Genomic DNA, 57671 nt, shown 5'->3' with positions numbered 1-57671 from the left:
CATCTTCCTCAGCCAATTTTTAAAACGCACTTTTCTGTCTTTGCCGACCTCACCCTTTGGGTAAACTACATTGGTATGGCAGAACATTTTTTAGCAGAGGCTCAGGTAAAAGATGAGAATCGGTTGACTGACTTAAAATCGGTAATTGATGCTGCAAATCAGCAAGTCTATGCTTTCGCTCAGCAAGTGGAAAACCTGACTGCACAGTGTAATCAGTTTACTGAAGCCTTTATTCAAGAGGTGCACCAAGCCGCCTCTGCTTCTGTTAAAAACTTATCGGTAGCCATTATTGGTTTACAACCCTATTTGGGGGTGAATGCAAGCAGAGAGAATGCTGTGCTCAATCAAATCTTCAGAGACTATTTTACAGCTACCCAGCATCATATATTTACGAGGTAGGTTTCTGCTATCTGTATCGCAGATTTGATGGATTTAGGGATTGCACTGATTTAGGATTGAAGTAGAATAAGTTTTAAGCAAGCATCTGTGTTATCCATTAATCCTTATCATCTGCGTTTCTAACTTTTTTTGTCTGTATCACAGATTTGATGGATTTAGGGATTACGCTGATTTAGGATTGAAGTAGAAAAAGTTTTAAGCAAGCATCTGTGCTATCCATTAATCCTTATGAATCTGTGTTTCTACCTTATTGTCTGTATCAAAGATTGGATGGATTTTGGGATTGCTCAGATTGGCTAAGGTGTGGTTGTATCGGCTTTGTCGTCAAGGTTCATAACGAACCTTTTAAAGAAGAGGCTCTTTTCTCCAAAATTGATGAGAAGTCCAACCTCAAACCTATAAGCACGCAAGTAATTGATAATTTGTGCTTTATGAACTTCTTCTAGCTTTGTAGTGGCTTTGAGTTCAACAAGCACTTTGTTTTCAACAATAAAGTCTGCTTTTCTGGTGCCTATTGGTTCAGCGCATTCTCTGTAAAAGATATATTGTTCTTGTTCTCTTTGGAAATTAAGGTTGGCCTGATTGAATTCGTAGGCCAATGCTCGTTGATAGATCACCTCTTGAAATCCATTTCCCAAAAAAGAATGAACTCTCATAGCTGCACCAATTATTTGATGCGTGAGGTCTTTGAACTGATAGTCTTCACTAGGCATAGTTCAATATAGGCAGAAATCTGTGTTATCCATTAATCCGTATAATCTGTGTTTCCAACAGTTTTACTTTCCGATGCAAAATATTTTAAATGCTTTTAAATTACTGTAAATCAGTATGTTGCTAAAAGTGTAGAAACGCATTAGCAACAAAAAACGCTTAGGAATGTCAAACTAAGCGATAATAAAGGAAAAATCGAGGGGTACGGGCATAAAAAAACCGCTCCACAAAGGAAGCGGTTTTCAAGGAAAACACCAATCGCTTTACGCAACTGTTACAGAGCCTAAATAAACGCTGTTGGCGACTTTAGTTCCGTCTTCTGATACAAAACCTAAGAAGACTTCAACGTCTTCTCCTGAGTACTCAGAAGGCACTGGAATGGTCGCTGATCCAGCAGACCTTGCTGGTCCCGCAGTGGTGAACACTGCTTCTCCTCGGGTAGTGTTCAAAAGAACAATCAGAGCTTTGTCTGTTGCTTGAGCACTTCCGCTTCCTGAGTTGTCTGTCCAGGTTGCTTCTACGTTTCCAGCACTTGGAGAAGTAGCTGCACCGTTGGCCGCACCTGTCAAGTTACCACGAGTAACCAATGAACTTGCATAGTCAATCATGAAGTTTGGATAAGCTCCAGTAACTGCATTGTTCAGGTTGTAGGACATAGCCGCATTGAATTGGGTCATACGGTTTGCATACAACTTGAAACCGACTCTCAGGAAGTCTGTCATTGGCTGCAAGAACCTTAGGACAGTTGAGAATTTCGAACGCTGGTCAACCTGACCTTCCGTTCTTGGATTCGCTACACTGGAAGGTTTGATGCGCAGGTAATCGATGCCCTTCCAAGTTCCACCGATTACATTCCCTACTTGGCCTGATACGCCACCGAGAATACCTTGATTAATTTTTCCCATCTCTTTACGATTTTTAAGGAGTTAAACATTTGCTTGGACTTGACACGGACTTACCATGGATTTGCCCTTCGCCAACTAAATTACTTCAAGAATTAGGCGGTAGTTCTCTCTTGGGTGCTGTTGCGGTGGTGTGCTTTATTTTGCTTTTGTCGCCCTGTTTTTTTGGCAGGGCAGGAAGTTACCCTGCATCTGCTTCTTTCATCAAGTCATAAAATATGGCTTGTCTGGCAGTATCAATCATCTTTAGTGTGACTTTGATTTTTTGCTCGTTGGTATCGAGTAGTTGAAGGGCTTGAATTGCCTTTTGAAATGCCAGGGCTTTGCAGCTTGCTTTGGTAGAGCTTTCCCGGATCAGCTTTCGGCTTTCATCAATAGTCACAAATGGAATTACAGAGCCTTTCAGGAGATAGTGAAATGATTTTGACCTCCACAATCCAAAGCAAAGCCAAAAGAGAAATTCCCTGTCCTCTTGGTTGTCGGTGAGGCAAACAAAGCAATTCGGGCAAGCGTTGTTGAGCGGTTTCCCGCTGTTCAATCCTTTATTCAGGATAAAGAAGTGCGGCTGTTGGTAGCTGCTTTCCAGTCGATGTGTTTTGATACAAAACGATTTCATACAGTGAGCCATTAAAGTTTTGCTCGCTGCGCTTCGCATATATTTTTTCAAAAGAGAAAAGAAAAAAGGGAAAAAAAGAAAAGAGAAAGCTGTCTTTCAGGCGGGTGAGGCTCGGCTGTCAAGGTTTTTGGAAAAAATACTACCCGAAGGGTGGAGATTTTTTTCAAAACCCGTAGGGCTTGACCTTGACTGTCCGAAAGTGCGATGGGCATGTGCGAACCCGCCTATCTTTGCTTTTCTCTTTTTAAAATTTTCCCTTAACGAGTAAAAAAAAGAGCCCCCTAAAAAGGAAGCTCTGAAAGGCACAACTCGAACCAAAAAACACGCAGCGTATAATCTGTGATGCCACAACGCTGAATGCCTGCATGAAACGGGAGACCTGAGGTGCGAACGCCCGCCAACAACCACCGGCTGCCGAAACGGACTCTGAATAATAACTTAAACATAATGCCCTCACACTACAGGACGGTGCGATTGCAGCAAGGGCTGTGGAAAAAAAATACTACCCGTAGGGTGGAGATTTTTTTTCCTAACAGGCGAAGCGAACCCTTGCAGCTCTCGCATCCGCACGCCTGTAACTTTGCTTTATGTTTGAGTTATTTATTGTCTGATTTACCGACAGCATGAACTGTTACCACCTTCTTGGATTGGTGGGCATGCCACTGTACCATAAGAGCAGTAAACGCAACAATCACCTTGTAACGGTTTAAGTATCTCCTTACAATTTTCGCACTCATAGAAATACTGACACGCATCTGTAGGCATGGTTTCTTCTTTCTCATGTCCACATTTAGGACAAGTAATTGTTGATTTAAGGACTACTTCACTCATTTTGATTTGTTTACCGATTCTACTTTGTAACCTGTTTTGTTAACAGCTGATTTTACTTGCTCAATGTCTGTTTTAGATTCATCAAACGTTACCACTGCATTTGCTTTTTCATAAGAAACCTCTAATCCTAAAATACCAGGAAGCTTACCAATTTCAAGTTTTACATGTTCTTCGCATCCCGTACAGGTCATTCCAACAATATTGATTTCGTAGGTTGATTCGAAATTGACATTTTCTGATTCTGATAGTTTGGTTTTGGGGTAAAAAGTATCTGAGTAATAAGGGAATGCAAGCATGATCGCTGCAAATACCGTCACTATACCAAGGAATTTCTTTGACTGCCAAAAAGAGGGCTTTTCTTCATCACAAACGCAGGCAATTTCTTCCTCCGTTCTTGGCCTCAATTTCTGATACCATGCAAATGCTAAAACGACTACAGTTATTCCAATCAACCAAGGGCGAAAAGGTTCTAACCAAGAAAATGTTGCAGCTACTCCACTTGAACCTGCAAGTAGTGCCAACACTGGTGTAATGCAACAAAGCGATGCACTAATAGCCGTCAATACGCTTGTCATTGCTAATGAGCTTGATTTCTTGTTTTTCATAATGCTGATTCTTTTTCTGGTGTTAATAGCCCAAATATTGGATTCAGAATGAGGTTGTTGGATTCGGAAATAGAGTAGAATATTGTTTGACCTACTTTGTTTGTTTCAACCAGACCTGCATCTTTTAGCTTTCTCAAATGCTGAGAAATAGCAGGAACTGTCATGCCCAGAATATCGCTAAGATCACATGGACACATTTTGGATTCCTTTTCCAATAGAAACAGAATCTTTAGGCGTACTTCATTACCAGCAAGATTAAGTGTTCTTGCTATTTGGTTTATTGTATTCTCTACTTTTTCAATGTCTTGTTTACACTGGATGATCTGTTGTGCATCAGCATAAACTCTAATACAAGATTTCGTCATATAGAATCGTATTTAAGAGATTACTTAAATAAATACAAAGAAAGGAAAAAGAGTTTAATATTTAAGCAAATACTTAAATATATCAATCAGAGATAAGCTTCATTACGATAGGTGTGTGAACGCAGGTAAACCCAGGCGAAGTCATTTCTGCGAGCCGCCTGCGAGCGGAGCAAGGGTGGTGGCTGCAAAAGCCCGAAGAATGAGGGCGGCAGACGCCTACCGTTTACGGCAGGGCTGGCGTGTTTTTTTGCATCAGGGTCGGCAAAGGCAAGGGTAGCGACTGAACGGAACGAAACGATTGTTGGAAAGGAATGGAGCAATAACTGCCTGCAATAGTTTTGGTAGGGTTTGTATTTTTTGATTGCAGTACAAACCCATTGGAGGGGGATTGCAGGCAGATTGCGGAATGACGGTGCGTTGGCTCGTGTAGTGAAGTGAAAGAGCTATTCTTGTGAGCGGTGCTGAAAGTGGCTGAGTTGAAGGAATGAGGAACGAATGACTGAAACGAAGCGACTGAAAGCACATTGGGGAAAGCAAAAAACATGACAGCCCGATCAGCCCGCAGCGACCCGCAGGCGAGCAAAAACAATAAGCAGCGGCAGACCCCCAATTAAAAATATTGTGAGTGTAGCGAACACCTTAGAAGGGGTTTGGGGGGATGAAATAGCTGCGAGTGAGGAAGGAGAGAGTGTGTGAAGCAAAACAAGTGAACGGCAGTGAGTGAGCACCTACTGGAGCGCAAACGAGCTGGTAAGTGAACGGTATATGCAAGGGCGACAGAAGGGAGTTCATTTTATAACCCTTGCAGATATGTTTTTGCGGAACAAAACGGAACGACTGACGAACACCGCTTTACCTGCGTTGGGGGGTGCGTTGGGAAAAGCAAGTGTGGCACGGTATGGAATGTAGCGCAGCGGAATGGAATAACGTGCTACTCTTGCTGTGTGGTGCAGACGGTTGGTAAATGGAATGAGGCACGAATGAAATGCACCTACCGTAGGCACAATGCCGTGGGAGGGGTTACCTTGCTAATTTGAGTATTCGAAATGCACCCCGAATGACTATCAAAAAGACTATTGAACCAATTGCAAGGTCAGGAATTTGACTGCCCGTAAAATAGACAAGTGTACCGGCTATTATCACACCAAAATTTATAATAATATCATTGGAAGTAAAAATCGCTGAAGCCTGCATGTGGGCTTCTTTGCTTTTGGATTTTTGAATGAGGTATAATGATAAACCATTGGCTATTAAGGCAAGAATAGAGATTACAATCATGGTTTGAAATACAGGCATTTCTTCTGAACCTATAAAACGTCTTATCACTTCAACTAATCCTATTAGGGCTAGGAGTAATTGAAAATATCCACTCCATTTCGCAACGTTCTTTTTGCGGATAGCAGATTGCCCCACTGCCATTAAACTGAGTGCGTACACAATAGAATCAGCCAACATATCTAATGAATCAGCCACTAACCCCATTGACTTTGAAATCCAACCAAAGAGTATCTCAATTACAAAAAACGAGAAATTAATCAGTAGTACTGCCCATAGTAGTTTTCGCTCTTTTTTGGAGTCTGTAGAGTAGTTTATTGACTCTGTCGTTTTTGATTCGGAAACCAACTTTGTATCCAATTTCAGCTCTTCTAGTAGATTCAATATTTCAGATGAATTGCCAAGGTGCATTACAGTTAGTTTTCTGTCTTGAATGTCAAAATCAAGTTGCTGTATGGAATCATAGTCGGCTAGCTTCATACGAATCATTTGCTCTTCCGAAGGGCAGTCCATTTTTGAAATATGAAATATTGTTTTTTGCATCAAATCCATCGTCTCACACTGTTTTTATATGCTTGATATGCTTCACCATGTGTTTCAAGTAGGTACACTTCTTCTAATCTTACTTGGACTTGTACGGTTATGAACATCACTAGTACCAATGTAAAGCTCAGGGTGTTTGGAAGAATGAGGAAAATGCCAATGTAAAATACCACTACGCCTAGGAATACTGGATTTCTTGAGATAGCAAATATCCCTTTAACTACTAATTCAGTCTTTTCGTCATAGTCTATTCCAATACGCCAAGAATCTGACATTTGAACTTGAGCGATTAATGTCCAAAGAAATGAGATTAGCAATAGGGCTACACCGACCATTTGTATTGAGTCCCGCAATAAAAAAGGAATAGGATTCAAAAACTGATAAACAGCTGGTAGGTAGGAGTAGCAGACAATAGTTATAGCCATAAAAAGAACAGCCATTTTGTAAATGAAACCGAGGTAGTCATGTGCATTCTCGGTTGAACTGAAAACAAAAGGATTAACACCCGATTGCCGCCACACTATGATGGATCGAAACACAAAGACTATGAGCAAATACGCAACGGTGATAATTGGAGTTATGATTTGGTAAAAGTCCATGGTTTAGAAAATGTTAATCTTCACACCACCATTAAATACAAAGCCTGGAGTGGGTGCCCATATATCATTAAAGGTTGGATTCGAAATTGGAGCATTTACAAGTGGCTCAAAATTGGTTTGCATTGTATTGGTGAAATTCTCGAAGTTGGCAAATAAGGTAATGTGTTCAAAGTGTTTCATCACCATAAAACCCATTGTCCAATAGTCCGATTTTTGATCAAAGCTGTTATCAAATTGCCGACCTGTGTAGTAGAGTTCGTAGCCAACTGACCAATTGTCTTCTAATTCATACATCAGAATGAAACCTGCCATACTCTCAGGGGTTAAGGGCTGCTGCTTATTTATATTGTCGTATTTCAGTTCTGTGTTGGTATAGGTGTAATACATAAATAATTTAAAGTCTTCGTATGTGGTTCTAATCGAAGTTTCAAAGCCTGAACTTTGAATTGGGCCATCGGCATTTTCATAAAAGTATGTGCTGCTTGGTACATCTTCTCTTAGGACTAATGCTTGGTTGAGCTGCGTGAAAAAGAAGAGTTGGTTAATGGCAAAAGTGAATTTGTCTAGTACAATAGTTTTATAGTTGAAGTCAATATTCCCACCAATGGAGGTTTCGGGATTGAGTGAACTTGTGCTAATCGGTGCTATATCTCTATAATAAATACGCTCCGCATCTTCTGTAAATAGCGTTGGAAGTTTATAACCCATTGCACCGCTTATCCTTGAAGAAAACTTATTACTGTGCTTGTAAAGTAGAGCAAGTCTTGGCAGCACAAAAGGGCCATGCTCAATGTTGTAATCTGTACGCAAACCACCTTCAAAAACAAACCTTTCACCTAAGTTCCTGGTGTTCTGAATAAAAGCACCAAACGTATTGAATGTGTAATCCTGAGCGCCAAGGCTATCAGGATTGTTGTCTGTAAAAGATTCGTAATAATGATTCACTCCTAAGTGCCATTCATTTTCATCTGATTTGTCCAGTTTTAGAAATGCTTCTGAAAAACTGGATAGCTGCTGTCCGTCAAATAGATAATCGGGAATAGTTAATTCACGGTTGAACAGGCTAATATTGTTTTTTAATATTATCTCACGGTTATCTTTCCGGTTCTTCAAAAGAAATTGAGAATTATACCTTTCGGATTTATTTACCTCCATAAAGACATTTTCTATCTCGGGATTGCCGTCAATCACTTTCATATCTCCACCTGTTCTTTCATCAAGGGTTGCACCTACACCAAGCGAAACTTCTGTGTTGTTGTTGGGATAATAAAATAATCGTGGATTTAGAGTGAGAGACTGTGATTGAGGCATGTTCGAGAAACCATCATCATCTGGATCGTACGCTATTTGATTGTTTCCCGACCCATACATGGTTAGTCCCAACTTTCCATACTTCTGGGCATAGAAGATATTTCCTGTAGTTCCCAATGCGCTTGTTTGGTCAATCATTATGGTAAGTTCAGGTTCTTCTTCTGGGGTTTTGGAAACCAAGTTTACGATACCTGCAATGGCTCCACCCCCGTAGAGTGTTGAATTTCCACCTTTAATGATTTCAAACTGCTTTAAGTCAAGTGGCGGGATCTGTAAGATTGATAGCCCACCTGCAAAGCCGCCATATATCGGTGCTCCATCACGGAGCATTTGGGTATATCTACCGTCAAGTCCCTGAATACGTATGTTCATGTTTCCTGAACTCAAAGAGGTTTGTTGCATCATTATACCTGGAGACTCTCTAAGTACCATGCTTATGTTACTTGAGTTCATTGCGGCTTTCTCTCCAAGTTCTTCTAGAGTTACAGCTTCTATCCGTGTTGGAATGGTCTCTATTGTTCTTGAAGAACGTGTAGCAGAAACAATTACTTCTTCAAGCTCTTCACCGGATTCCATGACAATAACAATCGTTTTACCATCTGATTCAGGAAAAAGGAGTGTTTTGGATTGCGGTTCATACCCTACATAGCTTATGACAAAGTTGATTGAGCCGTTGGGAATATTTTGAAAATGATACTTACCATCTATGTCTGTTGTACCACCATTTGTCGTACCCTCAATAACAATAGTTGCTCCAATGAGGCTTTCACCTTCATCATCATTAACCTGAAAGTAAATGCTGTTTTGTGCGACAGCCGAAACGCTTAGTAGAATGAATAGAAATAGAAATGTGTGCTTCATGTTCAAGTTTTAATTCGAACACAAAGCAAGTAATTAAGGAGTGCAATGCCATTGCAAAGTTTAGGCACATGCCGAACAAATGCCTTCAATCAGATAATTGGCAAAGTTTGCTTTAAAGCCATTCGGTAAAGTTGGAGTTGCAATAGGGGTATCCTTTAGGCAATATGTTTTTTCACATTTAGTACATAGGAAATGGATGTGGTTATCTTTTAAACTGCAAATACAATCATCATCACAAAGGGCATACTTGATTGCTCCGCTACCGTCATTGATTCTGTGTACCAAATAGTTTTCTTGAAATGTTTTGAGCGTTCTGAATATGGTTGACTTATCAGCATTCTCGAAAAGTACTTCAATTTCATTCAAACTTAAAGCACGATTTTGCTCCATTAAGGTTTGTAAAACCAATAGGCGCATGGCCGTTGGTTTGATGGATTTTCTTAAAAGTTTTTTTTCGTGTAAGGTGTTCATAAAAACCAAAGATTGTCTTTACCGTAATCGGGAATCTCGTTGCCCTCAAAGTATGGTAGCATTTCTGCCACCATTTCAGGATACTTGATTGTTACTGGTAAGTTTTGTTGTCTTACTGATTTCCAGTACATGCGACTGAATTGATATACCTGATCGATAAGTTCTTTTACTGTTTTGTAATCATCAACCAATTCAGGGTTGGAGCAATTTATTTTGAGCTTTACCGGAAAAGAAAAACCATCATTGAAATTGAACTCCGATGCTGAATACCTGGTATTGTTGAAAAGTAGAAATCTGTTGTAGCCTAATTTGATAAAAGTGCCACTTACGGGCATCAAATCTTTCCAGTCCAAATCAAAGGCAACAATATCGGACGATTCCGTTTTGTTGATGGTGACGATAAAGACCGGAATATTCAATTCCAATTCTTTCAGGCCGTTTTCAATCGGTTCTACTTCTTCTCTACTCATGTCTTTGTAGAAGTGAATTACAAGCCTTCGGATTCCTGTATTTACATTGACATAGTCTTTAACTGCTCTTAGGATTGAACCTGCCAACTCTTTTGTCTGGTCTTTTTGAAAGCATTCAAAGCGGTTGAATTTCCCTGTATTGGAGAAACTGAAAGCACTTCCGATATATTGGATGTCAACTTCTGTATGCTTGAATGCTCCAATTCCAACAATCAATTCATTTTTCAGCTTTGTGTCCAACCTCCACGGAGTGCCATTGAGCTTTGCGAGAATGGCAATAGCTATGTTTGGCAAGCTGAAATGATACTTGTCGTTGCTAATCACTTTATCAGGATCTATCACCTGAGAGGAAACACCTTTTTTCAATAGTAGCTCTTTCAGCTTGTAGTAAACCAACCTCTGAGATTTGACTGGAACATTCTTGCTAATTGGGGTAATGTAAATGGCTATGTGTTGAATGTCGGTATCAAAGTCCTTGTCGTTGATTTGCTCGTACAGTTCTGGCCAAGGGTTATCCCTGTCTTTAAAATAGATTGCGAGTTCTTTATCTGGATGATAGGGTGTATGAATGAACTTTGATAGCCCCCTAAAGCCGTTGAGTTTGCCATTAAAGTAGTTATGAATCTTGGTTGCTACTTCTCTATCATCTTCATGGAGAATAAAAAAGAAATGAATCTTTGATGATGGACTTAATTCGAAAGGTCCATTTTCTGTAATGCCATAATAAGGTACATGGTGTAGCTTTTGATTTCCAAATACGAGTTTGTTGCTGGACTTTTCAATTGAGCCAATTCGGACTTCATTTACAGGAATAAACCCTTTGGAGGATAGCGGAATGATAGCTTTGAACTCGGCTGTATTAAGCTGCTCTCTGTAAAATTTATCAATGGCCGTTTTGAATTTCTTGTATTTGTTCGTCTTGTCTGGGGCTTCTGTTTCCTGATGCAAAGCATCCCTGATTTCAAAATTCCAAACAGGATAAACCTTGTCGTAATTTCTTTTTCCTTCATCCGGCAATTCATCAAAGCGGTGTAGTCCTTTTTCATAGACCACCCAATTGAATGCTTTTACTGGTACTTCCTCAAATAATTCTGATACAGGTGTTTTGAAAATCTTTGACTTGCCTTCAAATGTGACCAGTAATTCAAGGCTGTTTGAAACTGTCCTGAACTGCACTTTCAAAGAGAAACGATCAAATGTTTTGTAAATCCCTTCCTTGTCTTGAGTCTCGCTTGGCAACCAAATTTCTGTATCGCTTACAAAATTAGGTTTGACCAAATAGTCCTTAGACTTGAAATGGCTATGGATTAATGAATTGTAGTAGCGTTTGAGAATGGATGATGATAATGCGGAATTTGAAACCGGAACGGTTTTCTCAATTCCTTCTTCGGTTGTGATTTTTTCAAAGGTTGGTGTAGTTGGCTTAGTGACCGAAATGAAGCCTTCAATTTTTTGGCAAAACGATGTGTAGTAATGCTCCTGTTCCCCATACTTATCAATGACCTCATCAGGAACCAATGAATGGTAAATACGTGTGGTTCCTTCTTGCTCCTTATCTGAAAAATAGAATGTAAGCGAATCGCTTGGGTGATTGAATGTTAGTATGTTGAAACAGTGCTTTGCCATTATGAACGAGGGTTTTAATTCGATATTAAGTTTTCATTTTTGCTTTTAAAGGGTGTTTAATCATTGTTTAATTTGAACGTCAACAGCTATTTCCTCACAACGAACTTCATATTTGCGTTCAGGTTTTGAGTACACATTTACTGATTGGTGAGAAGTAGCGAACGAGTTGTCATAAATATAGGTATCGCTGCCAAACATAATTTCCTCAATCTGCGTGGATTCGTAAACTGAATGATTGTTAGGAGCATGGCGATAAATCAATCTTTCTATTTTCTTGATTTTATAAAGGTTCTCAATATCCTGCGTGTTGTCGTCTGGCATTATGATGAATAAATAATCTCTCGCCCGACTTATAGATACATTGAGTATGTTCTGCTTATTCAGGAACATACCAGGGTGTTTGCTTATCGAGTATGGCGGGTTAAAAATCGAAATGATAATATCACATTCATCACCTTGAAAGCCGTGAATAGTCCCTATAAGGATCTCAACCTTTTCAGTGTCTTCAAATTGTTGAGCAAGGAGCTTTTCAATAAGCGTAGCCTGAGCCTTGTAAGGACAAATGATTCCAATTCTGAATTTGTCTTTGTGGCTTGATTGAATCTGAAAAGCAAGTGACCGGGCGAACTCAACCGTGAATAAAGCTGAATAGACCTGATAGTTCGATTTGTTAAGCGTATTTGGTTTGTAAATGCTTTCAAACTTTGCTACTGGAAATTTAATAATGTTAATGTCCTTGAAATCAAATCCGGTTATGGTCAATGACTTTTGCTCTGCACTTGTTCTATGGTGTTCGAGAATGCCATTGTAAGTGAAGTGACTGAAAACATTTCCAATGGTGGGAACTGCCCTATATTGCTTGCGAAGGTTAACTATTTCAAATTCATGGGGAACTGTTGTTGGCTCTACGAATCTGTCGAGATTGACCATGCTGTAGATATTCATATCCTTCCAATGGTCTATGAGTGTAATTGGCTGAATCTGGAAAGGGTCTCCTGCTATTACGAATTTTGCATCTGGCTTTTGATAAAGGACATAGGCTATACTGGCCAAGTTCACCATTGAAGCTTCATCAATGATAATGTAGTCCCATTCAAGAAATTTCAGGTGCAGGCGTTCATCATGGATTTCGGGTTGAAAATAGTCGTAAGCAAATCTTGCAATTGTGGTTATTGTGGTATTCTTAGGCTTGGTTCTAATATCGAATGCTTTATCAATTACAACCGAACTATTTTCAAGTGATTCATCACTGGTGTTTCCAAAGCGGAGAAGCCAATGGTGAAAAGTTTCATCATCACCCATTTTTTCAATAATACGCTTTGTAAGAACGTCTGCCGATTTATTGGTTGGAGTGAGTACAAGCACTTTGAGGTTTTCATCCTGCTGCATTAGAGGGATAATCTCATTGGTTGCGAGATAAGTTGTTTTACCTGTACCAGGAGGGCCAAATATAAATCGAATATCCTCTGGCAGGTTTTGCTGGAGATTATAATCATCCTCTAAACCGAGTTGATTGAAAGCTTTTCGGAGTTCTTCAAGAATGAAAACTGGATTCTTTATGTCAATGACTATTCGGCTGACCTTAGATAGGTCAATTTCTGAAATGTCGGCAGATTTTTTCAGCTTTGCCCGAAGGGTGTATTCTTTAACACTTACAACCTCCACGGTTATGGTTTTGGATTCTTCACCATGATACAAGCGAATTTGGAGGTCTCCAATATCCTCAATGGACTGGGGGATATATCTGTTCGGGTGTTTTAGAATCAATGTCCGTTCTGTACCCGGTTCTTTTTCGGCTTTTGTAAATTGGATTGAAATTTCCTTTCCTTGAGTGTTGGATTCTGAACTACTCAGGTATTCCAGTTCAAGCAAGGCTTTGAACCATGCGTAGGAATACATTTCAGATTCATCAACGATCTCATTCAGTTTTTCAATTCGGGTAAGGTCTTCAATTTGGGCTTCTGTCTGTTCCTTGAGCTTGTCAATCTTCTTTTGTAGGTCAACAGAAGGCTTGGTGTATTCATCCTGATCTACCATTGATTCAGGAGATTCCTGCTCTTCTTGTTGGGGTTCTTCTTCTTGATTTTCAGCTCTGGCCTTACGCTTCTTTTTGATTCCCTTTTTGAGACGGTCTAAGGTGTCTTCAATGGCATCATCCATGAAGTCTTCTTCTTCATCAGAATTAGAATTGCCCTGAGCATCTGCGGACTTCTTTTTAGCCTTTATCATGCTTAAAGCCTCTGCTAATTCTTCTTCAGTGATTCCTTCCTCTTGTAGTTTTTTGCCAAGTAAGTAAGCTGCTCTCTGTTCCTCAGAGAGGTCTAATTCATCTTCAGGACTTTCAATCCCCAAAAAATCAAGGAATGCAGAAATGTCAAAATCCTGTGAAGTGTAGATTTCGTTCAGGTCTTCTCTTTGAATTTCTGATGCTGATTTTAGATTGCCCTCTGTATCATAGAGCCATTTATCATTTTTGAGAATAGAGGACAGTGTAGATTCAAACTTTTGGGACTTTGGATATTGGTTCCATTTGGGGACGTATCGAAAGTTGCCCATGATACTTGATTCGAGCGAGTAAGAAGATTTACCGTGTACATGGAATAACATGTATTCCCAAACCAGGACAGAAAGTTCGGGGTTGATATTTGATACTGCTTCCTCTATACCTTCCAGAATGGTATCTGTAATGGTTTGATTAGAGACATAGGTTTGTGATACTTCAATTTCTTCAAGACCAAATCTTTCCTTGTTTTCGTAGTTGGATTCTAACTCCCTATCTAACAAACGAGGTTGATTGCTGCAACCTAAGGCCGAAAGAAATGAATAGAACGAGCTTTTGCGAGGACTATGGATAAAGTCCAAGTAGTAATCTTCATCCAAAATGTAGACCTCCTTTGCGTGAGCAAAGTATTTATTGAGCTTTTCACTTGGAATGTAAACGGACTCAGGAAAGCAAAAGTAAACCGTATCAGGCTCACTGGCTTTTCGGGTCGCTATGAAACAAGTCTCCTGGAGTTTATCGAGATAGTCACTTTGGAGGGAAACCGGGCAAGCATCATAGTAGGATAAGAAAGAATCGAAGTGGGCTAAGATTTTGTCCTTATCATCATAGTTAAATCCGTCCTTGTATTGCGGAATTATGGTCTTGAAGATTTCAGCTCGTAAGTCGGGTTTACCAATACCCAAACCCTTGAAGAAGTCCAGGGCTTCTTCATCCTCTGTAAATGGCTTGTAAATGGTATCGTAGCTTGTTGCCCTTTCAGAAGGCAGAAAAATATTTGGTGCTGTTAAATCATCATTGAAGGGTACAACGGCCTTTCTGTCTTGATTTAGCAGGATTGGACGTTTTTGAGCAAGCTTCTCTTTATCATCCCAAAGGGATTTTCGACCTCCCAAATAGGCATAGAATTTCAATAGCCATTCATCTGATTGAGCTTCCATGAAAGGAGCATCAATTCTCCTCAAAAGTTTTTTAGGGTCTAAGGTGTCGTTAATGATTGAATTAATATAGCTTTCTAAGGTCTTATTCGCTTGGTTAAGTTGCTTCTGTCCCTTGCTTACGAACACCAATCCCGAATCAGGGTTGCCCATTAGCTTGCTGATCTGTTGGTCGGAAAAGAGTTCTGCTAATTCAGGATCTGATGCCCAATATGACTTTGCTGTTTTGTAATACTTCCCATTTCTGCCTGGCAATAATTGGTCGGCCTGAAATTTCTTTAAGATTTCGGTATAGAAAGGTTTGAATGAAATCTTGGCCTTACTACCCACTTCTACAAAATCACTTTCCTTGTATGGAATCAGTTCTAAAATACTGTCGTTGAGCAAATAGGTTTTATCCCGTTCACCAATGGTTTTGAGTATTGGTAAAGAATTGGCAGCAAGCTTTGCCGCAAGCTGCATGATTTCTACATTCCATTGCTCACCTGCTTTTATGCCCTCTCTGCTATCTGTTAGAAGGAATGGAGCCTGAATAACAAAGCCTAACTTGGTTTCTTCTTTGGTTGGAAAAAAGCAAAATGCTTCATAGGTATATCCAGTTTCCAGTTCCTTTTGATCGAGAACAAAGAAACCCACATAAATGCGGTGGTGTGATTTAAGCTGTTTGTGTGAAACACCAGTAGAGAATAACCATATCAACTCTTTTTTATTGACTTTATTTTCTACGCTTTCAACCTCCATTAACTCAGCTCGGATATTGTCAAACTGTTCTGTTTTTAATGCTCGCTTTGAATAGATGCCTTCTTTTTCATTGGATTTCCAAGTTATCTTTTGAAGATTGGTGAGGAATAAAATAGGCTGAAAGAGTGAATCTAATTTGTCCTCAATCTCAGTATAGGCATCCTCTGGCGACTTTGAAATGTGATTAAAAGGGAAGTAGAAAACTGTTTCACCTGCTGCCCTCTGGCCATTCAAGGATTCAATTTCATTGGGTACTATGTAGTTTTCCAGCTTGAAATTGAAATTATCATCATAAATGTGCGGAGACATGCTGTAAGCAAAAACCGCTTTGAAGCCTATTCCAAACTTTCCGATTTTTTGTTCATCAATCTTGGTTGAATTGCCAATGGAAGTAATGGCGTTTATATGGCCAAGGTTGCCAGTTTCTGAATCTTCATCTTCATTGTCCGGGTCTGATATAGAGAAGCGAACAGAGCCATTGTGCTTAAACCAAAGTCCGTCTTCTTCAAGGCGAAAATCAACCCAAGTGGCTTTTGTATCATCTGCGTTCTGCAGCAATTCATAAACGAAGTGGGCACTGTCGGAATACTTCTTAATTGCTGTTTCCCAAATACCACGGTACGCCTTTTTAAGCAAGACTTCCACGTCTCTTTGCTTAATATCCTGTAGCCTGGTTAAAAATTGTTTCTCTATTGCCATATCAAAACGGGTCAATGCTGGTTGTTTCAAACTTTCAAATCACTCACTGAGCCAACTACACGGTAATTCACATGATCTATTACTTCAAAGTGCTTCTCAGCACATGCTATTTTCAATCGCTCACTATCTCTTAGTAGGGTGCGGTCTTTTGCTGCTTTAGGGTCTTTGGTTTCAGCTATAAAGTAGATTTTGGTTTCTTCACCGTCCTCTTTCTTAATCAATGCCCAATCAGGATTGTAGGGACCAATTGGAGTTTTGACCACAAATGTTCTTGGAAGCTTTACATAGAAAAGTATATCATCCCTGCTTTCGCAATCTTCGGCAAACCTGCGTTCCGGTGAACTGAGGGAATCAATGGCCACATAGTTGTAAAGCGTTTTGGCTTGTTTCTTAACCTCTATCAGGTTTTCTAAATACTGCTCAATTTCTGCGGATTCGAACAACTTCATTTCATAGACCTGTCCGGCAATCTTTTCATATTGGATGCCATTGATCTTGATGCGGTCAAATTCATGTTTTATGATGCGTACCACGCTATCCATGAATAACTGAGGGTTGTTGAAGATTTCGCCCAATCGGTTTGAGTTCAATACGATTTGGGTAATGGTATCTCGGGTAAGCTCTGTTTTAGATTGGATATAAGCGATAAAATCAGGGATTTCATAATTAGTGTCTTTTACCATTTTCTCCTTTGAGCCTTTCTGCTCACCGCCTAATTCAATCAGCTTGCCTTTGGCATCTCTAACAAATTTTGCCACATTCTTTTCACGGTAGATTACAGGACGTTCGATAGGGGGCATTGCTTGCAATGCAGCCACACAATTTGCAATTAGCTCTTCGGTGCTGTAATCAACTTTATATTCTGTTTTGGCTCTTATTTTCTCCCAAAGCTCAAGGAATAGAGCATCCTCCATCCATTTGTCTTTGAGTTTTACGCTGGTTCTTGCTCTTGCATTTTTGATACGGCCTTCGAACTTCACGCCACAATCTTCCTCTATTTCCTTTTGTAAGGCTTTGGAGAATGATTCATAGGCTTCATTGGCAATGACAGTAAGCCTATTGATAGCACGGTCAAGATTTCTTGCTCCGGTTTGGTCAACGCATAAGCGGAGACCTCTTCCGATTTCCTGCCGTTTCTTTATATCCGACTTGGTTTCGTTAAGGGTACAGATTTGGAATACATTGGGATTGTCCCAACCTTCACGCAATGCGGAGTGACTGAATATGAATCGGAGAGGCACTTTTTCATCCAATAGCCTTTCCTTATCTCGCATGATTAGGTTGAAGGTATCATCATCAGCTTTGGTAGTTCGGGTTTCTTTGGTGTCTTTGTATTTACCTGCTTTATCCTGGCTGAAATATCCATCATGCACGTCTTTGGCTTTGAAGCTCAGTAACCCCCTGTAAGCAGGCATATTCTGCCATTTGGTATAGCTTTCTTCAAACCATTCGGCAAACTTCCCCTGTACGGTGTTTCCGCTATCATCATACTCACGATAATTGGCCACACGGTCGATAAAAAAGATTGATAAAACCTTGATTCCTTTGCCCTGCAACTCTTTCTCTTTCTTGAAGTGGTTCTCTACCGTGGCATCTACCATTTCCCTAAGTACCTGGTCGGTAAGACCTCCCACGGCTTGACCCTGATAGACAATTTGACCACTTGAAAACTCAATGAACTGATTGTCGGCATCTATCTCATTGACTACATAGCCGTCTTTGTATATGTCCCAATTTTTAGAAAGCTTGTAAAGATCATCCCCAACTTTTGCGGAAACCTGTTTCTTCTGTACGCCTGTTTTTTCATTGACAAATATTGAAACCTTGGCAGTTACCGACTTCTTAGCCATGCGGAAACCATCAACACTAATAAAGGCTCCTGAACTATCGTTTCGGGCCACAACGGAATCAACCTCAATTTGCTTTACCAAGCCTAAATCATAGGCCTTCACCGGGTCGAGCTTGTAGACCAGGTTGTAAAGGTTCTTGTGTGTTGCAGAATACCTCAGTGTAAATAGGGGATTGAGATTGGCAATAGCTCGCTTTCGAATATCGGTTTCCATATTCTGCGGCTCGTCTATAATCACAATCGGGTTTGATTTCTGGATGTACTCAATTGGCTTGATTCCTGTTTCTCTTACCTGATTGATGACATTGGCATCTTTGGTGAAGGAATCAATATTGATGACCAAAATTTGAATGGCGTTGCTCTTGGCAAAATTGCCCAAGTCTGTCAAACGGCCTGAATCATATACCTTGTAATCCGCAGGTTGATTTTCGTAGATTTCCTGAAAGTGGTCGAAGGTGATTTGGAGGGATTTGATAACTCCTTCACGGATAGCCACGGAAGGAACTACAATTACAAACTTCTTGAAGCCATATACCTTGTTGAGTTCGTAAATAGAACGGAGATACACATAGGTTTTGCCTGTTCCGGTTTCCATTTCTACAGAGTAGTTGGGAAACTCGGTAACTACTGATTTACCTTCCAGAACACCTTTTACAGATGCATCCTCATTGTACCAAAGCTTTTCAATGGCAGGTGATATTTCGTCTTCTCTTAGCTCATTTTCCTTCTGAACTTTATTGAGATTTGTTAGCAACTCTTCTTCCGTAAGTGCAAGATTGTTGCCCACACCTGCCTCGGTGAACGTAATACTGCCGCTATTGGTATTAGCCATAGAGAACTCAAAATCTGAATTGTTCAAAGGCTGTCCATCAAACAAGTCAATGACTGATTGAATGGCTTGAAGCTGGTATTCTTGGTTTTTATCGAACTGTAGTTTCACCTGCTATAAATTTTCAAATTCCTTTAATGTGATTATGCCATTATTCTCTATTGGCGGATTTTTCGAAAAATCAACCGAGAATATTTTTAGTCTATCTATCTTATCCTGAAAAGGAGTTTTGATTCTTTGGTTATAAAGAATTTTAAGCTTGATACCTGCTCTTTGGCAAAGATTGGAGAGCAATTGAAAATTCCTGTAGTCATCAGTGAATGGTTTCCATCTTTCTAAATCATAGTAAGAGCGTTTCAATTCATAAATAATTTCGGGATTTCCATCATTGTCAAGACGCCATAAGTCAATATCTGAAACAGTTAAATCAACACCTAAGCTTGATCTTTGCCAATTATGGTAAGCACTTGATGATTTGTCATTAAGATATTTTGCGGTTGCTGTTCTTGATACTGGAAGGCCTGTTGACTCAAAAATTCGCGATAGGCCGTCCATATTAACAGTTGTGTAATTAAAGCTCCCATTTGAAGTTATAACTGAATCAATTTCCGGAATGTCAAAAGCAAACCTTATGTAGCCCACTCTTAGACCTGCTTTTTTCCCAGTATATTCAAGTAGGGAGAATGCTTCTTTTTCTTGGTCGCTTGGAGGTTCTGGCAATTGAGAGTTTGGTACGCCTACAGCAAAAATTAATACTAAAGGCTGGCAAGATTTATTGCCATAAACAAGTTGCCAAGCATTACCTACTACGAACTTGTAGTGAGGTAATTTTGATTGAATCAAATGGTCATATATTGCATTGCTCTTGTAGTAATCCATATCATCAAAGTGTTTTGAACTCAATGCCGTTGTCTTGCAGTTTAAGCTGAGTGTTTGTTTTATTTCGATCGTCCTTATTGAATAGAGAGTCCAAACAGATAAAAACCGAAGGAGCTAATTCAATGATTTTAGCTTGTATTTCAGGCGTAAACTTGTCAAGACAGAATGCCATACGATGACCTTCAGTGAGATATATTATTTCGGATTTATCAAGTTCTACTTTCTCTATCTTTTCTGTCAATGGAAGACCACTTTTTAAAACAAGCTCCCATAGGATATTTATAGAGGCAGAATTTGATTTAATCGAATCGTTAAACATGGAGATTTGATTGAGAAGTTCTTCTTCACTCGAAATCATGTCGCCTCTCCATATTTTAAAATTGGAGGCAGTTAAAACGAAGCTGCGGAAGCCTATTGGCTTTTTGTTATTAAAATTCAGTTTTTGGGCTTGTGAAGCATTAGAGTTCGTAAAAACTCTTTTAATACGTTCAGTTGTAAGTTCTGCAATTGATACAAAACCCTTTTTGAACATATCTGAATCTTCATCAATTTTTTCGGGAAGTTGGACACAAATAAATCGTCTATTTCCGTTGTCTGATTTATTGCATTCAATAACCGCATGTGCTGTTGTTCCAGAACCTGCGAAAAAGTCTAATACAATATCAGAACTGTATGGTTTTGTAAATGCTTGAATAAGTGATTTAGTGAACTCAACTGGTTTTGGATTTTCAAATTCTAAGTCTAAGTTTCTGAGCAAACTGTCATCACTACCACCATAAAAAAGAATTGAGGGTAAGTTTTCAGACATATTTTCCTTCAATAAATACTTCCGTTGTGGTTGAACTGTATGGTCGGCTCCAAAGACTATTTCTCCTTTATCCAACAACTCTTTCATTGTAGAAGTAGGGAACCGCCAACCTCTTTGAGGGAGTGGGCAAGCTTTATTGGTTACTGGATGAATTAATGGAACAAAATAATCATCTGGTGCTTTCTTTTTATTTGGCCATGCCATTGAAACCAGCCTGTATACGTTTCCGTTTTCATCAATCTTATTATAGGCAGCTTCACCGCCAGATAATCCTTGCTTTTTTATCCAAGTATTAAATTGTGAATTAATTTCCTCTAAAGTGAATTTACGTTTGGCTTTGGTCAAGATTTCATCCGGCAGATTAAATTCTTTATGGACTTTCTTAACTTCCGCAGGAATGTCAATAGTATTAAGCAGCTTGTATAGTTCTGATGCCTTTTTGAGCATCCTTTCAGCATTCTTTTTCTTTCGTGATAAATCTGTTTCGGAAAGAAATTTTTCTTTGTTTTTAGCATAAACCAGAATTGATTCATGCTGATATGCAATACCCATTGCGTCACCCTTGGGATTGCCTTTATCCCAAATAATATTACCAATCAAATTATCCTCTCCAAAAATTTCATTTAATAAGAGTGAAAGGTTGGCTTGCTCATGCTCGTCTATATGAATCAATATAGCCCCATCTTCCTTGAGTAAGTTTCTCGCTAAAAATAGCCGTGGTAGCATCATGGAAAGCCAATTTGAGTGAAATTGGCCATTCTCTTTTCGATTAGGCCGAAATAGACCTTCTCTTGTCATGTAACCTTCCTCATCCTTCTCCCCAAGCTTTTTGAGGTACTCTTCTTTAGTTTCCGAGAAATTGTCTGGATAAATAAAACTATCTGAACCCGTGTTATACGGTGGATCTATTGAAATAAACTTTACTTTACCGTAATAAGATTTTTGCAATGCTTTAAGAACCTTGAGGTTCTCTCCTTCGATAAAGATATTTTCAGCATCATCCCAATTGACTGAACCATTAAAGTTTGGAGCCAATGTTTCAGTTGTAGGTATTTGAAGAACCTTATAAGCTTCGTTTTTGCCTGCCCAAGTAAGTTGATAACGATCTGTATCTGTACTAATGCTTTCCCCTAAGACTTGCTTGAGTTGCTCCACATTGATTTTGTCCTCGGTAAAGGCACCCGGAATGATTTCCTTCAATTTCGAGATAAGGTCTTCCGTAATATTCAAAGATTTGCCGTCCATGCTCATTTATTTCTCAGTGTTTTTAATCCAGTCAATTACTAAGCGAAGGGAATCTGAGGCGAATGCCTCATCCTTCACAAAATCAAAAATTTGGTTTGCTAACCAAAGCGAAAGCAGCTGCGTTTTATCCGTGTGGAGTAGTTCTGCCAACTGCTCTACTTGTTCACGCTTCGCCTTCCGCTCTCCACGCTCAATCTTGCTAAACATGGGAGTGTCTATCTCAAGATCGGCTGCCAATTGTCGCTGCAAAAGCCCCTGGCTTTCTCGCAGCTCTCTTATCCTCTCACCAAAGTGCATGACCTGTTAATTTATGACTTGTCAATATTTGGCTAATATAGGAAAACAAAAGAAATAAAAAATACTATAGACTGGATTTTTAAGATTCAGGATTTTGAGGAAATAGAGGAAACTAAGGATTATTCGTCCTTAGTTTCCTTAGAATCCTGAGTTTCCTCAAGTGAGGTGTTTATATACTGATCGTGTGCCTCATGGTGGATAAGGCCTGATTTCCCAAAGTTGGCAATGTAGCCTTCGGCTGTCTTTGCCGGAATGCTCATTGCTTTTGCTACTTCGAGGTACTTCTGTCGGTTGAAGGTATGTGGCAGGGCATACAGGAACTTCTCCTTCTTATTCATGCGAGTTGGCTTAGGCTCTTCTTGTGGAAGTTCTCCAAACACTTTGCTTGAATGCTTCACCAGTACTTTGACCATTGCAAGCGAAGCTTGAAAATCCCTTTCCTCACAAATCAGCTTCTTGGAAGTGTCACCTGTTTCCATGATCCGCAAAGCGGAGAATATCATGGAGATTCGGTAAGCAATCAAACCTAACCTCCTGATAGTAGCCATGTAATCCAAACCTTGGAGGTTCATGTACTTTTCCTGTATCTGGCCGAAGAAATGGTTGAATTGCTCCTGTTGGTCTGCTGTAAGGTGAAACTGGCGAGGTTCATCCTGCATGATGACTTTGTAGAGTTCATAGAAATCATTGCCCAGGGTTTCAAAGTAATCGTCCAATCCGTTATCCGTTTGACTGGCAAATACATTTTTCCATACCGGACGAACGTTCATGAAATAGAAGATGAAACGGCTGAATAAGCCGTTTTCAGCGTTGGGTATCAATGCCGAAACTTGTTTTGGCGTTCCTGAAAGGACAGTAGAAAGACAAGGGCTTTCAATGTCCACAAACTCACGGTCGGTTCTGCGATAATAGGAAATGGTTTCATGGTGAAAGGCTTTTCTAAAGCCATCACTGTAGTTTCCGTAATCGCTCTTGAAGGCATGGGCTAAGGTATCACCTTCGGTCTCGAATATCAGTCCTCTGCCATCACTATCCCCCAAAAGCTGATAAGCTCCCGTTGAACTGTTATTGGCCGGAATGAACAGCATTTTTTCAGGTGGTTTGGCTGGTTTCTCGATACCGTCTTCTTTTCCCTTCTTGGAGTTGTATTCTGCCATTTCCAATTCATAGTGCTGTTTGTGGAGCTTGGCTTGTTCCCTCAATTCTTTATGAATGGGATTAACCAACTGACGACAATGCACCAAGCGGCCTTTACCTGCGGATGCCTGAGCGGTAATGAACAAGAATAGATTGGGGAATACTCGTTTGCCATCATAGATGCCCGATACTTTGGTCAAACATGCACTGATAGCTCCGAGGGAACCGAGGAGAAGAATATCTCTTTCCTCATTAGATGTGGCAACCGCCACAACCTTCTGCAGAAATTCAGGAAGTTCAGGAAATAAGGAATCTGGAAAGGTTGGCATTTCTTCCGGTTCCTGATTTTCGGGCTGGTGGTATTCAGATTGACTACCATTCAGCTTTTCACTTTTGATAGTTCGCTGATCCTGTTTTTCTGTCCGTGGAGGAGCAATGTCAATTCCTGCATCTTTGGCGAGGTAGAAAAAGGTCTTCAGTGAAACGCCATGACCTTTAGATTTTAAGCAATTGTCAAATTGCTTGTCGCACTCCGGGGCGGAATAGTCGGGATAAAACTGGCTCACCCTATGAAACAGGGTGCGGCCATTTTCGCCAAACTCATCTGAGAAAGCAAAGCCGATATTTACCCAATCGCTGTAAGTGGAGGTAATATCTGTTCGGTTGGCCTCAATGCTTTGGATGATACGTTCTACTTCGTCTGGTTGAGAATCTGTATTGAAAGTTTGTTGCTCTGTAACTTTCGGTTGCGGGGTTGGCTGATTAAGCCAGTCCTGCGGATTGAATGTTTTTCTTTCCATGTCCTACAAGTATTTAGGATTGATGAATATTTCTGAATCATGTGGAAGGAAACAGGCTCTTGAAATGTCCTTCCCTGATTGGTCTATTTCGAGATGGTAGGTGTGGGAAACGTAGTTTGCCACTGCCTTGAAATAGTCCTGGTGTTTTGTCTGCGTCAAGTCGATTGGAATTACCCATTTGAGGCCATCACCTGAAGGAGATACAAACAGTAGCTCCGTTTCAAAGTAATGGTCGTTGAGTAGTGCCGTCTTAAGTGAAGGAATGTCCTGAATGTGGTCAAAATCGATTGTGAGCAAACCTGAATGTCTTTGAAGGTTTGCGTCATTTCTCTTTGAGAAAGTGCCTGAGAAGGTCACATAATCGAAATTTTGAGCCTTGTACTTTCTGGCTTCCTTCGGATCGGGAATGTTGCGGAGTGTACTTGTACACGAAGCAAATTCATTGCCTTTGATAAGGTTGTACACCTCAACCAAGGAGGCTTGCCGACTTGGTGTTACGTTGGTGACAGGCTTATTGAAATAGCTGAAAACTGGCGCAGCCGGTTTGACTATTTCAGGAAGAGCAACCGCAGGTTGCGAATCTGCCTGAGCGTAAAAACCTTGTTGCTTACCGATGCGCAAATGCAGGTCTTCATTCAGCTTGTCGAGAAGGGCTTGCCCTTCGAGGCTGAAATGTAGTGCAGCGAAATCAAAGACATTGCCTTGTGCAATGGCTTCTTCTGAATCGGTGTGTGTAGCACAACCGTCAACAACCTTTACCAACAATGTAGGCTTGTCTGCATTGAATGGGTTCTTCGCAGGTTTGCAGTCCCTTCCCGAAAGGGAAAGGACTGTTTCACCCGGATAGTACTGTCGCAGCACATAGGCGTAGATATTCAAGCCGTAGTGCGTTTTGTCGAGAATGGCTTTTCTACTTACCTCCATAGTGCTTTGATTTTGAAGGTGAGTAATTGGATTCCAGCAAGGCTTCTATATCAGAAACCTTGTAGTAGAATTTGCCATTGATTCGGCTGTAGGGAAGAACCCCACTATCCCGAAGGGATTGGAGGGTTCTTTTGCTGATGTGAAGCGTTTGCATCACTACCTGTCCATCAATCCATTCTTCGCTGAATTGCTCCAAGCGTGATTTGTGGAAGTTGAGGAGGTAGGCTTTGACTGTTTTAATGTCTTGAGTTAGCGTCAAGATCATATCCATTATCTCGTTCATAGCTTCACCCTCCCTTTCTTGATTAGGTAATCCGCTGCCCTTTGGTCTATTTCTTCCTGAGTGGAATTGCGATTGCGCAGCAACCAGCTTTCCAACTCGCTTCTTTTGAAATAGAGCTTCTTTCCATTGGGCTTGTAGTGCGGAATGCTCCCTGCACTTGTCAACTTGTACAAGTGAGATTGGGAAAGCTCCAGATACTGGCAAGCTTCATTGAAGTTTAAAACTTCCTTTGTGTAAATCCCCTGGCTCTCAATTAGGCGTTGGAGATTTTCAAGACGTTCAATTATTTCGTCCATCTTTAATTGTGTTAAGAATTAATGAATGGACTTCACCGGTAAAGCCATATTCGATTCCCGAATACAGTGCTAAATTAGAGTGGCTAATAGGGCATTATGAGTGCCGAATAGCAGGGGGAGTGTCGAGTGTCGAGTGTCGAGTGGGCTGAAAAAAAGAATAGCCCGCTTTTTTTGAAAAAGAGGGCTAAACAAAAACAGAAAAAAGATAATAGGAGTAAAGTGTCGAGCGGCTTATTTCAGCAATGAAATAGCGGATTCCAATAAATGGCCTGTTGACTTGGGAGCTTGATTTTTCCTGAGACCTTCATATTCGAAGAATGAGCCATCAGTTTTAATAAAGCATTTGCAAGCAACTTTCCATTGATTTTGCTTTAGGTCTGCAACCAGCTTGTGTTTAGTGTAAAGTAATTTTATGAAGTAATAGAACTCACTTACATTTCCTGTCCAGATAACAGGTGTTTTAATTTCGTCTCCTGAAAAGATCTTTCTGAAATTGGATAGCTGAGTTTCTTTGCTAATGAAATTGTTCTTTTTGAGACTGTCGCATAAATCAGTAAGCTTGTCTGGACTTGTGCTGAATTGCTTGTAGGTAAATGAATGAAATGAATTTACTGTTGGTTCGGGGTGGGACTTTTTAGTTGGTTCGTCCTTGGCTTCAACTTCAATGATTTGAATCTCGGTCAAAAAAACTTTTTGCGGTATTGGTTCAAGTAGTAGCTGGGTGTAAAAATCCTCTATCACCAACTTATCATCAATCCAAGTACTGAAAGCATCTTGGATTTCGAGGTAAAGCTGCATGTATGCAAGCTTTAGCAATTGAATGATATAGGTGTTGGCTTTGTGTGCCTGGTCAAACTCAATGGAAGCTTTATTGGGATCTATGAATGTCAAATCAAATTCCTTCTCTTTAATCAGCTTTCCAATGTCCTTTAAACGAGTCTTTAAACGCTTGTTCAAAGTATCTTCCAGCCAATAGCGGATGAGGTTTTCAGTATCATCTTCACTGATGAGGTTGTAGAGCCTTTCAACGTCCGTTTTGAGGGTGTTTAGAATCAGCTTTGAGTAGTACTTGGTTTTGTTGTCAAATGGCCTTTCAAATTTGATTTCATACCGGAATAGATAATCAGTGGAGGCTTCTTTCAGGGAACGGAACTTTGGAGCAAACTTTTCGTCCACGCTGTTTTTCTCTAACCAAGGGCGAAGCCCCTGGTAGAGAATGTCGTCAAGTATTTTGGTTTGATTGCTCATAGGTCAAGTTTGATTTTATTGGCTGCCTCTTTTTTCTTGTCGTCAATGATTTTCGCATAGACCTGGGTTGTTTTCAGTTCTCTATGGCCTAAGAGCTTTGAAACGGTGTAAATGTCTGTTCCGGCTGTAAGCTGTAATGTGGCATAAGTATGTCGGGCGCAATGAAAGGTTATCGTTTTAGATATTCCTGCCTTCATCATCCATTGCTGCAATTTCAGATTGTGCCATGCCGAGTATTTTAATCCTTTAAATACTCTCTCGTCTTTGTCTTGGCGTTCGCCAAGCAAGCCAACGGCTTGTTCTGAGATTGGGAGTGTTTCCGCGCCTTTGGTTTTCTTCTGTCTGAATCGGATGTAGTAGCCCCGATCATTTGAATGTTGCACTTCGGACCATACAAGTTTATTTATATCTGACCAGCGCAATCCGGTAAGGCAGGAAAAAATGAATGCTGTTTTTAGTTGCTCGATTTCACATTCTGTGTTCGCTGCTGCTTGCAGCTCTTCCAGTGTCAAAAACTCTCTTTCCGGTTCTCCTTGCTTGAAAGCTTCTACACCTTCGGAAGGATTGGTTGGAATGATGCCATCCTTTACCGCTTGTTTTAGTGCTGCCCTGAATTTGTTGAAGTATGAATATTTAGAATTTTGGGAAAGCTTTTTGGCACCATGGCCAATGGCTTTCTTATCGAGAAATTCTTTGAAGTCCTGGACAAACTGACGGTTCACAAATTCAAATGAAATATCCTGCGGCATGAACTTTTTAAAGTGTTTGATCATGCTATCCCAATTACCGTAATTTCCTGCACTATCTTGTCGTTTGTTGGCCAGCAACTGCAGATAAGCGGTAAAGCTTCCTTTCAGCTTCTCATTATCTCGAAAGCCATAAGTACCGTTTTGGATCTCAATTTGCCGTTGCGCCCGGATGGTTTCAGCCAATTGCTGGGTCTTCTTATTGATTTCCTTTTGCTCCTTTGTTTTGGGGTTTGGCTCTAAGTAGAGGTTTAGGTATTCTGTTTTGCGTTTGCCCTTGTTGTAGTAATCAAGGTAAAGGCTGGTCTTTCCGCCCTGGTTCCTTTGTCTGAGTGTTACTTTCATGCCTGAAACAGTTTATCGATTTCGGTTCTCTTGATGATTGTGCGCCTTCCAATCTTTGCAGCCTGGATTTTGCCGTCCTTTATCTGGCGATAAAGGGTCATACGACTTGCACCTATCAGTTTGCAGGTTTCGTCAATGCTCAGGAAGTCTTTGTACTTCAGCTGCTCGTGGTTGTACTCTATTCGTTGTACAACGATAGGGGCGACTTCCTGAATCTTGCCTTCCCGTTTGCGTTTCTTGTAATTCCTCGCAGCGCACTTGTGGCTACAGAATTTGGTTACTGTAGTTTTGGCGATGAAGGACTTTCCGCAATCCTGGCAAACTTTAGGTATTTCAATGTTGCTGCTCACGTGTTTCCTTTTGTGGGCTTGTTTCTGTCACTGGATGTATCTGATTGTATCAGTATGTATCCTGATGTAACATCATCTCGCCATTGCTCAAAAAATCTGTTGCTACCAACAAACTTGTTTCTAGTAACAACTGATTAGCAACAAATATACGGAAAAAAAGGGACAATTAGCAACAAACAAAGGAAGGAAAAACAGCCTAAATGATAGAAAAAGAATGGTTTAGCGTATGAAAGGAAAGTAACTTACTTCCCGATACAGAACTTGCTGAAAATATTCGCTAATAAATCATCGGTAGTGATTTCTCCTGTGATCTCACCAAGGTAATGTAGGCTTTGGCGAATGTCCATGGCGACAAAATCATTAGTCACTTGATTGTCTATGCCTTCGATAACAGCAGTTAAAGCATTTTTGGTCTGAAGTAGCGAATCGTAATGACGGATGTTGGTGACTACGGTATCGCCTTTTTTGAACTTATCGAGGTTGACGAGTTCGAGGATGCGCTCTTTCAATTTTTCTACTTGCTCAGGGTCTTTGGCCGAAAGAAACATCATATCGGGATGCTGCCCTTGAAGTGTTTCAATAAAAGTGGGGTCAGCTTTGTCGAGTTTATTGGCGAGCTTTAAAAAGGGCACGCCAGCGTTTTCAAGTAGGTTAATTTCTTTGTTCACTTCCACAATAGATGTATCTGCCAAATCGAAAAGATAGATGATCAGCGAGGCAGTTTTCATCTTCGCTTGTGTACGCTCTACGCCCATGGCTTCAATAACATCGGTAGTTTCACGTAAACCAGCCGTGTCAATAAAGCGGAAAGCGATGCCACCAATAATGATTTCGTCTTCAATAAAATCACGAGTGGTACCTGCAATGTCAGAGACAATGGCTTTTTCTTCGTTCAGTAGGGCATTCAGTAGGGTAGACTTGCCGGCATTGGGTTTACCTGCAATCACGGTCGGTACACCGTTTTTGATCACGTTGCCCAAATCAAAACTTTGAATCAGCGCATTGATCACTTTCAGAAGTCGGTTGACCAAGTTTGTTAAATCCTCGCGGCTGGCGAATTCTACATCTTCTTCCCCAAAATCGAGTTCAAGCTCAATCATGGATGCAAAGTGAATCAGCTCTTCGCGCAACCGTTTAATTTCATCAGAAAAACCACCACGCATTTGGCTAAGAGCAGTTTGGTGGGCCGCTTCCGAATCTGCATTGATCAAGTCGGCTACGGCTTCGGCTTGCGCCAAATCAAATTGGCCGTGCATAAAGGCGCGTTTGGTGAACTCTCCCGGTTTGGCTGGTCGCGCCCCTTTACGGATTAACAACTGAATAATCTGGCGTATAATATAACTCGATCCGTGGCAAGAAATCTCAATTACGTTCTCTTTGGTGAAGGATTTTGGCGCAATGAAAAGCGAGACAAGCACTTCATCAAGAATCTTCTCGCCATCGCGGATTGTGCCAAAATGAATCGTATGCGATTCTTGTTTTGTAAGGTCTTTTCCCTTAAAAACCGCATTGGTAATGCTTATGGCTTCTTTTCCAGATAAACGGATTACGCCAATGGCACCCACGCCTTGTGGTGTAGCCAATGCAATAATGGTGTCTTCATTTTGAGCTAGTGCGCGCATAGGGCAAAGGTAATGTAATTTGATAATTAGGTATGCTCAAGTTGACTTCAAAACAATCTCTTTCGGCAACCTCTCTATCTTCTATAGTATGTTGTGAATAGATTTAGCAAATAACTATGTTTGAGTGTCTGTTCAACAGTGAGTTTCATTTCCGTTTTTTCTTCGAAATGATCTCTTTATCAATTGTACGTTAATCAAGCTTCTGAAAGTAAGATGTTCTCCGCAACGGTGGGGGAAATAGTAATCGTTTTCTTACCGTCAATAGTTATGTCTACAGAGCCGTCAAACTCCATTCTGTCCACAATCTGTAATCTTGTACCGATGGAAATTCCCACTTTATCTAAATACTTTAAAAACGAAGCACTCGATCCATTAACACCTACCACAATACCAGCAGTACCTACTGGAAGTTGAGCTATTGGGTCTTTACGCTTTTCTATCAGCTGACCATTTTCATCAGGAATTGGGTCACCATGCGGATCGAATTTAGGGAATCCCAAAAACTCATCTAGTCGCTGAAAGAGTAGGGGAGATTTGATGTGCTCTAACTGTTCGGCCACTTCGTCCAATTGATCCCATTGAAAGTTGAGTTTTTCTACTAAAAACACTTTCCAAATTCTGTGTTGCCGAATGACATGCAGTGCTTTAATCTTTCCCTTTTCCGAAATATTTACACCTCGGTATTTTTGATAATCCACCATTCTCTTTTCAGAGAGTCGCTTAATCATGTCGCTTACGGAAGCGGGAGCCGTTTTCATTTCTTCTGCCAATGCGTTGGTGTTCACTGGACGCTTCCCAGCTTCTGAAAGATGGTAAATGGCCTTTAAATAATTCTCTTCTACAAAGCTTAACATAGGAGTGTTTGTGGCTATAGGTAAGGGCTGGTTATAGCGCAAATATAGCATTTAGATTGATCTAATAAAAATTTATGTACTAACTAAATTTAATAAAGACGTGTGTTTATAACTTATTTACAGGGGGTTGTATTTTTCGAAATTATTATTTCGATTAATCTAAAAATTTTAATCGCGAAATTGAGCTATGAAATCGAGTAGTTTAGATTCTTCACTTTCCCATAAACTAGATTTGGTATTTCCTTGGGTATAGAAGTTAGTATTCTTAATTAAAGCCAGTATCTCAATAGGGTTGAAATAATTAGGGTTTATTGGTATGGCAGCATTGAATTCATTACAGAATTTAACCCAAGTAGGGTTGTTCAAAAGAAGCATAGGAAGCTTATTGGCGGAGTATTCAAATAGGCGCGTCAGTATTTTGTCATCATTTATACCATTGTTTGGTTTTTTGAGCACAAAGCCAAAGTCTGCGATTTTGATTTCTTGAATAATCTGTTGGTGGGGAACAAGGAAGTCGCCTCCAATTAACTCTATGTAGTCTTTGTCCGAAATGGCTTCCTGAAGTTCTCTAAGGTCTTTTTTGAGAGCACAGTAGCCTATAATCCGCAGCCTTATGTTTGAATCAAGCTTATGAAGCTCATCAGTAATTTTAATGGCATCAAATACTCCGTTCGATGCTGAAATCGTCCCTGAATATAGCAAAACAGTGTTTTCTGAATTGGTTTTTAACTTATGCTCAGTTACTTCAACAGGCATAAACTTGTTTTCAATCACGATGGATTTATATCGAGGAACAAAGCTTAGTTGTTCAGTGTAAATTCTTTCTGCCATGATAAAACCATCAAAAAAAGGTTTAGTGATTAACTCTATTACTCTCACATAAGCTGCAATAAAAGGTCTGAGTATAGGATTGAAAACGTTAGTGTTCCGAATGTTTTTCACATAGTTTTCTCTCAAATCATAGATGATTCGACCACCAAATAATATTTTGTATATAGATGTAACTATCAGTAATTCATGGGTATTACATATTATTATTTTAGGCTTTACTTTAATATAAATTTTAAAGGTTTTGAACGGGTTTTTAACTCTATCGAAAGACATTCTTCCGAAAGGTCCGTGTGGGAAAAAGTGAATTGAATTGTGAGTTAACGTATTTTTTGAAGTAAAGCCTATGATATTAACCTCATATTCGTTTGTTTTCGCCAATGAAATACCAAACTTCTCGTACATGCGAGAATCGTCAATGGGCTTTAAAGCAGAAGCAATTAGAAGTTTGGTCTTGTTCATGAACATTCGAATTTATTGAAAATTTCTAATTACTAATGGAGGCATTAAAGAAGATCATTGAAGCGGCTTGGGACAACCGAGAATTATTAAAAGAGAAACAGACGGTTTTGGCCGTAAAAACGGTGATCGAAGATCTTGATCGTGGCGATATAAGAGTCGCTGAACCGACTGCAGATGGCTGGCAAGTGAATGAATGGATTAAGAAAGCAGTGATTCTGTATTTTCCATTACAAAAAATGCAAACAATTGAAGTTGGTCCATTCGAATTTCATGATAAAATAAGGTTGAAAACTGGCTATGCAAGCAAGGGAATCCGCGTAGTACCACATGCTGTAGCTCGCTATGGTGCATACATTAGCAGCGGTGTGGTGATGATGCCTTCTTATGTGAATATTGGAGCATATGTAGATGCGGGTACTATGGTTGATACTTGGGCTACAGTGGGCAGTTGTGCCCAAATTGGTAAAGACGTACACTTAAGTGGTGGAGTTGGTATAGGAGGGGTTCTAGAGCCTGTTCAGGCCGCACCAGTAATTATTGAAGATGGCGCCTTTATTGGCTCACGATGTATTGTAGTAGAAGGGGTGAGAGTTGGTAAAGAGGCTGTTTTAGGCGCAAACGTTACCTTAACCGGAAGCTCTAAAATTATAGATGTAACAGGCGAAAAACCAGTAGAGTATAAAGGGTATGTACCTGAAAGGTCTGTGGTAATTCCAGGCTCTTATGCAAAAGAGTTTCCTGCAGGAACCTATAATGTGCCTGCAGCTTTGATTATTGGTAAGAGAAAGGAGAGCACAGATAAAAAAACTTCTTTAAACGAAGCTTTACGCGAAAATAATGTTGCTGTGTAAAAATGAGAATATATTTCTCGTACTGAGAAAAAAATCAACAGAGTTAAATAAATAAACCACTGAATTTCAGTGGTTTATTTTTTGGTATCAGCTTTGTGTAATAACAAGTGTTGTTTTGAGTTGACCATATTATGGTTGGGTAGAGTGCTTTCACGCTACCTAAAGAAGGGCCCGAAGGCCCTTCTTCTGTTAAAAACATTGTTGTATTCGGTTTAAACAAATACTTTTGCAGCCTTTAAACCATTATTGGCTGAATCAATCTTAGACATTGTCTGAAACGGATTCATTCTTTAAAATCATTTATATCGTATTCAATGAAAAATCGCTTATCTCTTTTGGTTTTAGTTCTAATTGTTTTCTTGTTTTCTTGTAATGATGATGTTACTAGAAAGGGAGATCAGCTATACAATGAAGGGAATTTTAAAGAGGCGGTTGAGGCTTACTCTGAATATCTTAAAACCAATCCAAAAGATATTAAATCTCTTTATAATCGTGGAAGGGCATATGAAGAATTAAAGCAGTTAGAAAAGGCTAAAGCTGATTTTACAGCTGTTTTAGATGTTGATGGAGATAATCTGAATGCCAATTTAAGCATGGGTAAGCTCTGGTACAATCAAAAGGAATTCAACAAAGCGATCATATTTTTTGATAAAGTGATAGAGTTGGATGGTTTGCGTTCTGATGCGTACATGCTCAGAGGCCGAAGCTATCATCAAAAAGGCGACTTTGAGAAAGCCATGGAAAACTACAATCAGGCCATTAACTTTGATAATGACAACGCTGAAGCATTCCTTTACAGAGGAGCACTAAAGATTGCTCTAAATCAGACTAAAACGGCTTGTCAGGATTTTACTCGATCTAAAGCTTTAGGTTCTTCTGAGGCTTCTGAGGCATTGGCAAAGCACTGCCGTTAATTTTGAAATTATTCAGGTTAAAACCATTTCGAAGTCATTAAACTACTTTCTAGAGCGTTTTCCAGTTCGTCTGAAATGCCCGGAAAAAAGTCTAACCCAGTCAGTTGTTCAACACTGTCTATAGTGACTACGAATGACGAAAGTGGTGCTGAACTTGCTTCATTCTTCATTAAGAAGGCAATGGCTTTAATTTCTGGTTTTCTCATGTCCAGAATAATCTTGTAGTAATATTCAGGTACAGAAACTTGGTTCGAACCTATGGTTCTGTATTTCTTATTCAATACAGGACCTGTAACTACATAAATCTGATCGTTTTCAATCGCCCAAGTTCTTACTCGGTCTTCTAGTTTTTTCCAAATTCCGCGATTAAAAGATGGGTCTTGCGGACTCATATTGCTCATAAAAAAGGACTGGCTCAAGGCAAATTCACTATAGGAAAAATCGGCTGCTGGTGCTAAATGGCCTCGGTCATAACCACTTCCTTTGTAATCATTTAAGCTAGCTGAGCCTGTTTTTACTCTACTGTCTTCTCTAAAATCATCTTTTCTTTCAAAGGTGGTTTGTTTTAAACTATCGGCAAATAGGGTGTAGGCAACCCATACAGCTTGCTCATGTTCTTCGCTATAACGCAAAGTGTAATAAGGTCTTTCTATTATGGCCTGCGATGTTTCATAAGCTGGCCACGCAAAATCAAAGGCTTTGGTGAAGTAGAGGTCGTAAGTATCAAAATCTACTTTACTTTCTTCCTGCTTTGTAGGAGGGTTTTTTTCTGTTTTTGGAATTTCCTGTTTAGAATCAAGTTCTTCAGGTGATAAAACTGGAGTTACTTCTTCATCAAAAAACGAAGGAATTAGCTTTTCTTCTTTAATAGCCAGATAGCCATAGCCCAAGGCGATAAGGATGATAAGCCCTAAAGAGAATTTCCAAAGGCTAAAACCTCCTGATTTCCCTTTTCTTCCCGAAGTGGTTTTCTTTTTAGATGTACCTCTACTTGAAACTGCTGCCTTCCTTTTTGCCATGCCTTATCCAGATTTTCCGCAATGATAAAGATATTTTTCTTGAGCGGACTTTTTTTAATTCACTAAATTACTTTTCAACATATACCATTTATCCGCTGAATTGTTAAGACAAACTACAACCAATGCGTCATCTCGATAATCTTTCTTAATTTCAATTTTGAAAAAAGGACAGGCCGTAAGCTCAGTTTTTACGCTAACAACACCTTCCTTTTAAACAACGATCGTAAAAAATATACAATGCGAAAAATATCTATTCTGTTTGCTTTAGTTGCACTCATCATTGCTTCGCCATTAACGGCACAAACTGATAAAACCGAAAAGAAACTAATTCAGTATGTCGATACTCATAATGATGAATACTTGAACCTACTGAAAGAGTTGATCAACATCAATAGCGGCACCATGAATTTTGAAGGGGTGCGTCAGGTAGGCGATGTCTTGATGGAAAAGTTCAAGGCGCTGGGTATGGAAGTAGAATGGGTAGATGGATCGTCATTCAATCGTGCTGGCCATTTAGTAGCGCGTATTGAAGGTGGAAAAGGAAAGAAGATTTTAATGATCGGTCATTTAGATACCGTTTTCGAACCCGACAGTCCGAATCAGAAATGGTCTCAAGTAGATGAAAACGCCATCAAAGGCCCGGGCATTGCCGACATGAAAGGTGGCGATGTAATTATCCTTCAATCGCTGGCGGCTTTGCACAGTGTTGGTTTGTTGAAGGAGATGAACATTACCGTAGTGATGACAGGCGATGAAGAACTTTCAGGAAGTCCCCTTTCTGAATCTAAAAAGGCATTGATCGATGCAGCAAAATGGGCAGATGTAGCTTTGGGTTTTGAAAACGGAGACGGAAACCCTGCCACAGTAAACGTAGCCAGAAGAAGTTCTTCTGGATGGACATTAACAGTAACGGGTAATGCCTCGCATTCCTCACAAATTTTTAAGCCAAAAGTAGGAGCGGGTGCCATTTACGAAGCCTCTAGAATTCTCTATCAGTTTTATGATGAGTTAGCAGGAGAAGAATATTTAACCTTCAATCCTGGAATGATTGCAGGTGGAACTGAAGTGAGTTACAACAAGTCGGAAAATACTGGAACCGCTTTTGGAAAGAATAATGTAGTGTCGAAAGATGTAACGGTCACTGGCGATATTCGTGCCTTAACGCCAGAACAAATTACAAGAACCCAAGAAACCATGAAGCGAATTGTGGCCAATCATCTTCCAGGCACCAACGCTACAATCACTTTTGCTGAAGGTTATCCGCCTTTTGCACCAACCGAAGGAAATTATCAACTCATGAACTTGTTCAGCAAGGTGAGTCAAGATTTGGGTTTTGGAGAAGTAACAGCAGTAAACCCTGCCGATGCAGGTGCAGCTGATATTTCCTTTACTGCAGGTCATATCGAAATGGGAATTGATGCCATGGGAATGTCAGGCGCTGACGATCATACCATCAATGAAACTGGAGACCTTCGTGCTTTGCCAAAGCAGTCGAAAAGAGCAGCCGTTTTGATTTATAGGCTTTATAAAGGGGGGGATTTGAAAACGAAGAAATAGGCGATCTTCAGTTTTTAGCTTTTGGGAGCTTCAGAATAATATGACTGCTAAGTTTTACTTGGCAGACTTAGGTTTTAGTCGAACTAAGCCCAAAAATATTATACCAATACCAATGCCTAAAAGAGCTCCACCCAGAAAGTCTGATGTAGAAACAAAGTGTGTTATGAATTGACTAGCAACAATAACAGACATGCCCGCAACAATGAGTATAAGTGATTTCTTTTTCATTTGTTGATTCTGATTTAGAAGGACTGTTCTTTTAAAGTTTAATTCACTTGTTTTTGAATTTGAATAGACTCTTTGCCATTTGTAACCACTATCGAATAATCTCCTTTTTTGAGTCCTAATGTACAAGTATCAGTTTTACTTTCAATTTCAGTTATATCAATTGGTATTGCGTTATTAATGTCTTCCCCATTTTTAAATGCCAAAACCATTACAGGGAACTTCATTTCAAGATCCTTTAGTGCTATTGTTACATTTTGATTCTCATTTTCAAACAACCAACTTGGTCTATTATTAATGTATTCAGTGTTCGGGTGAAAAACAGCTATGTCTGTATATGCTTCCCCACGCTCATATTTGTAAGGTTTATTATTTTGATCAAGAATTACAGAAGATTCTTTTACCGCTAGAGCTTTTAAAAGCGGGTCATTATATTTCGGAACACCTTTTTCCGAGTATGCAACTTGATTAATCGTTAATGGATCAATTCCTGTATACTCTGCTAGGCGAGCAGCCATGGCTTTTTCCCAAGAAATATGAGTGCCTTCTAAAACATGGTCAAACCCACAATGAATCAAGAACTTTTCGTTGGGTTTTGAGTCTATTACTTCTTGAATATTCCTTGCTTGATCAATTTCCCGAGGTTTTCCATCTGCCTCACTATTTATGGTTTCATATGGGAAAATCGTATAACCAATTTCAATCGCTTCTCTTAGCAGGTTGCCAAATTGTGGGTCTTTTATATAGTAGCCAGTCTTTTGGATTGGGTATTTTCTAATATGATTTAACGAATCCAGGTTGTCTTTATAAGATAATGCCTCAAGCCCTAGATTTGAATAGCCTTGATCAAATAATTTTCTCAGTAATGACTTTGTGAAAACCCTATGGTGAGAATTATGATGAGCTTCGTTGATTATTACTACTTGGGTTTGTTTTGATTGCTCAACGATGAAGTCTATCGCATTTACCTTCCTATATTTATCATTTATGGAGTCTATTTGGCTTTGAGGAAAATTTCTTTCTCTGGCTCCCATTGCTAAATTCCATTGCTTTAGAGCATTTGTATAATCTCCCTTAGTGGCATAGTCTGATGCCGAAACTTGATACTTCCATGGCTCAGAACTTTCATTTAGCTCATTTTCGATTTCTGAATTAAATTTATACTCCGTTTTAAAATCAATTTTGCGTATTCTGCCTTCTTGATCATTACAGGAAGGAAAAAGAATTGAAACCACAGTAAGAATGAGTAAATGACTTTTCATAATTATTGTTTTAAACTTAGTATTACTGATAAATCAATGCTAATCTATTTTTATATAGGTTGACTTTAATTGTAAGCTGAAAAAATTAATCCGTCTCGTCAGCATCAAGCTGACTTCGTCCCATCAGTTTTACAATAAGGTCGGCATCTGGAATTTGAGCCAATATTACTCTGGCCAATACAATTAAAGGCACAGACAATAGCATTCCGGCAATTCCCCAAATATACCCCCAGATTACAAGCCCTAAAATAACGGCTACGGTATTCAAGGCCACTTTAGAGCCCATCATAAGCGGTTCTACAACATTACCCCAAACAAACTGTGTGGCAATCAGAAGCAAAATGAAAAACAGATAATTGGAACCATTGTCTATCTGAATAAGGCCTAACAGTACAGGAGGGATGGTGGCCATAATTGACCCAACAGTAGGAATAAAATTGAGCATAAAAGCCAAAAAACCCCAGAATAGCGCGAAGTCCACTCCAAAGCTCCAGCAAATAATTCCAAAGAAAGCCCCCGTGCTTAAACTGGTGAAAAACTTCACTTTCATATAACTGGCCACAGCATCTTTAATTTCTACAAAAGCCTTGAGTAAACGTTGTTTTCCAATGTCATCATCTCCCTCTAAATAGCTGATGTATTTTTCATACTTAACAATACTGCCCAAAACCGCCACCAAATAAATGGCTGAAAGCACAAGGTTGAATACGAAATTTCCCACTTCAGTGGCTACCATTCCCGAGGTGTTTAGCATCATTTCAGGAGAAAGAATTTGGTATAAAGTTTCGGTGAAATCGCGCTCTTTTAGGGCCGAAAAGCCCGGAATACTCTCGAATTGAATCACTAAGCTATTAAGCTTATTTCCAATCTGCGTTAAGAGTTTATCTTTCTGATCTACAATTTGTAAGCCCGTATCGAACACGATTAAGCCGACAAGAAATACAAAACCTAAAGTAAGTACCGTTATTACCGTAATGCTTAGCATGTAGGGCCAACCTTTTCTGTCCAGATAAGCAATAACAGGCTGTAGCAAAATGCCTATGAAAATGGCAAAGGTCAATGGAATTAGAAGTGCAGATAATTCTTTGATTACGAGCACTATGACGATGCCCATAAAAAGTAACAGTATGTTTTTAATCGTTACAATATTGTTATCGGGAAGCATATTACGGGATTTACCGAAAAGTACATAAAAATGAAGAATTGACCTGCCTTCATCGAAATTTTCATTCTCTTATAAGGTGGGCATGGGTTTATATATTAAATTTGTACATTGAATCAACTAAACTAATGCTTTTGGAATTCGAACAACCAATTGTCAGACTTGAAGAGAAACTTGCTGAAATGAAAGAGCTTGCTGAAAACAGTAAGGTCAACGTGAGCGAGGACATAAAATCTCTAGAAAAGAAAATCCAAACCCTCAAGGAGGAAACTTATAAGAACCTAACCAGATGGCAGAGAGTACAACTTTCCCGTCATCCAGATAGACCTTATACACTGGATTATATATATAGTATTACCGATGACTTTATCGAACTGTTTGGCGACCGAACGGTGAAAGATGATAAAGCAATGGTGGGCGGTTTGGGTACCGTTGATGGTCAAACAGTAATGTTTATTGGCCAACAAAAAGGTAGAAATACCAAACAACGCCAGATGCGTAATTTCGGTATGGCCAACCCCGAAGGCTATAGAAAAGCACTTCGCTTAATGAAGATGGCCGAGAAATTTAATATTCCCATTGTTACTTTGATTGACACTCCTGGCGCATATCCAGGTTTCGAGGCAGAAGAGCGAGGTCAAGGCGAAGCTATTGCTAGGAATATCAGAGATATGTTTATGCTTAAAGTGCCTGTCATCTGCATTATTATTGGTGAAGGTGCTTCGGGTGGAGCTTTGGGAATTGCCATAGGTGATAGAGTTTTGATGTTAGAAAATACTTGGTACTCTGTTATTTCTCCAGAATCATGTTCTTCTATTTTATGGAGAAGCTGGGACTATAAAGAGCAAGCTGCCGAGGCGTTGAAACTTACCGCTCAAGACATGAAGGGCTTTGGTTTAATTGACGGAATTATAAAAGAACCGCTTGGCGGAGCACACCGAAATATTCCGTGGATGTGTAACGAACTTAAAAAGAATATTCTGGAAGAACTTAAAGCGTTAAGCACCATGGATGCGAATGAGCGTATTGATTTACGTATTGAGAAGTTCTCTGACATGGGCTCAGTAATAGAATAAAAAACAAAAACATTCTGATTATAGAACCACAAGGCCAGCGCTTTGTGGTTCTTTTGTTTTTAGCTACTTTCAGTTGTAAATATTGTTTTATGGCTAAAAGTAAAATCAACTGGCGCAATCATTTTATCGAACTCTTGGTGGTGGTTATCGGCATAACGATTGCCTTTGCAATGGAGAATTGGGCCGAAAAAAGGCGTGACCGAGAGAGTCAAATTAATTATTTGACTTCGTTAAGGGATGATATTACCAATGATAATATAGAGTTGAAACATATTATGGATTCATCCAAAGTGCTTAATCGTAACATCGATTTCCTGATGCGCTATGTTTATGCGAGTGGGCCTTTAGAAGATTTAAAATATGGCCACATCACAAGTACTTATTCAGCACCTTATTTCAATGCAAAAGATGGAACTTATCATTCCCTCGTCAATTCTGGCTCTTTAGATTTGATCAGTAATTATAAGCTGAGGGCGTCTATTACAGATTTATACAATTTTCATTATGACGAAATTGCCAAAGCCGATGATTTTATTCATGACTTGGTCAATGGGCAAATCTATCCCTATATGATTGAAAATATTCAGTTTGGGACTGCTCAATTTGGTCAAAACGAGATTCTTGATGATAAGCCTTTAAAAAATAATAAGGTGAGAAACATGATTGGAAGCTATACCAACCTACTTAAAGAAAGAGAAGCGATTTACCGTTTAACTTCCGTTAAATGCGATAGCTTACTGATAGATATAAATGCTGAGTTGGTGAAATTGAAGTAGATGCTTTAAGCTTTGAACGAAAGAAAAAAAAGTACGACCTTTAAAAACGGTTCAAACCAAGATTTCAAGAATAAGGTAAAACAAACAACATGCAACTCAACCTCATCGAAGAATTTTTATTAATAGCCCTTGATGACGAAAAAGGTCAATTCGTTATCGACTCCACTCATTTGTACTTTGGCTTTGCAGGAGCTATTCTGCTAGAAATGGCACTTCGCGAAAAGATTGATGTATCAGGAGATAAGCTTAAGCTTATTCATGACGAATATGAAGTAGAAATGGTCATCAATAAAGTGATTGATCAGATTAAAAATTCAAAGCCTCGTAAACTCAAAAAGTGGATTGAGGTTCTGTCAAAACAGGCCAAAGAACTTAAAGAGGATACATTACTTGGGCTTCAGAATAAAGGTATTTTGCGGAAGGAAGAGCATAAGATTCTCTGGATTATTCCGAACAATAAATACCCAACCACCAACATTACACCTGAGAATAAGGTAAAGCAACGCCTGAGTGATGTAATGCTTCGCGGAGCAAAATCAGAAGCACGTGATGTAATGCTTTTGAGCTTAATTGATGTTTCAGATCTTACTAAAGAGGCTTTTCGTAATAAGGAAGAGTACAATGTGGTGAAGAAGAGGATCAAAGAAGTTACTCAGGATATTAAAATTAGCCAGAGCGTGAACAAAAGTATTCGGGAAATTCAGGCGGCCATTATGGTAGCCATGATGTCTGCAATTGTTGTGACTACTGTTACTACTTCATCCAATTAACCATTAAGGTAAATTTTCTATCTTTTAACTATGCAATCGCTGAAGTCCGAATTTCCGATTTTTGAGACTGCAAGAAAAGAGGGTAGGCCTCTGATTTTTTTAGACAATGCTTCCACCACCCAAAAGCCTCAATGCGTTATTGATGCTGTCTCTGGATTTTATGCCGGTTATTATGCGAATGTAGGCCGTGGTTTATATTGGCCGGCAACCGCTGCTTCTTTTAATTATGATCGAGCCCGTGAAAAGGTGAGAGCATTTATCGGAGCCTCTTCTAAAAAGGAAGTGATTTTTACTTCAGGAACCACTGATGCTGTTAATAAAGTAGTCAACACTTTTCTATTGCCACGGTTGGAACAAGGCGATGAAGTGCTGGTTTCAGAAATGGAGCACCATAGTAATTTCGTTCCTTGGCAACAAGCCTGTCAATCAAAAGGCGCGAAACTGAAAGTGATTCCGCTAGATGCAGGGCTGAATTTAGATCTAAGCAAGTTTGCTGCAATGTTGACTGACAAGGTGAAAATTCTGGCCATTACTGCCATTTCCAATACGCTGGGGATGAAGAATGATTTAAAGAGTATTATCAATTTAGCTCATCAACATAACATCAAGGTTTTTGTAGATGCCGCGCAACTGCCCCTTTCAGAAAAGATTAATGTTCAGAACATGGATTGTGACTTTCTGGCTTTTTCAGGACACAAGGTTTTTGGGCCAACAGGAATAGGTGTATTGTATGGAAAGCAAGTTTTGTTGCAAAAGATGTCTCCCTTGGCTTATGGTGGAGGAATGGTGCAGCAAGTGAGCGTAGATAAAACAATGATGGCCGATTTGCCAGCCAAACACGAAGCCGGAACGCCCAATATTGCAGGAACAATTGGTCTAGCAGCTGCGATTGACTTTATCAATTCAGTCGGAGTGGAGGAAATCGGTAGACACGGTGCTGAGTTGAGAAAATACGCGGTGAAGCGTTTATCAGAAATTGAAGGTTTAACACTCTTTGCAAAAGATGCTAAAAGTACTGCCATCCTTTCTTTTACGATGGAAGGAATTCATCCGCATGACATTGCCGCATTTTTAGCCGAAAAGGGCATTGCCGTTCGTGCGGGTCACCATTGCACGCATCCGTTAATGCAAAAACTTGACATTGCAGGGACGGTGAGGGTTTCTTTCAATATTTACAATTCTGAAGAAGAAGTGGATTTACTTAAAAATACCTTAGTCGAAATCAGAAGCTTCTTCCTATGAACGACCGTCTAAAAGCACTATACAAAACCCAAATATTGGCCCATGCCAAAAATCCTTTTAATGAAGGTGTTTTGGACGACTATACGCATAAACTTCAAGCTTATAATCCAGTGTGTGGCGACCAGTTTGACCTGTACTTAAAGTTCGAAGGAGATGTGATTCAGAATACTTCTTTTAAAGGTTATGGATGCGCTATTTCAAAGGCTTCAACTTCGGTACTCACAAAGCAACTGTTAGGGAAAAGCAAAAGCGAAGCAAAAGCATTGATTGAGCTGTTTTTGAAGCTCATAAATCCTGAGAATAGTGAATCACCCGAATCGTTAACTTCAGATGAAGAATTTTTGGCCTTTGCTTCCGCTCGCGAATTCCCAGAACGCCTAACCTGCGCCAACCTAGCCTGGGAAAAGCTGAAGGAGGTTTTATGAGGTTTAAGGTGATGAGTATCTCGCCCCTTCAGGGCTTTTCGAAGGACTTCGTCCTACATTATGGTATGTCGTCCTTTAAGGACTTGCTTCTGAAGTTACTGATGTTGTTCTCTTTTCATCTAGAATTTGCTGTGGGTTCTTATAGCGGAATTATTTGTTTGATAGCCATATTCAGCTCTTTCAGTGCTAAAGACTTTATATAGTTACTATTCCCGAAGGACTTCGTCCTCCGTTATGTTATGTCGTCCTTTCAGGACTTGCTTCTGAAGTTACTGATGTTGTTCTCTTTTCATCTAGAATTTGCTGTGGGTTCTTATAGCGGAATTATTTGTTTGATAGCCATATTCAGCTCTTTCAGTACTAAAGACTTTATATAGTTACTATTCCCGAAGGACTTCGTCCTACATTATGGTATGTCGTCCTTTCAGGACTTTTTCTTTCGTAACTATTAAAGTGGACTGGAATACACTCTCCTTTTAGGGTTGAGTAAATGAAAAACTCTTTAAATATGAACTTGATAGATTTTCCTGATCCCAAGCCCTGAAAGGGCGAGATACCATTGATGTAACCTAAATTTTAAGCCCTGTAGGGGCGAAATGTCATAAGAATGGGCGAGAAGCCCATTCGATTAATATAGACTAACACTCTCAGCCCTGTAAGGGCGTAATATTTAGGATTAAATAATTAGATAGGAATGTGTTCTAATGAAATTTTCTTTAAATTATTCTTATTATGAATATTAGAGTGAATTAATAATGGGGCAATCATTAGTTCAGAACTACATACATATAGTATTTAGCACGAAATATCGTCAGCACCTTATACACCCGCCTTATGAAGAGGAGCTACATAAATATTTGGCAGGCATTTGTAAAGAACTCGACTGTCCAGTTCTAAGGGTTGGTGGTTATACGGATCACGTCCACGTGTTGTGTAAACTCTCTAAGAATATTGCCTTATTCCTTTTAGTAAAGGAACTCAAAATGAACTCTTCCAAATGGATAAAAACGAGGCATGAAACCTTAAGTAACTTTTACTGGCAGAATGGTTACGGTGCTTTTTCGGTCAACCCTTCAGAGGTAGACAGGGTAATTAAATATATCGAAAATCAGCATGAACATCATAGAAGGAAGACTTTTCAGGAGGAGTACAGGGCCTTCCTTGTTAAGTACAGAGTAGATTTTGACGAAAGATATGTTTGGGATTGATACTTCTCCCCTTCAGGGCTGAGGGACTTATGTGGTTTATCATAATATCGAAGGACTACGTCCTCCGTTATATTATATAGCCCTTTCAGGGCATCTCTTCTAGAAATTTTTACAACTACTTCTTAAATGAAAACTGATTTGATGTGGTTTTTTCCCAGGATTTAGTCCTTTGCTATACTATGCTGTTCTTTCAGAACCTTTCTTTCTGTAAGTATTGGGATTCTAAATGTAATGTTCAGAGTTGTGAAACGTGTTCTTTTTGAACTTAAGTTCCATTCGATATGGATACAGCTTTTCTTGGGTATACGTATGCTTTGCTATCTATTCGGGGCAAAAGAAATGAAAATTAGTTAGGTGTGAATTTGATGAAGTGTGCCAGTCTCAAGCCCTGAAAGGGCGAAATATCTTAAGGATCGGCATAGCCCATCCTTGAATACAGCCATACCCACTAGCCCTGAAGGGGCGCTATGTTTAACTTTGCGTAGTTAAATCTTTGCCCGAAGTAGATGTTTGTTGCGATAAAGTCAATACAGTTTGGGTATCACCCAACCTTTCCCTATTTCGTCTAACATTTTAATTCATTTCAAGTTAACTTTGGAGCAAGCATAAAACGCATGGATTCAGCAGTAAGCGCAGTAAAGAAATATTGCAACAGCCTAGTAAAATACAGTCGAAGAAAAACCATTCCGGTTCAGGTGGGCAGCGTAACTATTGGTGGCGATCGCCCTATTGTGGTGCAGTCGATGACCACCATTGATACCATGGACACCATGGGTTCGGTGGAGCAAACTTTGCGCATGGTAGCTTCGGGTTGCGAGTTGGTGCGTATTACGGCCCCCAGCTTAAAAGAAGCCGAAAATCTTCGTGCTATTAAGGAAGAATTGAAAAAGCGTGGTTGTAATGTTCCACTTGTAGCCGACATCCATTTTACCCCAAATGCTGCAGAACTGGCGGCAAAAATTGTAGAAAAGGTAAGGGTGAACCCAGGCAACTATGCCGATAAAAAGAAATTCGAAAATATAGAATACACTGACGAAACTTATCAGGCGGAGCTGGACAGGATTCGTGAGCGTTTTACGCCTTTAGTAGAAATTTGTAAAGCGCATGGAACTGCCATGCGAATAGGCACTAATCACGGTTCACTTTCAGATAGAATCATGAGCCGTTATGGCGATACCGCCTTGGGTATGGTGGAATCGGCACTTGAGTTTTTGCGCATTTGCGAAGACTTGGAGTACTATAATATCGTGCTGTCTATGAAGTCCAGCAACACGCAAGTGATGGTAGAGGCCTATCGTTTGTTGGTACAGAAATTAGACGAAGAAGGCTTAAAACCTTATCCGCTACATTTGGGGGTTACCGAAGCAGGCGAAGCTGAAGACGGCCGAATCAAGTCCGCAGTGGGAATTGGTACTTTGTTAGAAGATGGGCTAGGAGACACTGTCCGTGTTTCGTTGACCGAAGAACCAGAGTTTGAAGCTCCTGTGGCGCAAAAGCTTGTCGATAGATATCATAACCGACATGAGCATAAAACCATAACCGAGATTGACGAAAACCCAATTGATCCGTTCTTGTATCACAAACGTCACTCGAGAGAAGTAGTAAATATTGGCGCTTCCAATGTGCCGCGTGTTATTGCCGATTTGAGTCAGTTTGAAGAAATTACCATTAAAGATTTAAAGAACGTTGGACACTTTTATTTGCCAGAACCCGATAAATGGCGAATGAATGACCAAGGTGCAGACTACGTTTATTCAGGCAATAAGGCAATTGATTTCATGCTGCCGAATGGATTGAAGGAATTGGTTGATTACCCGCAATGGAATGCCTTGGAAGATAAAACGAATCGTTACCCTGTTTTTACTTTCGATCAATTGGCCGAAGCAGAAAATGCTGATGATCAACTCAATTTCATTAGGTTGAAAGCCGATGAATTGTCGGAAGATATAATGACGGTGTTGGAGGCTTCTAACTTGGTTGTGATTTTGGAAACTGAGAATGAACATGCCATGCCTGCTTTGAGACGTTTCTTTTTCGAGTTGGTGAAAAGGAAGTTGTCAGTTCCGGTAATCGTATCGAGAAACTACACCGTTACTGATGCCGAAGAGTTTTTGATTCATGCGTCTACCGATTTTGGTGGTTTGTTGGTCGATGGATTTGGAGACGGTGTAATGCTTCAAGTAGATAAGCAGTCCGATAAGGAAACTCAACTGGCTGATTTAAAGTTGAAGAACGAGACAGGCTTTGGTATTTTACAAGCGGCTCGTACGCGAATGACCAAAACCGAATATATTTCTTGTCCGTCTTGCGGAAGAACCTTGTTCGATCTACAAGAAACCACGGCTATGATCCGAAAACGCACCGATCACTTGAAAGGAGTGAAAATCGGAATTATGGGTTGTATTGTAAATGGCCCAGGCGAAATGGCCGATGCTGATTACGGTTATGTGGGCTCGGGCAAAGGAAAGATTACCTTGTATAAAGGTCAGGAAGTAATGAAAAGGGGAGTAGCCTCTGAAAAGGCTGTGGACGAATTGATTGACATTATTCGCGAAGACGGCAAATGGTTAGAACCCGAATTGGTAGGTGCTGAACTTTAAAATAGAAATGTGATGAGTGAAGAAATTAAAAATGAAGAGCAAAGGGATTCAAAACTAACTGCCAAAGAAGCCTTTAATTTTGGTCCTGTTTTGGGATATTTTTTCAGAAAGAAAGATCCTTCGCGGCCTACCAATTTCAATATCAAGGCCATGCACACCATCAATAAAATTTCGATCATTATGTTTTTAATCGCAGTAATTGTGATAGTAAGCAGAGCGATTGGAAGGATGTAAGTATAGTCTTACCTAATTTTTTAAACTATGTACATTGATGAATTCAGAGAATATTGTATTGCAAAAAAGGGGGTAACTGAACACACTCCTTTTGGTCCAGATACCTTGGTTTTGAAAGTAATGGGCAAAATGTTTGCACTCACTGGCCTCGATGTATACGAATACATCAATTTAAAATGTGATCCTGAATACGCTGCCGAACTCAGAGAAAGAGAACCCGGAATTACCCCGGGCTGGCACATGAACAAAAAGCATTGGAATTCTGTAAAAACCGATGGTACAGTTTCAGAAAATCTACTAAAAGAACTGATAGATCACTCCTATAACCTTGTAGTGGAAGGTTTACCCAAGAAGGTTAAAGAAGAGTTCTTGAAGATGGACTAAGTCAAACTCGCTTTTTAGTTTCCTTTTAATTTCTTGAGTTGTGCTAAAGCATTTTCGTCTTCTGGGTTTATTTGGATAACCTTTTCAAAAGTAGAGATGGCCATTTCTTTTTGACCATTTTCAGCCAGAGCATTTCCATAACGATTAAGCACACTCGGAGTATAAGGATTAATGATTGTATTGAATTGTAATACCAACAACCCTTGTTCAACCCTGTTAGAACTCATTAAAACTCTGCCTAAAGTATGTAATTCGCCACTTTTGCCAACCAAGTGGTAGGCCTCATTAAGATGAGTATTCGCATCTTTATATATGTCTGTCATTGAATTTTGCTCGAATAAATCAAGCAAATAGGTAGCTGCTCTATAATTGGGTTCTGAAGGATAACCTAAGGCAATTTGGGCCAAGTCGGTTTTTAAATCATTGCGCGGAGTTTCTACAATTCTAGCATATTCTTCTCCATTATTCTTGAAAATGAAAGTAGGTACTCTGTGAATTTTCTTACCTTTTTCTTCTCCTTTTGGTCCTTGTTTGTATTTCTCTTCTCCATCATAAAGCGCAGTAAAAGAGAGTTGCTTTCGATCTAAACCCAATTCATCCCATAATTTCAGAAAACTCGGCACCCATTTTTGACTGTCACCACACCATGTGCCTAAGTAGATATCCACTTGAGTATTTTTCAAGGCTTTCTTCCATTTGTTATCGCCTTTTTCTACCGTGAATTCAGCATAATTTTTATTAAACCACTGCTGATAAACACTATCCTGCTGTAAGTATTCCACGGGGAATTTTCCAGCCAAATGACTTTGCCCTTCAGCGTTTTTATAAGTGGTGATTTCCTGAGCAGTAGCGTTAAAGATTAAAAAAGTGAGCAGGGCTGAAAAAAATGACTTCATGTTAAAAATGGTTGTATAATGTTTTGAAATATTTTGAGGAGAGCAATTTAATACAATCTAACTTTTGTGAATTCATTAAGCTGATTAAATAAAATTAAGGTAGGAGAAAATCTTATGATAAGGTTAGAATGTATTGAAGACGCGAATATCTACCTTTTTTAAAATAACTTTTGTCTAAACCATTTGCTTAGTTACCTTTGCTGTCGATGTTGAAAAACACACATATCGCTTCTATTACTGCACCACATGTGCATCATTTCCATCATCTCTCGTAAGAGAGATATATATAACACCCTACCCGGCAGGTTCTGTCGGCACATTCGATTCAATTTATTACCCATTTCAGTTTAGCAGTTCGCTTATGCTCGCTTTTCTGAAAAAAATCAAATCAATTTCTAAACATTTAGGGTTAGGTATGTTTTAAAATTTGATTTACCTGAACTCTACAAAATCATACAGATGAAAAATACTTTGCGCATAGCAGTACAAAAAAGTGGCCGATTAAGCGATGATTCCCTCGCATTAATTAAAGAATGTGGTATTAAAGTGAATAACGGCATGGGTAAGCTTAAGGCTGAAGCTTCAAATTTCCCTATGGAGTTTCTCTTTTTAAGGGATGACGATATTCCGGGTTACGTTCAAGATGGAATTGCAGATATTGGAATTGTAGGTGCTAACGAAGCTGAAGAAAAGGATAAGCAAGTGGATTGGGTGAAGAAGCTCGGCTTTTCAAAATGCCGCCTTTCTTTGGCCATCGATAAAGCAGAAACTTACAATGGAATTCAAGATTTTGAAGGCAAGAGCTTGGCCACTTCGTACCCGAAAATTTTAGGCGATTACCTCAAAGCGAATAACATCAATGCCGACATTCACGAAATTAGTGGTTCTGTAGAAATTGCCCCGAGCATTGGTTTGGCCTATGGAATTTGTGACATCGTTAGTTCTGGCTCTACCTTAATGAGCAATGGACTAAAAGAGGTAGAAGTAATTTTTAAGTCGGAAGCAGTAATGCTGGCCAACAAAAACCTTTCAGCGGAGAAAAAGGAAATCCTCGATCGACTTATTTTTAGAATTGATTCTGTACAGACAGCAAAAAACAATAAGTACATTTTGTTAAATGCGCCTAATAATTCTTTGGAGAGCATTATCAATATACTTCCTGGAATGAAAAGCCCAACGGTTTTGCCTTTGGCGACTGAGGGTTGGAGTTCTGTTCACTCTGTAATTCAAGAGGATGATTTTTGGGAGATTATTGAGGAACTCCGTAATGCAGGAGCGCAAGGAATTTTAGTGGTGCCAATTGAAAAAATGATTCTATGATTGTTTCCATTAACCCCAAAAGAGAAGAGTGGGAAGCTTTATTAAAGCGGCCTACTATGGAATTGGAAACCATTGAGGCCATAGTGAAGCCTGTAATGGAAGCAGTAAAAAACGAAGGGGATCAGGCTCTAATTGACTTTACCAAGAAGTTTGATGGGGTGGAAATCACCAATTTCGAAGTGTCTTCGGCTGAGGTTGATACTGCAGTAGACTTGGTGCCAGAAGAATTGAAAGCTGCTATTCGCATGGCAAAACAGAACATTGAGACTTTTCACGCTGCCCAAAAAGGGGAAGTATTGAAGGTTGAAACCATGCCCGGTGTGAATTGCTATCGCAAATCGGTAGCCATTGAAAAGGTTGGTTTGTACATCCCTGGAGGTACTGCGCCTTTATTTTCTACCGTTCTGATGTTGGCCGTTCCGGCTAAAATTGCAGGCTGTAAAGAAATTGTGTTATGTACGCCTCCAGATAAAAGCGGAAATGTAAATCCAGCCATTCTGTTTACGGCACAACTGGTGGGAGTGACCAAGATTTATAAAGTAGGTGGAGCACAAGCCATTGCGGCCTTAACTTTTGGAACCGCCACTATTCCGAAAGTGAATAAAATTTTTGGGCCAGGAAATCAGTTTGTTACAGCTGCCAAACAGCTTTCCACCAAATATGGATTGGCCATTGATATGCCTGCTGGCCCATCGGAAGTTGCAGTGTATGCAGATGAAACAGCCATTCCAGCTTTCGTAGCTGCGGATTTGCTCTCGCAAGCAGAACACGGTGCCGACTCTCAAGTGGTGTTGGTGGCTTCTTCTGACGAAATTGTTAATGCGGTTCAACAAGAAGTGCAAACGCAATTATTAGCTTTACCACGCGCAGAATTAGCTTCCAAGGCCTTGAAAAACAGTGTGTCAATTGTGTTAGAGAATAGAGATCAGGCCATTGATTTATTAAACGAATACGGAGCGGAGCACTTGATTCTATGTGTTGAGAAACCATGGGAAGTAGCGGATCAAATTATTAATGCAGGTTCTGTATTTATTGGGAATTATACGCCAGAATCGGCAGGAGATTATGCTTCAGGTACAAATCATACTTTGCCTACCAATGGCTATGCAAAAATGTACAGTGGTGTTTCTTTAGATAGTTATGTGAAGAAAATTACCTATCAGGAAATTACTGAAGAAGGACTTAAGAATTTAGGGCCTGTGGTAGAAATTATGGCCGAAGCTGAATTGCTTGAAGCACATAAGAATGCGGTTACTTTGAGACTTAAATCATTGAACAATGTTTGACGCGAATGCACTTTTAAGAACGCACTTGCAGAAGTTGGTGCCTTATTCGTCTGCCAGAGATGATTACAAGGGTAACGAAGGCGTCTTTTTGGATGCCAACGAAAACCCACTGGGTTCAATTACGGAAGAGGATTGGAATCGCTATCCTGATCCATACCAAAAGGAGTTGAAAACTAGAATTGCTCAAATCAAAGGGGTGAGGTCAGAAAATATCTTTTTAGGAAACGGTAGCGATGAACCTATAGATTTATTATTCCGAGCTTTCTGCGAGCCGGGAAAGGATAATGTGATCATCAATCCGCCTACTTACGGTATGTACAAGGTAAGTGCCGACATCAATAATGTAGAAGCACGCGAAGTACTGCTAACAGCCAATTATGATTTGGATGTGGAGGCAATTAAATCGGCCGTTGACGAAAACACGAAAATCATCTTTATCTGTTCCCCCAATAACCCAACAGGCAATGATGTTTCCTTGGATAAGATCGAAGAAGTATTGCGGTTTTTCAAAGGTATTGTTTTGGTAGATGAGGCTTATGTAGATTTTACAAGTAGACAGAGTTTTGCGCTGAGGCTTGAAGAATTCCCCAACTTGTTGGTGCTTCAAACTTTCAGTAAAGCTTGGGGTTTAGCGGCCCTAAGGTTAGGAATGGCTTTCGCTTCGGAAGAAATACTGGCCATTTTGAACAAAATTAAAGCACCTTATAACCTAAGTGGCTTAGTTCAAAAAACTGTTTTAAAAGCATTAGAAAACCTTGAGAAGAAGGATAGGATGGTGGATCAAATTTTGAAAAACCGAGAATCTTTAGGAGAAGCTTTAAAGCAAATCCCTATGATTAAAACGATTTTCCCTACGGATTCAAACTTCTTTTTAGTGAAATTAGAGAATGCTTCAGAAGTATATAAAAAGCTAATCGAACAGAAAATCATTCTGCGCGACCGTTCTAAAGTAGCGCTTTGCGAAGGCGGAATTAGAATTACTGTGGGCACTGAAAAAGAAAATGAATTGCTAATTGAAGCGCTCAAAAACTTAAATTAAACCCGTCATTGCGAGAAACGAACCATGCGAAAGCAATGGCTCGTGACGAAGCAATCTCACTGTACCTTATAAAGAGATTGCTTCATCACCTTTCTTCGCTATCGCAAGAAAGCCTCCTCGCATTGAAGAACAACATATTTAACCAAATGATGAAAAAAATACTCTTTATAGATCGTGACGGTACGATCATCGTTGAACCCAAAACCGACTTTCAAGTAGACTCTTTAGAAAAACTTGAGTTTTTACCAGGTGCTATTTCTAACCTCAGGAAAATTGCCGAGCAGCTAGACTATCTACTTGTGATGGTGACCAATCAAGATGGATTAGGGACGGAATCTTTCCCAGAAGAAACTTTTTGGCCAGCGCAGAATAAAATGCTCAAAACTCTTGAGGGTGAAGGGGTTGTTTTTGATGAAATTATCATCGACCGTACTTTTGCACACGAGAACGCACCAACGCGTAAACCTGGAACGGCTTTGCTTACTCAATTTACTAATGGTGATTATGATTTGGCAAATTCTTTTGTTTTGGGCGATAGGGAAACCGACATTCAATTGGCAGAAAACCTTGGGGCAAAGGCGATTTTTATTACTGAAGAACAAAACCCTAAAGCAGCATTAAGTACGAATAGTTGGGATGAGATTTTCAGGTTCTTGCAAATGCCTCAGAGAAAAGCAGAAGTACATCGTGTAACCAAAGAGACGGATATTCTCATTCAGTTAAATTTAGACGGAACAGGCCAATGCAATAATGAAACTGGTTTGGGCTTTTTCGATCACATGCTCGATCAATTGGGGAAACACTCTGGAGCAGACTTAACCGTAAAGGTGAAAGGTGACTTACATATTGATGAACATCATACTATTGAAGATACCGCTTTGGCTTTGGGTGAAGCTTATGCGTTAGCCATAGGAGATAAGAAGGGCTTAAACCGATATGGCTTTTTATTGCCAATGGATGAAGCTTTGGCTCAAGTGGCCATCGATTTCAGTGGAAGGCCCTGGTTGGTTTGGGAAGCTGAATTCAAGCGTGAAATGGTGGGCGATATGCCAACAGAAATGTTTATGCATTTCTTTAAATCCTTTTCCGATGCCGCCAAATGCAACCTAAATATTAAGGTAGAAGGCGATAATGAGCATCACAAAATCGAGTCTATTTTTAAAGCTTTTGCTAAGGCCATTAAAATGGCGGTAAAACGAAATGCAGATGAAATGGACATTCTGCCGAGTACCAAAGGTGTGCTTTAGGTTTGCTACAATTAATTACAACAGCCGAGAATTCTCGGTTGTTGTATGTTGATAAATACGCCTAATTGATCTCACATGAAATAAATGATTTCCTGGATTAGTAGAAAATTTTGTTATTTCGAGCGATGAAATTTCTAACGACTTTTTTTGCCTTGATATTGATAGGGCAAGTTCAAGCTCAAGATATGGATTGGTGGGATCGACTACATAATTATCCTAATGCCGCAGGCCCAGACCGACTCGATTATATTTCTATTTCGCCCGGTTATATGGGCCCCAATGCCCTCCGAATGCCTGTTTTGGGAAACGTGATTATTGACAATTATATCTCATTTGATATTCGCTACGAACACCATGTAGGGAATGGAGACATTACCGATAACGCCTTTTTGCAGTTCAATTTCCCCATTAAAAAAGATCGAGCCTTATTCTATGTAAATAGTATTCCAATCGAAAAATGGAATGTAGAAGCCTCAACACGAGATGAGCGCAGAATGACTGGTATTTCAGGAAAAGGAAAAACTACGGGAGATATTGCCTTTGGAGTTATTTACAAAATATTTGATGAAGACAAACTGGGGCCATTTAATTTTGCCATGCGTGCCCATTCAAAAACTACCACAGGCGGAAACTTGGCCAATGCCCGATATACCGATGCTGGAATGTTTTATTGGGAAGGCACATTCAGCAAGTCATTTTTCAGAAATGATGAATCTCGCTTTTTAGGTAAAATGATGTTAGGTTTTTACACTTTTCAAACCAACGTTAACCGTTTAATCAATGGTTCTACTGAAAGACAAAATGACGCTCCTTTATATGGCTTGGGTTTAGAATATCATCATTCAAAGTGGCAAATAGACACAGATTGGTCAAACTATCAAGGTTACCAAAAGCACCGCGATAACCCTTCTTTTCTTCGCTTTAATTTGACTAGGCAACTGAATGGCGGAGCCATAAGTTTAGGCTATCATCACGGTTTGAGGCAGTGGGATTGGGATACTTTTTCAATCAATTACAGAATTCATGTAAGCGAAATATTAGACTAGATTCTTGCGCAATTTAAGTCAGTAACCTTAACTGATATAAGTCATCTTTTTATCTAAGCGTCATCAGTCCTGATGCATTGTATTGCCTTTACCTTTGGTTTAAGAAAAAGGAAATATTATGGAATATACTACAGCCGAAAAGGCAGTTGAATTGATAAAATCAGGTGATAGGGTGTTTATTCACACCGCAGCAGCTACACCTCAAGCTTTGGTTCTAGCCATGACCAAGCGTTCGCATGAATTGCGCAATGTCGAAATATTTCATTTACATACAGAGGGCGAAGCTCCGTATGCTAAAAAGGAATTTGCGGATAGCTTTCATACCAACTCATTATTTGTTGCAGGAAATTGCAGAAATGCCATACATGAAGGGGATGCTGACTTTATTCCCTGCTTTTTAAGCGAAGTACCCATTATGTTCAGAAGAGGTGTGCTTCCTATTGATGTGGCCTTAATTCAAGTTTCACCACCCGATGCCCACGGTTTTACTTCTATGGGAGTTTCCGTAGACGCAAGTTTGGCTGCAGCTGAAAGTGCTAAAACGATAATCGCTCAAGTGAATCCTAATATGCCTCGAACCCATGGTGATGGAATGGTTCATATCAGAAACTTTGATGCGATGGTTTGGAGTGAAGAACCAATTTATGAAGCTAAAACACACCAATTAACAGATGCTGAGGTGAAAATTGGTGGTTATATCGCAGAAATGATTGAGGACGGTTCTACATTACAAATGGGAATAGGGTCAATACCCGATGCTGTTTTGGCTTCGCTAGGAAACCATAAAGATTTGGGAGTGCATACCGAAATGTTTTCCGATGGGGTTGTTCCTTTAATGGAGAGTGGCGTAATCAATAATAAGTACAAGAAGAAACATCCTTATGCATTGGTTTCTGGTTTTATGGTGGGTTCTAAAAAACTATATGATTTCGTAGACGATAACCCTTCCATCAGAATGCTGGATATTGAATACGTAAACGATACCCGTGTAATTAGGCAAAACCCCAAAGTAATTAGTATCAATAGTGCAATAGAAGTGGACCTCACGGGGCAGGTTTGTGCCGATAGTATTGGTACTAAAATTTATTCTGGAGTAGGTGGGCAAATGGATTTTATTCGTGGAGCCTCGCTTTCAGAGGGAGGAAAGCCAATTATCGCATTATCGTCTGTAACCAATAAAGGAGAAAGTAAAATTGCTTCTTTTCTAAAACCAGGAGCGGGTGTGGTTACCACAAGAGCCCACGTACACTATATTGTTACCGAATATGGTGTGGCTAACTTATATGGTAAATCATTAAGACAAAGGGCCAAGGCGCTAATCGATATCGCGCACCCAGATCATAGAGAACGTTTGGAGCGTGAGGCTTTTACACGATTTGTACATTTTTAAATACGTGCACAATGTAGAGTAAGGGTAATTTTTTTTCTAAGTGTTATTTGAACAAGACATTTTGAGGAGAAAATAGCTTCACATTAACTACCTTGAATTCCAGCTAAACGCTGGAATTCGTTTTTTTATGGTCATTCCGATTATGAACAAATCTTACTTAACACTCTTATTCTTTTTTATTTCTACTTCCGTTTTTAGCCAAAAAACCTTGAACGAATATTTTCAAGAAGGCCGTGCCGCCTATGAGGCCAAAGATTACAAGCTGTATTTAGAGGCCATGGAAACGATTGATGAAATTAGACCTAACAACCCAATGGTGGTTTATAATCTGGCGGGTGCTTATGCTTTGAATGGAAGGAAAATCAGAAGTATTCAAAAGCTCAATCAATTGCTATTGATGGACGCTACTTATGATTTCCAACAAAATGAAGATTTTGACAACATAAGAAGAAATAAAGGCTATGAAGAATTAATTGCCCTTCAAGCAAAATTGAATAGAGTAGAAGAGCATGATGAGGTTTTTAGAATTATAGATGCTGGTGAAATTCATCCTGAAAGCTTTGTAGTTATGGATAATGGCGATATTCTATTAGGAAGTATTCGCGAAAAGAAAATCATTCGGGTAGATCCCGATGGTAATAAAATTGATTTAGTGAAAACGGAATATGCCGTGTTGGGAATGCACATTGATTCGGCTAATGGATTGCTTTGGGCCGCAACCGCAGCCTTACCCGAAATGCTCGATTACAACCCAGCCGATAAAGGTAAAAGTTTGATTATGCAAATAGATCCAACTTCGGGCGAGGTAATTCAAGGTTTAGAATATGATGAAGGTACAACCATTGGTGATTTAGCAATTGACAAAGAATCCAGAATTTGGCTCTCTAATTCACTAGAACCTACTTTGGGTAGAGACAATACAGATACAACCGATTTTACTGGTGCTTTTATTAGAAAGCAATTCGACTTATCGAATGGTTTTTTCAACCTACAAGGTTTGGCTTTAAATGAAGACGAAAAGTATCTCTATTTGGCAGATTATATTACAGGAATTCATCGCATTGATACCGAAACGGATGATGTAGTAAAAGTCTTCGTTCCAGAAGAAATTTTGTTGAAAGGAATTGACGGATTGTATTACTATGAGAACAGTTTAATCGCCATCCACAATGGGGTGAAACCATATAGGGTAATGCAATATTTTTTAGATGAAACTGGCCAGTACATTTTGTTCGGAAGAGTGATTAATCAAGGAGGACCCTCATTAGGCGAACCCACTTTGGGACAAGTGAAAGATGGTTATTTCTACTATTTAGCCAACAGTCCATGGATTGCTTACAATGAAGACAGGGAACTTGATTTAAGCAAAGTAAAGCCCATTGAAATTAGAAGGATTAAGCTGAACTGATAAGAATTAGAAGGAGGGTTGTCGTCATCAACAAACACTAAAATTTGTCCCGTCCTAAATAAGCGATAC

Annotated in this window: 51 protein-coding genes (1 of these 51 running past the window's edge); 20 read left to right on the top strand and 31 right to left on the bottom strand. The window is 39.7% G+C overall.

Annotation, left to right across the window (positions count from 1 at the left end):
• Nucleotides 1-399, top strand: the end of a protein-coding gene (locus tag OB69_RS13735; protein ID WP_053224404.1) for an acyl-CoA dehydrogenase family protein. The gene continues 588 nt to the left of window position 1, outside the view; 399 of the gene's 987 nt are visible here — the last part of the coding sequence; its start codon lies beyond the left edge, outside the window; its stop codon occupies nucleotides 397-399.
• A gap of 296 nt (nucleotides 400-695) precedes the next feature.
• On the opposite strand, the gene OB69_RS13730 is transcribed toward OB69_RS13735, so the two are convergent.
• The 26 genes from OB69_RS13730 to OB69_RS13610 form a co-directional block, all read right to left on the bottom strand.
• Nucleotides 696-1112, bottom strand: a complete 417-nt coding sequence (locus tag OB69_RS13730; protein WP_053224314.1) for a GxxExxY protein — start codon at nucleotides 1110-1112, stop codon at nucleotides 696-698.
• Nucleotides 1113-1373: 261 nt separating this feature from the next.
• Nucleotides 1374-2015, bottom strand: coding sequence for a DUF6266 family protein (locus tag OB69_RS13725; protein WP_053224313.1), 642 nt, complete (start codon nucleotides 2013-2015; stop codon nucleotides 1374-1376).
• A 178-nt stretch (nucleotides 2016-2193) separates the two neighbouring features.
• The gene (locus OB69_RS13720) at nucleotides 2194-2679 is read right to left on the bottom strand and encodes a DUF6943 family protein (RefSeq protein WP_245620822.1); all 486 of its coding nucleotides are present in this window, start codon (nucleotides 2677-2679) and stop codon (nucleotides 2194-2196) included.
• A 561-nt stretch (nucleotides 2680-3240) separates the two neighbouring features.
• A complete protein-coding gene (locus OB69_RS18880) occupies nucleotides 3241-3459 on the bottom strand; it encodes a GDCCVxC domain-containing (seleno)protein (protein WP_100626886.1) in 219 nt (72 codons plus the stop codon).
• The gene (gene merTP, locus OB69_RS18645; protein ID WP_053224310.1) at nucleotides 3456-4064 is read right to left on the bottom strand and encodes a mercuric transport protein MerTP; all 609 of its coding nucleotides are present in this window, start codon (nucleotides 4062-4064) and stop codon (nucleotides 3456-3458) included. The genes OB69_RS18880 and merTP overlap by 4 nt, the downstream gene beginning before the upstream one ends.
• Nucleotides 4061-4429, bottom strand: coding sequence for an ArsR/SmtB family transcription factor (locus OB69_RS13705; RefSeq protein ID WP_053224309.1), 369 nt, complete (start codon nucleotides 4427-4429; stop codon nucleotides 4061-4063). Before OB69_RS13705 ends, merTP begins: the two co-directional genes overlap by 4 nt.
• 1020 nt (nucleotides 4430-5449) lie before the next feature.
• Nucleotides 5450-6247, bottom strand: coding sequence for a cation transporter (locus OB69_RS13700; protein WP_053224403.1), 798 nt, complete (start codon nucleotides 6245-6247; stop codon nucleotides 5450-5452).
• Nucleotides 6247-6672 carry a methyltransferase family protein gene (locus tag OB69_RS13695; RefSeq protein ID WP_245620828.1) on the bottom strand — a complete coding sequence of 142 codons (426 nt, stop codon included), beginning with the start codon at nucleotides 6670-6672 and terminating at the stop codon, nucleotides 6247-6249. The genes OB69_RS13700 and OB69_RS13695 overlap by 1 nt, the downstream gene beginning before the upstream one ends.
• 177 nt (nucleotides 6673-6849) lie before the next feature.
• On the bottom strand, nucleotides 6850-9018 hold the full coding sequence (locus OB69_RS13690) for a TonB-dependent receptor (protein WP_053224307.1): 2169 nt from the start codon (nucleotides 9016-9018) through the stop codon (nucleotides 6850-6852).
• 60 nt (nucleotides 9019-9078) lie between these two features.
• Complete coding sequence (locus tag OB69_RS13685) at nucleotides 9079-9489, bottom strand: Fur family transcriptional regulator (protein ID WP_053224306.1); 411 nt, start codon at nucleotides 9487-9489, stop codon at nucleotides 9079-9081.
• Nucleotides 9486-11585 carry a Piwi domain-containing protein gene (locus tag OB69_RS13680; protein ID WP_053224305.1) on the bottom strand — a complete coding sequence of 700 codons (2100 nt, stop codon included), beginning with the start codon at nucleotides 11583-11585 and terminating at the stop codon, nucleotides 9486-9488. The genes OB69_RS13685 and OB69_RS13680 overlap by 4 nt, the downstream gene beginning before the upstream one ends.
• 60 nt (nucleotides 11586-11645) lie before the next feature.
• Nucleotides 11646-16463, bottom strand: coding sequence for a DEAD/DEAH box helicase (locus OB69_RS13675; RefSeq protein ID WP_053224402.1), 4818 nt, complete (start codon nucleotides 16461-16463; stop codon nucleotides 11646-11648).
• 26 nt (nucleotides 16464-16489) lie between these two features.
• The gene (locus tag OB69_RS13670; RefSeq protein ID WP_053224304.1) at nucleotides 16490-19252 is read right to left on the bottom strand and encodes a restriction endonuclease; all 2763 of its coding nucleotides are present in this window, start codon (nucleotides 19250-19252) and stop codon (nucleotides 16490-16492) included.
• Between the two features lie 3 nt (nucleotides 19253-19255).
• On the bottom strand, nucleotides 19256-20020 hold the full coding sequence (locus tag OB69_RS13665) for a hypothetical protein (protein ID WP_053224303.1): 765 nt from the start codon (nucleotides 20018-20020) through the stop codon (nucleotides 19256-19258).
• Nucleotides 20021-20024: 4 nt separating this feature from the next.
• On the bottom strand, nucleotides 20025-22073 hold the full coding sequence (locus OB69_RS13660; protein WP_185096912.1) for a site-specific DNA-methyltransferase: 2049 nt from the start codon (nucleotides 22071-22073) through the stop codon (nucleotides 20025-20027).
• Nucleotides 22074-22079: 6 nt separating this feature from the next.
• On the bottom strand, nucleotides 22080-22370 hold the full coding sequence (locus OB69_RS13655) for a helix-turn-helix domain-containing protein (protein ID WP_053224301.1): 291 nt from the start codon (nucleotides 22368-22370) through the stop codon (nucleotides 22080-22082).
• A 119-nt stretch (nucleotides 22371-22489) separates the two neighbouring features.
• Nucleotides 22490-24307, bottom strand: coding sequence for a DUF3987 domain-containing protein (locus OB69_RS13650; RefSeq protein WP_053224300.1), 1818 nt, complete (start codon nucleotides 24305-24307; stop codon nucleotides 22490-22492).
• A gap of 3 nt (nucleotides 24308-24310) precedes the next feature.
• Nucleotides 24311-25231 (bottom strand): BT4734/BF3469 family protein, encoded by a 921-nt coding sequence (locus OB69_RS18815; protein ID WP_157608584.1) that lies wholly within the window; start codon nucleotides 25229-25231, stop codon nucleotides 24311-24313.
• Complete coding sequence (locus OB69_RS18875; protein WP_233589239.1) at nucleotides 25218-25385, bottom strand: helix-turn-helix domain-containing protein; 168 nt, start codon at nucleotides 25383-25385, stop codon at nucleotides 25218-25220. The genes OB69_RS18815 and OB69_RS18875 overlap by 14 nt, the downstream gene beginning before the upstream one ends.
• A gap of 125 nt (nucleotides 25386-25510) precedes the next feature.
• Nucleotides 25511-25810: a helix-turn-helix domain-containing protein gene (locus OB69_RS18490; protein WP_073093951.1), complete on the bottom strand. Its 300-nt coding sequence runs from the start codon at nucleotides 25808-25810 to the stop codon at nucleotides 25511-25513.
• Nucleotides 25811-26041: 231 nt separating this feature from the next.
• On the bottom strand, nucleotides 26042-27058 hold the full coding sequence (locus tag OB69_RS13635; protein WP_053224299.1) for a DUF6617 family protein: 1017 nt from the start codon (nucleotides 27056-27058) through the stop codon (nucleotides 26042-26044).
• On the bottom strand, nucleotides 27055-28149 hold the full coding sequence (locus tag OB69_RS13630; RefSeq protein ID WP_053224298.1) for a site-specific integrase: 1095 nt from the start codon (nucleotides 28147-28149) through the stop codon (nucleotides 27055-27057). Before OB69_RS13630 ends, OB69_RS13635 begins: the two co-directional genes overlap by 4 nt.
• Nucleotides 28146-28499 (bottom strand): helix-turn-helix domain-containing protein, encoded by a 354-nt coding sequence (locus tag OB69_RS18930; RefSeq protein ID WP_053224297.1) that lies wholly within the window; start codon nucleotides 28497-28499, stop codon nucleotides 28146-28148. Before OB69_RS18930 ends, OB69_RS13630 begins: the two co-directional genes overlap by 4 nt.
• A gap of 242 nt (nucleotides 28500-28741) precedes the next feature.
• Nucleotides 28742-30121 carry a tRNA uridine-5-carboxymethylaminomethyl(34) synthesis GTPase MnmE gene (mnmE, locus tag OB69_RS13620; protein ID WP_053224296.1) on the bottom strand — a complete coding sequence of 460 codons (1380 nt, stop codon included), beginning with the start codon at nucleotides 30119-30121 and terminating at the stop codon, nucleotides 28742-28744.
• A gap of 194 nt (nucleotides 30122-30315) precedes the next feature.
• On the bottom strand, nucleotides 30316-31026 hold the full coding sequence (locus tag OB69_RS13615; protein WP_245620820.1) for a metal-dependent transcriptional regulator: 711 nt from the start codon (nucleotides 31024-31026) through the stop codon (nucleotides 30316-30318).
• Between the two features lie 117 nt (nucleotides 31027-31143).
• Nucleotides 31144-32265 carry a glycosyltransferase family protein gene (locus tag OB69_RS13610; protein ID WP_053224295.1) on the bottom strand — a complete coding sequence of 374 codons (1122 nt, stop codon included), beginning with the start codon at nucleotides 32263-32265 and terminating at the stop codon, nucleotides 31144-31146.
• Nucleotides 32266-32300: 35 nt separating this feature from the next.
• On the opposite strand from OB69_RS13610, the gene OB69_RS13605 reads away from it, so the two are divergent.
• Together OB69_RS13605 and OB69_RS13600 are read left to right on the top strand one after the other, a co-directional pair.
• Nucleotides 32301-33116: a 2,3,4,5-tetrahydropyridine-2,6-dicarboxylate N-succinyltransferase gene (locus tag OB69_RS13605; protein ID WP_053224294.1), complete on the top strand. Its 816-nt coding sequence runs from the start codon at nucleotides 32301-32303 to the stop codon at nucleotides 33114-33116.
• A gap of 314 nt (nucleotides 33117-33430) precedes the next feature.
• Nucleotides 33431-34030 carry a tetratricopeptide repeat protein gene (locus OB69_RS13600; protein WP_053224293.1) on the top strand — a complete coding sequence of 200 codons (600 nt, stop codon included), beginning with the start codon at nucleotides 33431-33433 and terminating at the stop codon, nucleotides 34028-34030.
• Between the two features lie 17 nt (nucleotides 34031-34047).
• On the opposite strand, the gene OB69_RS13595 is transcribed toward OB69_RS13600, so the two are convergent.
• Complete coding sequence (locus OB69_RS13595) at nucleotides 34048-35049, bottom strand: DNA/RNA non-specific endonuclease (RefSeq protein ID WP_053224292.1); 1002 nt, start codon at nucleotides 35047-35049, stop codon at nucleotides 34048-34050.
• Between the two features lie 237 nt (nucleotides 35050-35286).
• Between OB69_RS13595 and OB69_RS13590 the strand changes: the two genes are divergently transcribed.
• Nucleotides 35287-36606: a M20/M25/M40 family metallo-hydrolase gene (locus tag OB69_RS13590; RefSeq protein ID WP_053224291.1), complete on the top strand. Its 1320-nt coding sequence runs from the start codon at nucleotides 35287-35289 to the stop codon at nucleotides 36604-36606.
• Nucleotides 36607-36660: 54 nt separating this feature from the next.
• Here OB69_RS13590 and OB69_RS18635 read toward each other — a convergent pair whose 3' ends face one another.
• The 3 genes from OB69_RS18635 to OB69_RS13580 all read right to left on the bottom strand — a co-directional run bounded on the left by OB69_RS18635 (nucleotide 36661) and on the right by OB69_RS13580 (nucleotide 39258).
• Nucleotides 36661-36834: a hypothetical protein gene (locus tag OB69_RS18635; RefSeq protein ID WP_157608583.1), complete on the bottom strand. Its 174-nt coding sequence runs from the start codon at nucleotides 36832-36834 to the stop codon at nucleotides 36661-36663.
• Nucleotides 36835-36872: 38 nt separating this feature from the next.
• Nucleotides 36873-38093: a hypothetical protein gene (locus OB69_RS13585; RefSeq protein ID WP_053224290.1), complete on the bottom strand. Its 1221-nt coding sequence runs from the start codon at nucleotides 38091-38093 to the stop codon at nucleotides 36873-36875.
• Between the two features lie 85 nt (nucleotides 38094-38178).
• Nucleotides 38179-39258 carry an AI-2E family transporter gene (locus OB69_RS13580; protein ID WP_053224289.1) on the bottom strand — a complete coding sequence of 360 codons (1080 nt, stop codon included), beginning with the start codon at nucleotides 39256-39258 and terminating at the stop codon, nucleotides 38179-38181.
• Nucleotides 39259-39383: 125 nt separating this feature from the next.
• Here OB69_RS13580 and OB69_RS13575 point away from each other — a divergent pair, with 125 nt between their 5' ends.
• From OB69_RS13575 to OB69_RS13535, 9 genes are all read left to right on the top strand, one after another.
• On the top strand, nucleotides 39384-40331 hold the full coding sequence (locus OB69_RS13575) for an acetyl-CoA carboxylase carboxyltransferase subunit alpha (RefSeq protein ID WP_053224288.1): 948 nt from the start codon (nucleotides 39384-39386) through the stop codon (nucleotides 40329-40331).
• 89 nt (nucleotides 40332-40420) lie between these two features.
• On the top strand, nucleotides 40421-41107 hold the full coding sequence (locus tag OB69_RS13570; protein WP_053224287.1) for a DUF6090 family protein: 687 nt from the start codon (nucleotides 40421-40423) through the stop codon (nucleotides 41105-41107).
• Between the two features lie 89 nt (nucleotides 41108-41196).
• Nucleotides 41197-41877, top strand: a complete 681-nt coding sequence (locus OB69_RS13565; RefSeq protein ID WP_053224286.1) for a GOLPH3/VPS74 family protein — start codon at nucleotides 41197-41199, stop codon at nucleotides 41875-41877.
• Nucleotides 41878-41907: 30 nt separating this feature from the next.
• Nucleotides 41908-43119 carry an aminotransferase class V-fold PLP-dependent enzyme gene (locus OB69_RS13560; RefSeq protein WP_053224285.1) on the top strand — a complete coding sequence of 404 codons (1212 nt, stop codon included), beginning with the start codon at nucleotides 41908-41910 and terminating at the stop codon, nucleotides 43117-43119.
• Nucleotides 43116-43544: a Fe-S cluster assembly sulfur transfer protein SufU gene (sufU, locus tag OB69_RS13555; RefSeq protein WP_053224284.1), complete on the top strand. Its 429-nt coding sequence runs from the start codon at nucleotides 43116-43118 to the stop codon at nucleotides 43542-43544. Before OB69_RS13560 ends, sufU begins: the two co-directional genes overlap by 4 nt.
• A gap of 755 nt (nucleotides 43545-44299) precedes the next feature.
• Nucleotides 44300-44752 carry an IS200/IS605 family transposase gene (gene tnpA / locus OB69_RS13550; protein ID WP_053224283.1) on the top strand — a complete coding sequence of 151 codons (453 nt, stop codon included), beginning with the start codon at nucleotides 44300-44302 and terminating at the stop codon, nucleotides 44750-44752.
• A gap of 614 nt (nucleotides 44753-45366) precedes the next feature.
• A complete protein-coding gene (gene ispG / locus OB69_RS13545; protein WP_053224282.1) occupies nucleotides 45367-47352 on the top strand; it encodes a (E)-4-hydroxy-3-methylbut-2-enyl-diphosphate synthase in 1986 nt (661 codons plus the stop codon).
• Between the two features lie 12 nt (nucleotides 47353-47364).
• A complete protein-coding gene (locus OB69_RS13540) occupies nucleotides 47365-47586 on the top strand; it encodes a DUF6728 family protein (protein ID WP_053224281.1) in 222 nt (73 codons plus the stop codon).
• A 27-nt stretch (nucleotides 47587-47613) separates the two neighbouring features.
• Complete coding sequence (locus OB69_RS13535) at nucleotides 47614-47970, top strand: MmcQ/YjbR family DNA-binding protein (protein ID WP_053224280.1); 357 nt, start codon at nucleotides 47614-47616, stop codon at nucleotides 47968-47970.
• A gap of 14 nt (nucleotides 47971-47984) precedes the next feature.
• On the opposite strand, the gene OB69_RS13530 is transcribed toward OB69_RS13535, so the two are convergent.
• Nucleotides 47985-48866: a tetratricopeptide repeat protein gene (locus tag OB69_RS13530; RefSeq protein WP_053224279.1), complete on the bottom strand. Its 882-nt coding sequence runs from the start codon at nucleotides 48864-48866 to the stop codon at nucleotides 47985-47987.
• Nucleotides 48867-49325: 459 nt separating this feature from the next.
• Here OB69_RS13530 and hisG point away from each other — a divergent pair, with 459 nt between their 5' ends.
• From hisG to OB69_RS13495, 7 genes are all read left to right on the top strand, one after another.
• Nucleotides 49326-50186 (top strand): ATP phosphoribosyltransferase, encoded by an 861-nt coding sequence (gene hisG, locus OB69_RS13525; protein ID WP_053224278.1) that lies wholly within the window; start codon nucleotides 49326-49328, stop codon nucleotides 50184-50186.
• Nucleotides 50183-51472, top strand: a complete 1290-nt coding sequence (hisD, locus tag OB69_RS13520; protein WP_053224277.1) for a histidinol dehydrogenase — start codon at nucleotides 50183-50185, stop codon at nucleotides 51470-51472. The genes hisG and hisD overlap by 4 nt, the downstream gene beginning before the upstream one ends.
• Nucleotides 51465-52511, top strand: coding sequence for a histidinol-phosphate transaminase (gene hisC / locus OB69_RS13515; RefSeq protein WP_053224276.1), 1047 nt, complete (start codon nucleotides 51465-51467; stop codon nucleotides 52509-52511). Before hisD ends, hisC begins: the two co-directional genes overlap by 8 nt.
• 149 nt (nucleotides 52512-52660) lie before the next feature.
• Entirely contained in the window at nucleotides 52661-53758 is a 1098-nt protein-coding gene (hisB, locus tag OB69_RS13510; protein ID WP_053224398.1) for a bifunctional histidinol-phosphatase/imidazoleglycerol-phosphate dehydratase HisB, read from the top strand.
• Nucleotides 53759-53883: 125 nt separating this feature from the next.
• Nucleotides 53884-54804: a hypothetical protein gene (locus OB69_RS13505; RefSeq protein WP_053224275.1), complete on the top strand. Its 921-nt coding sequence runs from the start codon at nucleotides 53884-53886 to the stop codon at nucleotides 54802-54804.
• A gap of 118 nt (nucleotides 54805-54922) precedes the next feature.
• Nucleotides 54923-56194, top strand: coding sequence for an acetyl-CoA hydrolase/transferase family protein (locus OB69_RS13500; protein WP_053224274.1), 1272 nt, complete (start codon nucleotides 54923-54925; stop codon nucleotides 56192-56194).
• Nucleotides 56195-56336: 142 nt separating this feature from the next.
• The gene (locus tag OB69_RS13495) at nucleotides 56337-57602 is read left to right on the top strand and encodes an SMP-30/gluconolactonase/LRE family protein (protein WP_053224273.1); all 1266 of its coding nucleotides are present in this window, start codon (nucleotides 56337-56339) and stop codon (nucleotides 57600-57602) included.
• Nucleotides 57603-57671 lie beyond the last annotated feature (69 nt).

The sequence above is a fragment of the Roseivirga seohaensis subsp. aquiponti genome, from assembly GCF_001267955.1.
Classification (GTDB): domain Bacteria; phylum Bacteroidota; class Bacteroidia; order Cytophagales; family Cyclobacteriaceae; genus Roseivirga; species Roseivirga seohaensis.
The sequence above is the reverse complement of the archived record's forward strand: the minus strand, read 5'-3'. Positions and strand labels throughout refer to the sequence as shown.

What these genes read in the sequence shown, in the direction of transcription:
- OB69_RS13580 (WP_053224289.1), bottom strand. Translation starts at nt 39,258, where the DNA reads ATGCTTCCCGATAACAATATTGTAACGATTAAAAACATACTGTTACTT.
- OB69_RS13675 (WP_053224402.1), bottom strand. Translation starts at nt 16,463, where the DNA reads ATGGCAATAGAGAAACAATTTTTAACCAGGCTACAGGATATTAAGCAA.
- OB69_RS13565 (WP_053224286.1), top strand. Translation starts at nt 41,197, where the DNA reads ATGCAACTCAACCTCATCGAAGAATTTTTATTAATAGCCCTTGATGAC.
- OB69_RS13635 (WP_053224299.1), bottom strand. Translation starts at nt 27,058, where the DNA reads ATGAGCAATCAAACCAAAATACTTGACGACATTCTCTACCAGGGGCTT.
- sufU (WP_053224284.1), top strand. Translation starts at nt 43,116, where the DNA reads ATGAACGACCGTCTAAAAGCACTATACAAAACCCAAATATTGGCCCAT.
- OB69_RS13605 (WP_053224294.1), top strand. Translation starts at nt 32,301, where the DNA reads ATGGAGGCATTAAAGAAGATCATTGAAGCGGCTTGGGACAACCGAGAA.
- OB69_RS13530 (WP_053224279.1), bottom strand. Translation starts at nt 48,866, where the DNA reads ATGAAGTCATTTTTTTCAGCCCTGCTCACTTTTTTAATCTTTAACGCT.
- OB69_RS13495 (WP_053224273.1), top strand. Translation starts at nt 56,337, where the DNA reads ATGAACAAATCTTACTTAACACTCTTATTCTTTTTTATTTCTACTTCC.
- OB69_RS13595 (WP_053224292.1), bottom strand. Translation starts at nt 35,049, where the DNA reads ATGGCAAAAAGGAAGGCAGCAGTTTCAAGTAGAGGTACATCTAAAAAG.
- OB69_RS13730 (WP_053224314.1), bottom strand. Translation starts at nt 1,112, where the DNA reads ATGCCTAGTGAAGACTATCAGTTCAAAGACCTCACGCATCAAATAATT.
- OB69_RS13665 (WP_053224303.1), bottom strand. Translation starts at nt 20,020, where the DNA reads ATGGATTACTACAAGAGCAATGCAATATATGACCATTTGATTCAATCA.
- tnpA (WP_053224283.1), top strand. Translation starts at nt 44,300, where the DNA reads ATGGGGCAATCATTAGTTCAGAACTACATACATATAGTATTTAGCACG.
- OB69_RS13630 (WP_053224298.1), bottom strand. Translation starts at nt 28,149, where the DNA reads ATGAAAGTAACACTCAGACAAAGGAACCAGGGCGGAAAGACCAGCCTT.
- OB69_RS13690 (WP_053224307.1), bottom strand. Translation starts at nt 9,018, where the DNA reads ATGAAGCACACATTTCTATTTCTATTCATTCTACTAAGCGTTTCGGCT.
- OB69_RS13560 (WP_053224285.1), top strand. Translation starts at nt 41,908, where the DNA reads ATGCAATCGCTGAAGTCCGAATTTCCGATTTTTGAGACTGCAAGAAAA.
- OB69_RS13570 (WP_053224287.1), top strand. Translation starts at nt 40,421, where the DNA reads ATGGCTAAAAGTAAAATCAACTGGCGCAATCATTTTATCGAACTCTTG.
- OB69_RS13615 (WP_245620820.1), bottom strand. Translation starts at nt 31,026, where the DNA reads ATGCTATATTTGCGCTATAACCAGCCCTTACCTATAGCCACAAACACT.
- ispG (WP_053224282.1), top strand. Translation starts at nt 45,367, where the DNA reads ATGGATTCAGCAGTAAGCGCAGTAAAGAAATATTGCAACAGCCTAGTA.
- OB69_RS13610 (WP_053224295.1), bottom strand. Translation starts at nt 32,265, where the DNA reads ATGAACAAGACCAAACTTCTAATTGCTTCTGCTTTAAAGCCCATTGAC.
- OB69_RS18875 (WP_233589239.1), bottom strand. Translation starts at nt 25,385, where the DNA reads ATGCAAACGCTTCACATCAGCAAAAGAACCCTCCAATCCCTTCGGGAT.
- OB69_RS13575 (WP_053224288.1), top strand. Translation starts at nt 39,384, where the DNA reads ATGCTTTTGGAATTCGAACAACCAATTGTCAGACTTGAAGAGAAACTT.
- hisG (WP_053224278.1), top strand. Translation starts at nt 49,326, where the DNA reads ATGAAAAATACTTTGCGCATAGCAGTACAAAAAAGTGGCCGATTAAGC.
- OB69_RS13505 (WP_053224275.1), top strand. Translation starts at nt 53,884, where the DNA reads ATGAAATTTCTAACGACTTTTTTTGCCTTGATATTGATAGGGCAAGTT.
- OB69_RS18880 (WP_100626886.1), bottom strand. Translation starts at nt 3,459, where the DNA reads ATGAGTGAAGTAGTCCTTAAATCAACAATTACTTGTCCTAAATGTGGA.
- OB69_RS13590 (WP_053224291.1), top strand. Translation starts at nt 35,287, where the DNA reads ATGCGAAAAATATCTATTCTGTTTGCTTTAGTTGCACTCATCATTGCT.
- merTP (WP_053224310.1), bottom strand. Translation starts at nt 4,064, where the DNA reads ATGAAAAACAAGAAATCAAGCTCATTAGCAATGACAAGCGTATTGACG.
- OB69_RS13500 (WP_053224274.1), top strand. Translation starts at nt 54,923, where the DNA reads ATGGAATATACTACAGCCGAAAAGGCAGTTGAATTGATAAAATCAGGT.
- OB69_RS13660 (WP_185096912.1), bottom strand. Translation starts at nt 22,073, where the DNA reads ATGGACGGCAAATCTTTGAATATTACGGAAGACCTTATCTCGAAATTG.
- OB69_RS13700 (WP_053224403.1), bottom strand. Translation starts at nt 6,247, where the DNA reads ATGCAAAAAACAATATTTCATATTTCAAAAATGGACTGCCCTTCGGAA.
- OB69_RS18490 (WP_073093951.1), bottom strand. Translation starts at nt 25,810, where the DNA reads ATGGACGAAATAATTGAACGTCTTGAAAATCTCCAACGCCTAATTGAG.
- OB69_RS13535 (WP_053224280.1), top strand. Translation starts at nt 47,614, where the DNA reads ATGTACATTGATGAATTCAGAGAATATTGTATTGCAAAAAAGGGGGTA.
- OB69_RS13725 (WP_053224313.1), bottom strand. Translation starts at nt 2,015, where the DNA reads ATGGGAAAAATTAATCAAGGTATTCTCGGTGGCGTATCAGGCCAAGTA.
- OB69_RS13680 (WP_053224305.1), bottom strand. Translation starts at nt 11,585, where the DNA reads ATGGCAAAGCACTGTTTCAACATACTAACATTCAATCACCCAAGCGAT.
- hisD (WP_053224277.1), top strand. Translation starts at nt 50,183, where the DNA reads ATGATTGTTTCCATTAACCCCAAAAGAGAAGAGTGGGAAGCTTTATTA.
- OB69_RS13540 (WP_053224281.1), top strand. Translation starts at nt 47,365, where the DNA reads ATGAGTGAAGAAATTAAAAATGAAGAGCAAAGGGATTCAAAACTAACT.
- hisC (WP_053224276.1), top strand. Translation starts at nt 51,465, where the DNA reads ATGTTTGACGCGAATGCACTTTTAAGAACGCACTTGCAGAAGTTGGTG.
- OB69_RS13650 (WP_053224300.1), bottom strand. Translation starts at nt 24,307, where the DNA reads ATGGAAAGAAAAACATTCAATCCGCAGGACTGGCTTAATCAGCCAACC.
- mnmE (WP_053224296.1), bottom strand. Translation starts at nt 30,121, where the DNA reads ATGCGCGCACTAGCTCAAAATGAAGACACCATTATTGCATTGGCTACA.
- hisB (WP_053224398.1), top strand. Translation starts at nt 52,661, where the DNA reads ATGAAAAAAATACTCTTTATAGATCGTGACGGTACGATCATCGTTGAA.
- OB69_RS18635 (WP_157608583.1), bottom strand. Translation starts at nt 36,834, where the DNA reads ATGAAAAAGAAATCACTTATACTCATTGTTGCGGGCATGTCTGTTATT.
- OB69_RS13655 (WP_053224301.1), bottom strand. Translation starts at nt 22,370, where the DNA reads ATGCACTTTGGTGAGAGGATAAGAGAGCTGCGAGAAAGCCAGGGGCTT.
- OB69_RS13705 (WP_053224309.1), bottom strand. Translation starts at nt 4,429, where the DNA reads ATGACGAAATCTTGTATTAGAGTTTATGCTGATGCACAACAGATCATC.
- OB69_RS13695 (WP_245620828.1), bottom strand. Translation starts at nt 6,672, where the DNA reads ATGGCTATAACTATTGTCTGCTACTCCTACCTACCAGCTGTTTATCAG.
- OB69_RS18815 (WP_157608584.1), bottom strand. Translation starts at nt 25,231, where the DNA reads ATGGAGGTAAGTAGAAAAGCCATTCTCGACAAAACGCACTACGGCTTG.
- OB69_RS13585 (WP_053224290.1), bottom strand. Translation starts at nt 38,093, where the DNA reads ATGAAAAGTCATTTACTCATTCTTACTGTGGTTTCAATTCTTTTTCCT.
- OB69_RS13685 (WP_053224306.1), bottom strand. Translation starts at nt 9,489, where the DNA reads ATGAACACCTTACACGAAAAAAAACTTTTAAGAAAATCCATCAAACCA.
- OB69_RS13600 (WP_053224293.1), top strand. Translation starts at nt 33,431, where the DNA reads ATGAAAAATCGCTTATCTCTTTTGGTTTTAGTTCTAATTGTTTTCTTG.